General features: G+C 66.8%; 59 protein-coding genes and 2 riboswitches (1 of these 61 cut by a window edge). Of the genes, 26 read left to right on the top strand and 33 right to left on the bottom strand.

The features are described from left to right. Window positions 1–71: 71 nt before the first annotated feature. Window positions 72–1001: an NAD-dependent epimerase/dehydratase family protein gene (locus JOE31_RS03210; RefSeq protein WP_209742104.1), complete on the top strand. Its 930-nt coding sequence runs from the start codon at window positions 72–74 to the stop codon at window positions 999–1001. Window positions 1002–1014: 13 nt separating this feature from the next. Here JOE31_RS03210 and JOE31_RS03205 read toward each other — a convergent pair whose 3' ends face one another. Continuing rightward, the gene (locus tag JOE31_RS03205) at window positions 1015–3231 is read right to left on the bottom strand and encodes an efflux RND transporter permease subunit (RefSeq protein WP_245198938.1); all 2217 of its coding nucleotides are present in this window, start codon (window positions 3229–3231) and stop codon (window positions 1015–1017) included. A gap of 219 nt (window positions 3232–3450) precedes the next feature. Here JOE31_RS03205 and JOE31_RS03200 point away from each other — a divergent pair, with 219 nt between their 5' ends. The 4 genes from JOE31_RS03200 (at window position 3451) to JOE31_RS03185 (ending at window position 6107) form a co-directional block, all read left to right on the top strand. Beyond that, entirely contained in the window at window positions 3451–3978 is a 528-nt protein-coding gene (locus tag JOE31_RS03200; RefSeq protein ID WP_209742102.1) for a MarR family winged helix-turn-helix transcriptional regulator, read from the top strand. Between the two features lie 63 nt (window positions 3979–4041). Continuing rightward, the gene (locus tag JOE31_RS03195) at window positions 4042–4857 is read left to right on the top strand and encodes a methyltransferase domain-containing protein (RefSeq protein WP_209742101.1); all 816 of its coding nucleotides are present in this window, start codon (window positions 4042–4044) and stop codon (window positions 4855–4857) included. A 53-nt stretch (window positions 4858–4910) separates the two neighbouring features. Continuing rightward, a complete protein-coding gene (locus JOE31_RS03190; protein ID WP_209742100.1) occupies window positions 4911–5474 on the top strand; it encodes a dihydrofolate reductase family protein in 564 nt (187 codons plus the stop codon). A 9-nt stretch (window positions 5475–5483) separates the two neighbouring features. After that, on the top strand, window positions 5484–6107 hold the full coding sequence (locus JOE31_RS03185) for a LysE family transporter (RefSeq protein ID WP_209742099.1): 624 nt from the start codon (window positions 5484–5486) through the stop codon (window positions 6105–6107). On the opposite strand, the gene JOE31_RS03180 is transcribed toward JOE31_RS03185, so the two are convergent. From JOE31_RS03180 to JOE31_RS03150, 7 genes are all read right to left on the bottom strand, one after another. Further along, a complete protein-coding gene (locus JOE31_RS03180) occupies window positions 6108–8687 on the bottom strand; it encodes an ATP-dependent Clp protease ATP-binding subunit (protein ID WP_209742098.1) in 2580 nt (859 codons plus the stop codon). A gap of 129 nt (window positions 8688–8816) precedes the next feature. Next, complete coding sequence (locus JOE31_RS03175) at window positions 8817–10400, bottom strand: long-chain fatty acid--CoA ligase (protein WP_209742097.1); 1584 nt, start codon at window positions 10398–10400, stop codon at window positions 8817–8819. 42 nt (window positions 10401–10442) lie between these two features. Further along, on the bottom strand, window positions 10443–11822 hold the full coding sequence (locus JOE31_RS03170) for an MFS transporter (protein WP_209742096.1): 1380 nt from the start codon (window positions 11820–11822) through the stop codon (window positions 10443–10445). A 55-nt stretch (window positions 11823–11877) separates the two neighbouring features. Continuing rightward, entirely contained in the window at window positions 11878–12333 is a 456-nt protein-coding gene (locus JOE31_RS03165; RefSeq protein WP_209742095.1) for a MaoC family dehydratase, read from the bottom strand. A 133-nt stretch (window positions 12334–12466) separates the two neighbouring features. Further along, window positions 12467–13693: an acyl-CoA dehydrogenase family protein gene (locus JOE31_RS03160; protein ID WP_209742094.1), complete on the bottom strand. Its 1227-nt coding sequence runs from the start codon at window positions 13691–13693 to the stop codon at window positions 12467–12469. Between the two features lies 1 nt (window position 13694). Further along, a complete protein-coding gene (locus JOE31_RS03155; protein ID WP_209742093.1) occupies window positions 13695–14588 on the bottom strand; it encodes an amidohydrolase family protein in 894 nt (297 codons plus the stop codon). 2 nt (window positions 14589–14590) lie between these two features. Next, window positions 14591–15559: an SDR family NAD(P)-dependent oxidoreductase gene (locus JOE31_RS03150; RefSeq protein ID WP_209742092.1), complete on the bottom strand. Its 969-nt coding sequence runs from the start codon at window positions 15557–15559 to the stop codon at window positions 14591–14593. A 125-nt stretch (window positions 15560–15684) separates the two neighbouring features. On the opposite strand from JOE31_RS03150, the gene JOE31_RS03145 reads away from it, so the two are divergent. Continuing rightward, window positions 15685–16170, top strand: coding sequence for a MarR family winged helix-turn-helix transcriptional regulator (locus JOE31_RS03145; RefSeq protein ID WP_209742091.1), 486 nt, complete (start codon window positions 15685–15687; stop codon window positions 16168–16170). Between the two features lie 33 nt (window positions 16171–16203). Here JOE31_RS03145 and JOE31_RS03140 read toward each other — a convergent pair whose 3' ends face one another. The 7 genes from JOE31_RS03140 to JOE31_RS03110 all read right to left on the bottom strand — a co-directional run bounded on the left by JOE31_RS03140 (window position 16204) and on the right by JOE31_RS03110 (window position 20919). After that, entirely contained in the window at window positions 16204–16458 is a 255-nt protein-coding gene (locus JOE31_RS03140) for a hypothetical protein (RefSeq protein ID WP_209742090.1), read from the bottom strand. Window positions 16459–16524: 66 nt separating this feature from the next. Continuing rightward, window positions 16525–16902 (bottom strand): helix-turn-helix transcriptional regulator, encoded by a 378-nt coding sequence (locus JOE31_RS03135; RefSeq protein ID WP_209742089.1) that lies wholly within the window; start codon window positions 16900–16902, stop codon window positions 16525–16527. Beyond that, window positions 16862–18148 (bottom strand): MFS transporter, encoded by a 1287-nt coding sequence (locus JOE31_RS03130; RefSeq protein WP_209742088.1) that lies wholly within the window; start codon window positions 18146–18148, stop codon window positions 16862–16864. The genes JOE31_RS03135 and JOE31_RS03130 overlap by 41 nt, the downstream gene beginning before the upstream one ends. 72 nt (window positions 18149–18220) lie before the next feature. Further along, window positions 18221–19510, bottom strand: coding sequence for an MFS transporter (locus tag JOE31_RS03125; RefSeq protein ID WP_209742087.1), 1290 nt, complete (start codon window positions 19508–19510; stop codon window positions 18221–18223). A gap of 240 nt (window positions 19511–19750) precedes the next feature. Further along, the gene (locus tag JOE31_RS03120; protein WP_307864462.1) at window positions 19751–20023 is read right to left on the bottom strand and encodes a hypothetical protein; all 273 of its coding nucleotides are present in this window, start codon (window positions 20021–20023) and stop codon (window positions 19751–19753) included. Window positions 20024–20162: 139 nt separating this feature from the next. Further along, window positions 20163–20585, bottom strand: coding sequence for a DUF302 domain-containing protein (locus tag JOE31_RS03115; protein ID WP_209742085.1), 423 nt, complete (start codon window positions 20583–20585; stop codon window positions 20163–20165). A 76-nt stretch (window positions 20586–20661) separates the two neighbouring features. After that, window positions 20662–20919: a metal-sensitive transcriptional regulator gene (locus tag JOE31_RS03110; RefSeq protein ID WP_209742084.1), complete on the bottom strand. Its 258-nt coding sequence runs from the start codon at window positions 20917–20919 to the stop codon at window positions 20662–20664. 127 nt (window positions 20920–21046) lie between these two features. Here JOE31_RS03110 and JOE31_RS03105 point away from each other — a divergent pair, with 127 nt between their 5' ends. The 13 genes from JOE31_RS03105 (at window position 21047) to JOE31_RS03045 (ending at window position 30724) form a co-directional block, all read left to right on the top strand. Next, window positions 21047–21700 (top strand): rhodanese-like domain-containing protein, encoded by a 654-nt coding sequence (locus JOE31_RS03105; protein ID WP_209742083.1) that lies wholly within the window; start codon window positions 21047–21049, stop codon window positions 21698–21700. Continuing rightward, the gene (locus tag JOE31_RS03100) at window positions 21697–22455 is read left to right on the top strand and encodes a sulfite exporter TauE/SafE family protein (protein ID WP_209742082.1); all 759 of its coding nucleotides are present in this window, start codon (window positions 21697–21699) and stop codon (window positions 22453–22455) included. The genes JOE31_RS03105 and JOE31_RS03100 overlap by 4 nt, the downstream gene beginning before the upstream one ends. 49 nt (window positions 22456–22504) lie before the next feature. Continuing rightward, window positions 22505–22846 carry a rhodanese-like domain-containing protein gene (locus JOE31_RS03095; protein WP_209742081.1) on the top strand — a complete coding sequence of 114 codons (342 nt, stop codon included), beginning with the start codon at window positions 22505–22507 and terminating at the stop codon, window positions 22844–22846. A 33-nt stretch (window positions 22847–22879) separates the two neighbouring features. Beyond that, complete coding sequence (locus JOE31_RS03090) at window positions 22880–23176, top strand: rhodanese-like domain-containing protein (RefSeq protein ID WP_209742080.1); 297 nt, start codon at window positions 22880–22882, stop codon at window positions 23174–23176. A gap of 66 nt (window positions 23177–23242) precedes the next feature. Further along, entirely contained in the window at window positions 23243–23605 is a 363-nt protein-coding gene (locus tag JOE31_RS03085) for a co-chaperone YbbN (protein WP_209742079.1), read from the top strand. A gap of 19 nt (window positions 23606–23624) precedes the next feature. Further along, window positions 23625–24008, top strand: coding sequence for a rhodanese-like domain-containing protein (locus JOE31_RS03080; protein ID WP_209742078.1), 384 nt, complete (start codon window positions 23625–23627; stop codon window positions 24006–24008). A gap of 116 nt (window positions 24009–24124) precedes the next feature. Then, window positions 24125–25534, top strand: coding sequence for a rhodanese-like domain-containing protein (locus tag JOE31_RS03075; protein WP_209742077.1), 1410 nt, complete (start codon window positions 24125–24127; stop codon window positions 25532–25534). A gap of 271 nt (window positions 25535–25805) precedes the next feature. Further along, window positions 25806–26237 carry a LexA family transcriptional regulator gene (locus tag JOE31_RS03070; protein ID WP_043485064.1) on the top strand — a complete coding sequence of 144 codons (432 nt, stop codon included), beginning with the start codon at window positions 25806–25808 and terminating at the stop codon, window positions 26235–26237. A 10-nt stretch (window positions 26238–26247) separates the two neighbouring features. Next, window positions 26248–27546: a Y-family DNA polymerase gene (locus JOE31_RS03065; protein WP_209742076.1), complete on the top strand. Its 1299-nt coding sequence runs from the start codon at window positions 26248–26250 to the stop codon at window positions 27544–27546. Window positions 27547–27569: 23 nt separating this feature from the next. Then, complete coding sequence (locus JOE31_RS03060; protein WP_209742075.1) at window positions 27570–28328, top strand: prolipoprotein diacylglyceryl transferase; 759 nt, start codon at window positions 27570–27572, stop codon at window positions 28326–28328. Window positions 28329–28435: 107 nt separating this feature from the next. Beyond that, complete coding sequence (locus JOE31_RS03055; protein WP_209742074.1) at window positions 28436–28729, top strand: hypothetical protein; 294 nt, start codon at window positions 28436–28438, stop codon at window positions 28727–28729. A 1-nt stretch (window position 28730) separates the two neighbouring features. Beyond that, a complete protein-coding gene (locus JOE31_RS03050; protein WP_209742073.1) occupies window positions 28731–30335 on the top strand; it encodes a radical SAM protein in 1605 nt (534 codons plus the stop codon). An 8-nt stretch (window positions 30336–30343) separates the two neighbouring features. Beyond that, window positions 30344–30724, top strand: a complete 381-nt coding sequence (locus JOE31_RS03045) for a hypothetical protein (RefSeq protein WP_209742072.1) — start codon at window positions 30344–30346, stop codon at window positions 30722–30724. Window positions 30725–30737: 13 nt separating this feature from the next. On the opposite strand, the gene JOE31_RS03040 is transcribed toward JOE31_RS03045, so the two are convergent. Continuing rightward, window positions 30738–31088: a DUF3846 domain-containing protein gene (locus tag JOE31_RS03040; protein ID WP_209742071.1), complete on the bottom strand. Its 351-nt coding sequence runs from the start codon at window positions 31086–31088 to the stop codon at window positions 30738–30740. 159 nt (window positions 31089–31247) lie between these two features. Here JOE31_RS03040 and JOE31_RS03035 point away from each other — a divergent pair, with 159 nt between their 5' ends. Together JOE31_RS03035 and pabB are read left to right on the top strand one after the other, a co-directional pair. Then, the gene (locus JOE31_RS03035) at window positions 31248–31796 is read left to right on the top strand and encodes a low molecular weight protein-tyrosine-phosphatase (protein ID WP_209742070.1); all 549 of its coding nucleotides are present in this window, start codon (window positions 31248–31250) and stop codon (window positions 31794–31796) included. Then, window positions 31793–33859: an aminodeoxychorismate synthase component I gene (gene pabB / locus JOE31_RS03030; protein WP_209742069.1), complete on the top strand. Its 2067-nt coding sequence runs from the start codon at window positions 31793–31795 to the stop codon at window positions 33857–33859. The genes JOE31_RS03035 and pabB overlap by 4 nt, the downstream gene beginning before the upstream one ends. Window positions 33860–33915: 56 nt before the next feature. Here the strand turns inward: pabB and cls are convergent, their stop codons facing one another. Next, window positions 33916–35391 carry a cardiolipin synthase gene (cls, locus tag JOE31_RS03025; RefSeq protein ID WP_209742068.1) on the bottom strand — a complete coding sequence of 492 codons (1476 nt, stop codon included), beginning with the start codon at window positions 35389–35391 and terminating at the stop codon, window positions 33916–33918. 103 nt (window positions 35392–35494) lie between these two features. Between cls and JOE31_RS03020 the strand changes: the two genes are divergently transcribed. Beyond that, entirely contained in the window at window positions 35495–36439 is a 945-nt protein-coding gene (locus JOE31_RS03020; RefSeq protein ID WP_209742067.1) for an aminodeoxychorismate lyase, read from the top strand. Between the two features lie 59 nt (window positions 36440–36498). On the opposite strand, the gene JOE31_RS03015 is transcribed toward JOE31_RS03020, so the two are convergent. The 5 genes from JOE31_RS03015 to JOE31_RS02995 form a co-directional block, all read right to left on the bottom strand. Further along, the gene (locus JOE31_RS03015) at window positions 36499–37113 is read right to left on the bottom strand and encodes a DinB family protein (RefSeq protein WP_209742066.1); all 615 of its coding nucleotides are present in this window, start codon (window positions 37111–37113) and stop codon (window positions 36499–36501) included. A gap of 136 nt (window positions 37114–37249) precedes the next feature. Further along, window positions 37250–38290: an EAL domain-containing protein gene (locus tag JOE31_RS03010; protein ID WP_307864359.1), complete on the bottom strand. Its 1041-nt coding sequence runs from the start codon at window positions 38288–38290 to the stop codon at window positions 37250–37252. A gap of 253 nt (window positions 38291–38543) precedes the next feature. Continuing rightward, the gene (locus tag JOE31_RS03005) at window positions 38544–39578 is read right to left on the bottom strand and encodes a PLP-dependent cysteine synthase family protein (RefSeq protein WP_209742064.1); all 1035 of its coding nucleotides are present in this window, start codon (window positions 39576–39578) and stop codon (window positions 38544–38546) included. Continuing rightward, window positions 39575–41179 (bottom strand): aromatic amino acid ammonia-lyase, encoded by a 1605-nt coding sequence (locus JOE31_RS03000; protein ID WP_209742063.1) that lies wholly within the window; start codon window positions 41177–41179, stop codon window positions 39575–39577. Before JOE31_RS03000 ends, JOE31_RS03005 begins: the two co-directional genes overlap by 4 nt. A gap of 4 nt (window positions 41180–41183) precedes the next feature. Next, window positions 41184–42479, bottom strand: coding sequence for an NtaA/DmoA family FMN-dependent monooxygenase (locus JOE31_RS02995; RefSeq protein ID WP_209742062.1), 1296 nt, complete (start codon window positions 42477–42479; stop codon window positions 41184–41186). Between the two features lie 231 nt (window positions 42480–42710). After that, window positions 42711–42823, top strand: a riboswitch (SAM riboswitch). 34 nt (window positions 42824–42857) lie between these two features. Between JOE31_RS02995 and JOE31_RS02990 the strand changes: the two genes are divergently transcribed. Genes JOE31_RS02990 through JOE31_RS02980 form a run of 3 tightly spaced genes read left to right on the top strand, consistent with a single transcriptional unit; the run spans window position 42858 to window position 44791 of the window. Continuing rightward, complete coding sequence (locus tag JOE31_RS02990) at window positions 42858–43175, top strand: DUF1737 domain-containing protein (protein WP_374100877.1); 318 nt, start codon at window positions 42858–42860, stop codon at window positions 43173–43175. Then, window positions 43172–43582 (top strand): rhodanese-like domain-containing protein, encoded by a 411-nt coding sequence (locus tag JOE31_RS02985; RefSeq protein ID WP_043485100.1) that lies wholly within the window; start codon window positions 43172–43174, stop codon window positions 43580–43582. Before JOE31_RS02990 ends, JOE31_RS02985 begins: the two co-directional genes overlap by 4 nt. Beyond that, a complete protein-coding gene (locus JOE31_RS02980) occupies window positions 43583–44791 on the top strand; it encodes an O-succinylhomoserine sulfhydrylase (RefSeq protein WP_209742061.1) in 1209 nt (402 codons plus the stop codon). Window positions 44792–44827: 36 nt separating this feature from the next. Here JOE31_RS02980 and JOE31_RS02975 read toward each other — a convergent pair whose 3' ends face one another. The 6 genes from JOE31_RS02975 to JOE31_RS02950 form a co-directional block, all read right to left on the bottom strand. Continuing rightward, window positions 44828–45151, bottom strand: coding sequence for a hypothetical protein (locus tag JOE31_RS02975; RefSeq protein ID WP_209742060.1), 324 nt, complete (start codon window positions 45149–45151; stop codon window positions 44828–44830). Window positions 45152–45179: 28 nt separating this feature from the next. Next, the gene (locus tag JOE31_RS02970) at window positions 45180–46406 is read right to left on the bottom strand and encodes a glutamate--cysteine ligase (protein WP_209742059.1); all 1227 of its coding nucleotides are present in this window, start codon (window positions 46404–46406) and stop codon (window positions 45180–45182) included. A gap of 73 nt (window positions 46407–46479) precedes the next feature. Continuing rightward, window positions 46480–48003, bottom strand: a complete 1524-nt coding sequence (locus JOE31_RS02965) for a UDP-N-acetylglucosamine 1-carboxyvinyltransferase (RefSeq protein WP_209742058.1) — start codon at window positions 48001–48003, stop codon at window positions 46480–46482. 109 nt (window positions 48004–48112) lie between these two features. Further along, window positions 48113–48916: an energy-coupling factor transporter transmembrane protein EcfT gene (locus tag JOE31_RS02960; RefSeq protein WP_209742057.1), complete on the bottom strand. Its 804-nt coding sequence runs from the start codon at window positions 48914–48916 to the stop codon at window positions 48113–48115. Beyond that, window positions 48913–50526 carry an ABC transporter ATP-binding protein gene (locus JOE31_RS02955; protein WP_209742056.1) on the bottom strand — a complete coding sequence of 538 codons (1614 nt, stop codon included), beginning with the start codon at window positions 50524–50526 and terminating at the stop codon, window positions 48913–48915. The genes JOE31_RS02960 and JOE31_RS02955 overlap by 4 nt, the downstream gene beginning before the upstream one ends. Before the next feature lie 16 nt (window positions 50527–50542). After that, window positions 50543–51175 (bottom strand): ECF transporter S component, encoded by a 633-nt coding sequence (locus tag JOE31_RS02950; protein ID WP_209742055.1) that lies wholly within the window; start codon window positions 51173–51175, stop codon window positions 50543–50545. A 73-nt stretch (window positions 51176–51248) separates the two neighbouring features. After that, a riboswitch (TPP riboswitch) is annotated at window positions 51249–51391 on the bottom strand. 151 nt (window positions 51392–51542) lie between these two features. Here JOE31_RS02950 and JOE31_RS02945 point away from each other — a divergent pair. Further along, window positions 51543–51806, top strand: a complete 264-nt coding sequence (locus JOE31_RS02945) for a DUF4235 domain-containing protein (RefSeq protein ID WP_011693690.1) — start codon at window positions 51543–51545, stop codon at window positions 51804–51806. Window positions 51807–51920: 114 nt separating this feature from the next. Here JOE31_RS02945 and mnhG read toward each other — a convergent pair whose 3' ends face one another. The 5 genes in view from mnhG to JOE31_RS02920 are tightly spaced (each overlapping or abutting the next) and all read right to left on the bottom strand, a layout consistent with a single transcriptional unit that may run on beyond the window. Then, window positions 51921–52355, bottom strand: coding sequence for a monovalent cation/H(+) antiporter subunit G (gene mnhG / locus JOE31_RS02940; protein WP_209742054.1), 435 nt, complete (start codon window positions 52353–52355; stop codon window positions 51921–51923). Then, window positions 52345–52623 (bottom strand): monovalent cation/H+ antiporter complex subunit F, encoded by a 279-nt coding sequence (locus tag JOE31_RS02935; protein ID WP_209742053.1) that lies wholly within the window; start codon window positions 52621–52623, stop codon window positions 52345–52347. The genes mnhG and JOE31_RS02935 overlap by 11 nt, the downstream gene beginning before the upstream one ends. After that, a complete protein-coding gene (locus JOE31_RS02930) occupies window positions 52620–53165 on the bottom strand; it encodes a Na+/H+ antiporter subunit E (protein WP_011693693.1) in 546 nt (181 codons plus the stop codon). The genes JOE31_RS02935 and JOE31_RS02930 overlap by 4 nt, the downstream gene beginning before the upstream one ends. Beyond that, window positions 53162–54781 carry a Na+/H+ antiporter subunit D gene (locus JOE31_RS02925; RefSeq protein WP_209742052.1) on the bottom strand — a complete coding sequence of 540 codons (1620 nt, stop codon included), beginning with the start codon at window positions 54779–54781 and terminating at the stop codon, window positions 53162–53164. Before JOE31_RS02925 ends, JOE31_RS02930 begins: the two co-directional genes overlap by 4 nt. Further along, window positions 54778–54981 carry the end of a Na(+)/H(+) antiporter subunit C gene (locus JOE31_RS02920; RefSeq protein WP_209742051.1) on the bottom strand. Its footprint extends 435 nt past the window's final position, so 204 of the gene's 639 nt are visible here — the last part of the coding sequence; its start codon lies beyond the right edge, outside the window; its stop codon occupies window positions 54778–54780. The genes JOE31_RS02925 and JOE31_RS02920 overlap by 4 nt, the downstream gene beginning before the upstream one ends.

The following is a 54981-nucleotide window of genomic DNA, read 5'->3' as shown; positions in this document are numbered from 1 at the left end:
CGAGAGCACTGCTCTCAGAAGCTGGGCGCTCAAGCAAGCGCAGACTGAGATTTCCAAGGAAAGAGAATCCAATGCCCGAACTCTATGTAGTGACCGGCGCCGGCCCCGTTGGCTGGACCGTGGCGGAGCAGCTTGCCAGCCAGGGGAAGCGGGTGCGGGTCCTGACGCGCTCCGGCAGCGGCCCGGATCACGCCCTCATCGAGAGAATGTCCCTGGACGTCTCCAACCCTGCGCTGCTCGGCGGGGCCTTCGCCGGGGCGTCCGCCGTCTTTCACTGCATCCACGGCTCCGCCTACACTGCGGCGGCGTGGATGCGGGAACTTCCGGCGGCGGAAGAAACCGTACTGGCGGCTGCCGGCGAGGCGGGCGCCGTCGTCGTATTTCCTGAGAGCCTTTACTCCTATAGCCGGCCCGGCGAGGTCATGGCGGAGGACAGCCCGCGGGAGGCCCAGGGCGGAAAGCGCGGTGTCCGGACAGCCCTGCTCAAGGCGCGCGCGGCGTCCCCCACCAACACCGTCAGTGTAGTGGCGGGCGATTTCTTCGGGCCTCGGGTGCGGACCTCCCACGCCGGCGAACGCATTGTCCCGGCGGTGCTGGCCGGAAAAAGGCTGCTGGTGATCGGCAGCGCGGACCAGCCGCACGCCTTCACCTATGTGCCGGACCTTGCCGCCGCCATGATCCGTACCGCGCAGACGCCGTCCCTGTGGAACCGGGTGTGGCACGCACCCACGGGACCGGCCGTCACGCAGCGCCAGCTGGCAGCGGCCTTCGCGGAAGCCGGCGGGGCGCCGGCACCCAAAATGGGTGCGGTGCCCGGCTGGCTCCTCAGGGCCATGGGACGCTTCTCCTCCGACACCCGGGAGCTGGCCGAGATGCTCTACCAGTTCGAGCGGCCGTTCGTGATGGACTCGCGGGTGAGCGAGGCCGGCCTGGGCCTGCATCCGACTCCGCTGCCGGAAGCCGCGGCGGCAACGGTGGCGTGGTGGCGGGCCCAGGCGTGACGCCGCAGCGCGACTACCTGCGCCCGGCGCCCTCCAGGTCGGTCTCCAGGCTGCCCTCGTCGCCGCGCGAGCCGGCGAGCGCGCGTTCGTCTTCCTCCAGCCGCCCCGGCTTGCTCGGCCACCAGATCCGCCGGCCCAGATCGTAGGAAAGCGCCGGGACCAGCAGCGAACGGACCAGTACGGTGTCCAGCAGGACGCCGAAGGCCACGATAAAGGCGAGCTGGACCAGGAACATGATGGGGATGACGCCCAGCGCCGCAAAGGTCGCGGCGAGGACCACGCCCGCGGACGTAATGACGCCGCCCGTCACTCCGAGGCCCCTCAGGATTCCGGGCCTGGTTCCGTGCTTGAGTGATTCCTCCCGGACCCGGCTCATCAGGAAGATGTTGTAGTCCACGCCCAGGGCCACCAGGAACACGAAGCCGAACAGCGGCACCGTGGCATCGGCGCCCGGGAACCCGAAGATGTTGTTGAACACGAGTGCCGATACGCCCATGGCGGCGGCGTAGGAAAGAACCACCGAGGCCACCAGCAGGACCGGGGCCAGCACCGAGCGCAGCAGCAGAATGAGGATCACCAGGATGACGGCGAGCACCACGGGGATGATGACCACCAGGTCGCGCTGGGCAGTGGTGTTGGTGTCCAGGGCCGTGGCGGTCACGCCGCCCACCAGCGCGCCGGCGTCGATCTTCTTGAGGTCTTCCCGGAGCTTCACCACGACGTTCTCGGCGTCACTGGAATCGGCCGCGTAGTTCAGCGTTGCATTGATCAGCACCTTCCCCTCGCGGACATCGGGCGCGCTCGGGGCACCCGGGGCGCCTGTGATCGGAACACTTCCTTCACCCAGGAGGTAGGCGTCGCCGACGCCGTCAGTCGCCCTGGTCTTGTCCAGCACCTCCTGCGCCTTCGCTTCGTCGGCGACAATCACCGCGGGACTGCCGGAGCCGGCGTCGAAATGGCGCGCCAGGGCGCCCTGGCCGTCCACCGCGTTGGAGGCGGTGAGGATGACGTCGGTTTGGGACACACCGTTGGCTTTGAGCTGCAGGATGCCTGCGGACGCCACCAGGAGAAGCAGCACGGAGGCAACCCAGACAGTCCGTGGCCGGCGGGACACGAGGGAACCGGTAGCGCGCCACAGCCCCTTCTGGCCCTCAAGGCCGGTGACGAACTGAGGTTCACGTTCGGCCTCGGGCACCAGCTTGGGCCGGAACGGCCAGAAGGCCGTACGGCCCAGCAACGCCATCAAGGCAGGGAGCAGCGTGAGGGCTGCAAAGAGCGAACACAGGATGCCGGCTGCCGCCACCGGCCCAAGGGCCTTGTTGGAGTTGAGATCGGAAAACAGCAGGCACAGCAGGGCGATGATCACGGTGGCGCCGGAGGCGAGGATGGGCTCGAAAGAGGCCTTCCATGCCGTAAGGACGGCGGCGGTGCGGTTGGTGGTGTGGGTCAGCGCCTCGCGGAATCTGGCCACATACAACAGCGCGTAGTCCGTTGCAGCACCGATGACCAGGATGGAGAGGATGCCCTGGCTTTGGCCGTTCAGCTGGATCCAGCCGAGCTTGGCCATCCCGAAAACCAGCAGGATGGCTGCACAGAGCGCAAACACTGAAGTGAAGAGCACGGCAATCGGCAGCAGCAAGGAGCGGTAGACAATTAAGAGGATGACAAAGACGGCCCCAAGGGCCACGAGCAGCAGGATGCCGTCAATTCCGGCAAAGGCGCTCACCAGGTCAGCGGTCAGTCCCGCGGGGCCGGTCACGAAGGTCTGCGTTCCTTCCGGGGCCGATGCCTTGACCTCGTCCCGGAGCTCCTGGACGATCTCCTTGACCTCGCCCGAGGATGAAATGGGCACCAGGAACTGAACCGCTTTCCCGTCCTCCGACGGGATGGGCCCGATGACCGCGCCGCCTGCTTGCAACTCCTCAAGCTTGGCCTTGAGGGCGGCAGCCTCACCCAGCTGGGCAGGCGTAAGAGCGGAATCGTTTTCAATGACGATGACAGCCGGGATCTCGTCCGAGTCCCTGAACTTGGCCTGCCAGTCCTGGGCCTCCGTGGCTTCCGCACCGGAGGGCAGGAACGAGGCCTGGTCGTTCGAGGACACTTCCTCCAACCGGCCGAACGTGGGGCCGCCAACACCGGCGATGGCCAGCCAGGTAAGCACAAGCAGGACGGGCACCAGCCATCGCAGCCAGAACGGGACGCGCTCCCGGGAGCGGGGTTTGGGTTTCATGGTTCCTTCTGGAGGTCGTGGACGGAGTAGAGTTGATTCCAGCATAGATTATCTCCGCTGTGGAGATAAGTGCCAGACTAGCTTGTTTTGAAGATCTCCTCCCTGACGGGGATGACCGCCCGGCCCTGAGGCAACGTCAGGCTGACGGATCATCGGGCTGAAGTAAGATCCTCAGGACGGCAGCCGTAAAGAACAGCCCGGGAATAGATGGAGGCAGGGATGGCAGACGACGACGCAGTCGGCACTCCCGGCGGCCCCCCGGCGCTCGTGTTGCTGCTTCAGGAGTTCACGCTGGAAGCCAACCGCTACGTGGACACAGCGGGCGGGCGGAATGACATGCATCGCACGGACCTGAACGCCCTGGCCGTCATCATGCGGCATGCCGCCAAGGGCACGGTGGTCACACCCGGCGTCCTGCGGAAGGAACTCCACCTCAGCTCCCCCGCCACCACAGCTTTGATCGACCGGCTGGACCAGTCCGGCCATGTGGTCCGCGAGCGGCTGGGCTCCGACCGCCGGCAGGTCCAGCTCCGGATGACGCCCAAGGCCTACCGTGACGGCGGCGCCATGTTCCTCCCGCTGGCCCGCCACATGGGCGCGGCCATGGCTGAATTCTCGCCCGCGGAGCTCGAGGTGGCGGCACGCTTCATGGAATCCATGACCCGGGCGACTATCCGCGCGGCACAGGAAGCGGCGGAGCCGGGTACGGCCGGGCAAACGGGACCTGGTGTGGCGGCGCCGGAATAACGGGGCCTGTTTTGGTTCGCTCGATTGCCGCGCATTTTCCCGGCAGAGCGGTAGCGTTTCCTTATGAGTGCACAGCAGCCTGAAGACGTGTACACGCACGGACACCACGAGTCCGTGGTCCGCGCCCATGCCTCACGGACCGCAGAAAATTCCGCCGCGTTCGTGATCCCGTACCTCACCCCGGGCACTTCTGTGCTGGATGTGGGCTGCGGACCGGGCAGCATCACCTGCGACTTCGCCGGCCTCGTGGCGCCGGGGCAGGTCACCGGGCTGGACCGCGCCCCTGACGTGATCGCACACGCCGCCGCGCTTGCGGCCGAACGCGGCGTGGAGAACGTCGGGTTCGTGGCCGGAAACATCTACGACCTGGATTTCGACGACGAAACGTTCGACGTCGTCCACGCCCACCAGGTGCTCCAGCACCTGACGGACCCCGTGGAGGCCCTGCGCGAAATGCGCCGGGTCGCCAAGCCGGGAGGCATCGTGGCCGTGCGCGACGCCGATTTCCACGGCATGAGCTGGTACCCCGCCGTCCCGGAACTGGACGAATGGATGGAGCTGTACCAGCGCATTGCCCGCCGCAACGGCGCGGAACCCGACGCCGGACGCCGGCTGGTCTCGTGGGCGCAGGCCGCAGGGTTCACGGACGTGGCCCCCTCCAGCAGCAACTGGTTGTATGCCACAGGCCAGCAGCGCCGCTGGCAGGCCCGGGTCTGGGGCGAGCGCGTGCTGCATTCGGCGTTCGCGGACCAGGCCCTGGAATACGGCTTCGCCAACGCCGCCGACCTTGCCCGGATTTCCGCGGGCTGGCACCGCTGGGGTTCCACCGACGACGGCTGGTTCCTGATCCCCAACGGCGAAGTCATCGCGCGGGCATAGGTGGCTGCGCCCGTACCTAGGATGCAGGAAGACCATCAGCGAGGAGAATCCCCATGCGCAAGTTGACCGCCGGCCTTTTCTACTCTGTGGACGGGGTGGTTGAATCCCCCAATCTTTGGCAGTTCGACAGTTTCGATGAGGAACTCGGCGCCGGGATGAACGACATGATGGCCCGGGTGGAAACCGGACTCCTGGGCCGGGCGGGCTACGAGCAGTGGGCCGGCTACTGGCCCGGCGCGGCCGCTGACGCCGACTTTGGCGCGTTCATCAATCCCCTGCAGAAGTTCGTGGCCTCCAGGACTTTGTCGGGCGAACTCTCATGGCAGAATTCCCGGCTCATGGACGCACCGCTCGAGGAGTTCGTAGCCAACCTCAAGAACGGCGACGGCGGCGAAATTGCCGTGTTCGCCAGCATCTCGCTGACCCGGCAACTCCTGTTCGCGGGGCTGCTCGACTCGCTGATGCTCATGGTGCACCCGGTCATTGCCGGGAGCGGCCGGCGGCTGTTTGAGGACGGGGACCCGGTGACGCGGCTGGAGCTGCAGGATTCGCAGCGGACCAGCAAGGGGAACATGATCCTCAGCTATGGCGTCCGCCCCTCAGGCCAGCGCCCCTAAACTGGAGGGGTGCAACCCTCCCTTTGGCTGGCCCTGGCCGGCGCCGGCGTCCTGATCAGCTTCACCCCCGGAGCGGGTGCCATCAACACCATGAGCAACTCGCTGAATTCGGGTTTCCGGCGGTCAATCTGGGGAATCCTGGGCCAGCAGGCTGCACTGGTGATCCACGTACTGATCGTGGCCCTGGGCGTGGGTGTCCTGGTGGCAAGCTCGCCGGTGGCATTCAACGTGATCCGCTACGCCGGCGCGGCCTACCTGGTCTATCTGGGCATCCGGCAGTTCCTGCACAAGCCGGACCTGGACCAGGAGAAGGCAGCCGAGCTCCGGAATGAACCGGCAGCATCCATGTTCCGCCGGGGCCTGTGGGTCAATCTGTTGAACCCCAAGGCCGTCGTTTTCTTCCTGGCCTTCATGCCCCAGTTCATCAGGCCTGAGCAGCCGCTGCTGCCCCAGTATCTCGTCCTCACCGCCACCGTGGTGGTCATCGACATTCTGGTGATGTGGTTCTTTTTCGCCGCCGCAGCCAAGTCCTTCCAGCGCTTCACGCACAACGCCCACGGGCAGAAGATCCTGAACCGGACGTTCGGGGTGCTCTTCGTGGCCGTGGGCGTCATGCTGGCGCTGATCCACTAACTAGGCGGCCAGCGGAACCTCCGCGCTGCCGGCAGCCACCACCAGCTCCGGCCCGTCCGTGGAGACGGTGACCTGTCCCCCGGCCGCGAGGCCTGAGCCCACCAGCAGGTCTGCGATCCGGTCGTCGAGTTCGCGCTGGATCACGCGCCGCATGGGCCGGGCACCGTATTCGGGTTCGTAGCCCCGCTCGGCAATCCAGTCCACCGCGTCCTCGCTGACTACCAGACCGATGCCCTGCGAGCGCAGGCGGGCTTCGGTCTCGTTCAGCATCAGCCGCACGATCTGGCGCAGCTGGGCCTGGTCGAGCTTGCGGAACAGGACGATCTCGTCGATGCGGTTAAGGAACTCCGGCCGCATCGATTCACGTAGCCGCGCCAGCACACGGTCACGCAGGGCCTTCTCCGACCCGAACGCGCCTCCCTCTCCCGCCGCGGTGAACCCGGTGGGTCCCGCCTTGCTTGCCAGGAACTCCGAGCCCAGGTTCGAGGTCATGATGACCACCGTGTTGCGGAAGTCCACGGTGCGCCCGTGCCCGTCCGTCAGGCGTCCGTCGTCGAGGACCTGCAGGAGGAGGTTGAACACGTCCGGGTGGGCCTTCTCGACCTCGTCGAGCAGCACGATCGAGTACGGATTGCGCCGTACCCGCTCGGTCAGCTGCCCGGCCTCGTCGTAGCCCACGTAGCCCGGAGGGGCACCAACCAGGCGGCTCACGGTATGCCGTTCACCGAACTCGCTCATGTCGAAGCGGATCATGGAGTCCTCGCTGCCGAAGAGCGAGCCCGCCAGCGCTTTGGCGAGTTCGGTCTTGCCCACACCGGTGGGGCCCAGGAACAGGAAGCTGCCGATTGGCCTGCCTGCGGCACCCATGCCCGTGCGGTTGCGGCGAACGGACTTCGCAATCAGACTTACGGCGTCCTCCTGACCCACCACCCGCTGGTGCAGGTCTTCTTCCAGCCTGGCAAGGCGTTCCCGGTCACCCTCGGTGATCCGGCTTGCCGGGATGCCGGTTGCGCGGGAGATGATCTCGGCGATCTCCGCTTCATCCACGACGACGGACCCGCCGCCGTCGGCTTCCTGGCTGGCCGCGCCGCCGTCGAGCTTCTCCTTCAGGGCTTTCGCTTCGTCCCGGAACCGGGAGGCCGCTTCGAAGTCCTCCGCAGCAATGGCGGCGTTCTTCGATTCCTCGAGCGCGTCCAGCCGCTCGCGGAGGCCGGCAGCGTCCTGTCGGGACCCGAGCTTGAGGCTCAGCCTGGCACCGGCCTGGTCGATAAGGTCGATCGCCTTGTCGGGAAGGAACCGGTCCGTCACGTAGCGGGCGGACAGTTCGACGGCGGCCCTGACCGCCTCGTCGGTGTAGCGGACACCGTGGTGTTCTTCATACCGCTCGCGCAACCCGGAAAGGATCTGCACGGCATCTTCGATGGAAGGCTCCCCTACCTGCACGGGCTGGAAGCGGCGTTCGAACGCGGGGTCCTTCTCCACCTTGCGGTATTCGTTCGGGGTGGTGGCTCCCACCACGTGGAGTTCGCCGCGGGCAAGCCGCGGTTTCAGGATGTTGCCCGCGTCCATGCCGCCTTCGCCCGCGCCGCCTGCACCGATGACGGTGTGTAGCTCGTCGATGAACAGGATGAACTGACCCGGGTTCGCGGTGACTTCGTCCATCGCCTTGGTCAGCCGCTCTTCGAAGTCGCCCCGGTAGCGGGTCCCAGCGAGCATGGCCGGGAGATCGAGCGAAATGACCCGCTTGTTGCGGAGCTGTTCGGGCACCGTGTCGGCGGCAATGGCCTGGGCAAGGCCCTCGACGATGGCCGTCTTGCCCACGCCCGCTTCGCCGATCAGCACCGGATTGTTCTTGGTGCGCCGGGCAAGGACCTCGATGGTCTGGGCTGTTTCGTCGGAGCGTCCGATGACCGGGTCAAGGCCGCCGGAGCGCGCCAGGGCCGTCAGGTCAGTCCCGTAGGTGTCCAGCGTCGGAGTTTCCGAAGTGGCGCCGGGAGCGCCTGCGGATGCAGCAGCTTCCGGGGCGCCGGCTCCGGACGGCTCGGTGCCGGCCGCCTCACGTGCCCCGGCCTGGAAGGACTCCGGCGTGACACCGGCCGCGGCGAGAACCTGCCCGGCGGGGGCGTCCTGGTTGAGCACCAGCGCGAAGAACAGGTGCTCCGGGTCGATGTAGGTTGAACCGAACGCCCGGGCCACCTGGTAGGCATCGAGCAGGGCGCGCTGCGCGGACGGTGTCAGCGCAGGAGCGGTTGTCGCCGCCCGGCCGGACTTCTCCGGCAGGCGTTCTTCAGCCGCCTTGGCCACTGCCGCGGGGTCGGCCCCGGCGCGGCGCACGTAGCTGGTGGCCGGTTCCGCCCCGGCCATCGTCCGCAGGATGTGCAGGGCATCCACATCGCCGTGTCCGAGGTCCACGGCGAACTGGCCGGCGAGCGAGAGCACTTCGTGGGTGCGGCGGCTCAGCAGCCGGGTGATGTCCGTGGGGCGCCCGGACCGGGCCGCGCGCTGGCCCTGCAGGTAGCGCGCAAGGAACTCGTCAAACGAACCGCTGCCGGTACCGGCAGGTCCAAAAAACGTTGGCATGTACCCTCCGTAGGTAAAGTTGAGTGCAATTGACTCAAGTCTCTAGCTACGAAGATTATTCCCGGTCCGGGGACGGGGCCGCAACTGTCCGTTCGCGCCCGGCCCCGTTCTCGCTACTGCACGTTCGCGCTACTGCAACTGACCGTTCGCGGGGGTCAGCTTCCGCAGGTCCGCCTTCCTGATCTTGCCGCTTGCCGTCCGCGGCATCTCGTCCACGAACACCACCGACTTGGGGATCTTGTAGCGGGCCAGCCGGCCGTCCAGGTGCGCCCGCAGCTGCTCTTCGCTCAGCTGCGCCCCCTCCCGCAGGAGCACCACGGCCCGGGGCACTTCGCCCCATTTCTCGTCCGGCACGCCGATCACCGCGACGCTGCCCACGGCCTCCAGCTCGGTGATGGCCTGCTCCACTTCCGCCGGATAGATGTTCTCGCCGCCGGAGATGATCATGTCCTTGAGCCGGTCCGAGATGAACACGAAGCCGTCGCCGTCCTTGTAGCCCATGTCGCCGGACTTGAACCACCCGTCCGCGGTGTAGGAATCGGCCGTCGCGTCGGGCCGGTTCCAGTATTCGTGGATGACGTTGGGGCCCTTGATCTGGATCTCCCCCACTGTGCCCGGCGCCGCCGGCTCCGCCTCAGGTCCGGCGAGGTCTGCTATCCGGACCTCGGTGAAGAAGTGCGGCAGGCCGGACGATCCGGCCTTGTCCCGGGACCGTGCCGCCGGCAGCGTGGTGGCGCCCGGCGCCGTCTCGGTCATCCCGTAGCCGTTCGAAAAGCGCAGCCCGCGCTTCTCGTAGGCGTTCAGCACGCGCAGCGGCACCGCCGACCCGCCGCAGGTCAGCTTGTTCAGGGAGCTCAGGTCCGTGGTTTCCCAGGCGGGGTGTTCGCAGAGCATCTGGTAGGTGGTGGGCACCCCGCTGATGGTGGTGGCCCGGTGCCGTTCGATGAGCTGAAGCGTCCGCAGCGGATCGAAACGGGGTTCCAGGACCACGGTCCCGCCCTTGAGCAGCGTGGGCAGGACGCCCATGTCCAGCGACGCCACATGGAACATCGGGGAGATCATCAGGGCCACGTCGGTGGAGGCGAAGTCGAAATCGACAATCACGTTGATGCAGTTCCAGGTGATGTTCCCGTGGGTCAGCAGGGCGCCCTTGGGGTGCCCGGTGGTGCCTGAGGTGTAGAGGATCATGGCGCCGTCGTCCAGGCCCACCGGCTCGTCCGGTGCCGCCTCCGCGCCGGACGCCACCACGTCCTCGTAGCGTTCCGCCGGCTGCTGCCCCTGCGCAGCGGCAGCGCCGCCGTCGTGCTTTCCTGGCACGTCGTCGACGGCGATCCGCCGGCCCGCCGCCGTCCCGTCCGCGCCGCGGACCGCCAGGTCCGAGAGGCTCGCCGCGTGCACCAGCAGCACCGCACCGCAGTCGCGGAGCTGGTACTGGATTTCCGGCGGGGCCAGCCGCGTGTTCAGGGGGACGAAGACGGCTCCGGCCAGGCCGCAGGCGAAGAGTGTCTCCAGGAAGGACGGATCGTTCTCCCCCAGGTAGGCCACCCGGTCCCCGCGGGCCACGCCGCGGTCACGGAGGGCATTGGCAAGCCGGGCCGAGCGGTCCGCCAGTTGCTCGTAGCTGACCTCCCGGTCTCCGGCGATGATTGCTGCCTTGTTGCCCGACTTCGGGCGGCGCCGTTGCAGCCACGAGCCGATGCCAAAATTTTCCACGGCAAATCCTTTCTAATTAGACGGTAGTCCCTGGCGGCCGGATCAGAGCCGGACAGTCTGGAGATCGTTGTTCTTGGGTTCCCGGGTGAGCAGGATGAAAACGATCGACACCACGGACATGATGGCCAGGTACCAGACCACAGAGCCGGTGTTCTGGTCGGAATCCTTGAAGATCTGCGCCACGATGCCGGGCGTGAACCCCGCACCGAGCAGCGTTGCCAGCTGGTAGCCCAGCGAGGCGCCCGTATAGCGGGACGTTGTGCCGAACTGTTCGGAAACGAAAGCCGCGAGCGGCCCGAACAGCATGGAGTGGATCATCAGGCCCACGGCGAACGCCACGAAGATCAGCATGATGTTGTTGGAGGACAGCAGCTGGAACATCGGCACGAGGTACGCGATGAACACCACGAGTCCGCCCACCATCACCGGCCGCCGGCCCAGCTTGTCCGAGAGCCTTCCGCCCAACACCACAAACACAATGGAGACCAGGGAGGCCGCGGCGTAGGCGTAGAGCACGCCCTGGCGGTCGGCGCCCTTGGAGACGGCGAAGGTCACCGCGAACGTTGCCAGCACCACCTGCAGGGCGAACCCCGCGGCTCCGGCCAGCATGGTGAAGATGAGGGTCTTGGGCCGGCGGAGCACCTGGAGGAGCGGGATTTCGCGGCGGGCCGGGGCGGTGCCGCCGGCGCCGTTTGTGCCTTCCGCCCGTGCCGCTTCGGCCTGCACGCGCTTTTCCTGTTCGAGGGCTGCCTTGAAGATGGGGCTCTCGGAGACCTTCAGCCGGACGAACATGCCCACGCCCAGCAGCACGAAGGAAAGCAGGAAAGGCACCCGCCAGCCCCAGGCAAGGAACTGGTCGTTCGGCAGTGACGAGAACGCGCCCATGATGAACGTGCCCAGGACAGCACCCGTCGGGGCCCCGGCGTTCACGAACGACGCCGCGAAGCCGCGCTTGCCGGACTCCGAGTGTTCCAGCGCCATCAGCGCGGCGCCGCCCCATTCACCGCCGACGGCGATGCCCTGGAAGACGCGGAGGATCACCAGCATCACGGCGCCCCACGGCCCCGCCACGGAGGCGCCCGGGACCAGGCCGATCAGGGTGGAGGCCACGCCCATGACCAGCATGGAGACGATGAGCATTCCCTTGCGGCCCAGCTTGTCGCCGAAGTGGCCGAAGATGACCCCGCCGAGGGGGCGCGCCACGTACCCGGCGGCGAAGGTGCCGTAGGCCGCCACCACGCCTACCCATTCGTCCATCCCGGAGAAGAAGACCTTCGGGAAGACGACGGCGGCGGCCGTGGCGTAGAGGAGGAAGTCGTAGTACTCGATGGTGCTGCCCAGATAACTGGAGGCGATGACCGTGCGCGCTTCCTTGCGGCGTTCGGCCGTACCCATGGCTTGAAGCTGAGTGAGTCCAGACATGGCTGTTCCTTTAGGACAGAGGGATAAAAAGGGGGTTTGGTACAGGGAATGCGGCTTACTTGTAGAAGCGGGCCAGGAATTCAGCCACGACGGCCGGGCGTTCCTGGCCTTCGATCTCGATCGTGTTGGCGACCTTGATCTGGGCGCCGCCCTTGACCTCGGTGACCTCGGCAATGGTGGCCTGCATGCGGATCCGCGAGCCCACCTTCACCGGCGAGGTGAAGCGGACCTTGTCCAGGCCGTAGTTCACTTTGGTGGTGACGCCGTCGACGTCGAACAGCTCGCCCCAAAACGGAATGATCAGCGAGAGCGTGAGGAACCCGTGGGCGATCGGGGCGCCGAACGGGCCGTCCTTGGCGCGCTCCGGGTCCACGTGGATCCACTGGTCGTCGCCCGTGGCGTCGGCGAATTTGTTGATTTGTTCCTGCGTGATTTCGCGGTATTCGGTCACGCCGAGATCGGTTCCGGCGAGCGTGAGCAGTTTGTCGAAGTCGACGACGAGATTAGGCATCTTTGCCTCCTGGGGCGGTTTTTGGAGTTGCGGAAGTACGACGGCGGTGCGGTGCTGCCGCCTTCGGGCTTGGGGTGTTGTTCGATTCAGTGAGCGCCGTTCAGTGAGCGCCGCCGCTTGGTGCCGCTTGCGGTCAGCGGGTGAAGGCACTTTCGCCGGTGAGGGCGCGGCCGATGATGAGGGCGTTGATGTCGTGCGTGCCTTCGTAGGAGTAAACGGCTTCGGCGTCGGCGTGGAACCTGGCCACATCCGTTTCGAGCGTGATTCCGTTGCCGCCCACTACTTCGCGGGCCAAGGCGACGGTCTCGCGCATCAGCAGGGACGTCTGCATCTTGGCCAGCGCGGAGTCCTGGTCGCGGTAGATTCCGCGTGCCTGCTGTTCGGTAAGCCGGACCACGAGGGACAGGGAGGACGTGACGTTGCCGAGCATCCGGGCGAGTTTTTCCTGGACCAGCTGGAAGGAGCCCAACTGGCGGCCGAACTGCGTTCGTTCGGTGACGTAACGGAGGGCGGCTTCGAACGCCCCGGCCTGGATCCCGGTGGCAATCCAGGCAACGTCCGAACGCATGGCCCGGAGCATCGCGGCCACATCCTTGAAGGAATTCACGTTGTGCAGCCGCCTGGATTCCGGCACGCGGACGCCGTCGAGGGTGATGTGGGCGTTCTGCATCATCCGCAGCGCAGTCTTGCCGTGGATCTTTTCCAGCGTCACGCCGTCCGCCTCGCGGTCAACCAGGAAGGCCTTGACCTGCCCGTCTGCCTGGTCCCGGGCGAAGACAGCCAGCACGTCGGCACTGACTGCGCCGCCGATCCAGCGCTTGGCGCCGTCCAGGACCCAGGAATCCCCTTCCCTGCGGGCTGTGGTGGACAGCCCGCCGGCGATGTCGGAACCGGAGTCCGGTTCCGTGAGGGAAAAGACGCCCTTGAGGGAGAAGTCGATGACCTTCGGCATCCACTCGGCCTGCTGCTCCGGCGAGGCGCCCACCCGGATGGCGGTGCGGAAGAGTCCGGCCTGGGACGTGTACCAGGTGGCCAGCGAGGCGTCCGTTCGGGCGAGTTCGAAGATCCGGAAGCCCTGGTAGATGCCCCGGGCAGGGCTGCTTTTTGCGCCCAGGGCGCCCGTGAGTTCCGCCGGTTCCATCAGGTCCAGGTCGATCAGCGGCTGTGCCAGTTGGGTGGGGAACTCCCCGCGTTCCCAGTAGTCGGCCAGCAGGGGCTGCGCTTCCCGGTCCAGGAAGTTCCGCAGCCGTCCCAGCACGCGGCGCTCGTCCTCCGTGAGGAGGGACTCGGCGTCGTAGTAGTCGCAGGCGCCGTAGAGGCGGGCAGCCGCCACGGTCCCTGTATCGGTATCGAGGCTCACCTCAGCCGCCCAGTCCGAGCAGGCGCACGGCATTGTGCTTGAGGATCTTGGACCGGACCTCGTCCTTGAGCGGCAGGTCCGCGAAGGCGCTCAGCCACTTCTGCGGCGTGATGAGCGGGAAGTCGGTGCCGAACAGGACCTTGTCCTGCAAGACCGAGTTGGACATGCGGACCAGTGACTCCGGGAAGTACTTGGGCGACCAGCCGGAGAGGTCGATGAACACGTTGGCCTTGTGCGTGGCGATGGAGTTTGCCTCGTCCTGCCACGGCACGGAGGGGTGCGCCATGATGATCTGCAGTTCCGGGAAGTCCGCGGCGACGGCGTCCAGCAGGAGCGGGTTGGAATACGCCAGTTTGATGCCGTACCCGCCGGGAAGGCCTGCGCCCATGCCGTTCTGCCCGGTGTGGAAGATGGCTGGCAGGCCCAGTTCCTGGAGGGTCTCCCACAGGGGATAGAACTCCTCGTTCGAGGGGTCGAAGCCCTGCAGGCTGGGATGGAACTTGAAGCCGCGGGCGCCGAGGTCGATGGCCTGGTGCTTCGCACCCTGGATCGCGTCGGTGCCGGTGCGGGGATCCACGCTGCCGAAAGGGATCAGCACGTCGTTGTTCCGGGCGGCGCCGGCGATCAGGTCCTCAATGCTGTTGGGTTCGTGCTTGAGCTGGGTGCGTGCGTCCACAGTGAATACGACGGCGGCCATGTTCAGTTCCCGGTACACCTCGGCGATGCGGTCCAGCGACGGGGTGCGGTCCTCGGACTTGAAGTACTTGGCCGAGGCTTCGGTGAGCGCAGGCGGGAGTGACTCGTGGCCGTGGCCGTCCACTTCGAGGTGGACGTGCATGTCGATCGCGTCGAGCTTCGCGGCGTCGATGCCAAGCTCGTAGCGGGTGGCAGCCATGGCTAGCCCACCTTCACGGGAGCTGCGGCAGCCGGGGCAGGGGCGGGCTGCGCCTCCGGCTTCAGGTCCTCGGGCAGCGGGAGGAATTCCTCTCCCACGCTCTGCAGCTTGCCGCCGAAGAGCGGGCCAAAGTTCTCCACGAGGTCCTCGTAGCGCCAGCCGCCCTCACGGTATTCGGTGGCCGCGGCCTCGGGGTGGGTCCAGAGCTGGAGCCGGTCGCCGCCGGCGCCGATGGCCTGACCGGTGATGCCGGCCGCCTCATCGGAGGCGAGGAACGCTACTAGCCCGGAGACGTCGTCGGCCGTTCCAAACCCGAGTTCGTGACGGAAGAAAGCCGGCATGGCCTCCCCGCGCTCGTCCGCTTCCACTGCCTTCTGGAAGTAGGGGACGGTCTTGGTCATGGCTGTGGCCGCCACCGGGATGACGGCGTTGGCTGTTACCCCGGCCTTCTTCATTTCCAGGGCCCAGGTGCGGACCATGCCCACGATGCCTGCCTTGGCGGCGGCGTAGTTGGTCTGGCCGAAGTTCCCCCGCTGCCCGGTGGGCGAGCCGATGGTGATGATCCGGCCGGCAATATCGTTCTCCTTGAAGTAGGCGAACGCTTCCCGGACGCACGTAAAGGTGCCGCGGAGGTGGACGTTGATGACGGCGTCGAAATCCTCGTCGGTCATCTTCAGCAGGCTCTTGTCCCGCAGGATGCCCGCGTTGGTGACCAGGATGTCGAGGCGGCCGAACTCCGTGACGGCCGCCTGCACCAGCTGCCTGGCCACTTCCGAGCTGCCGACGGGAGCAACGACGGCAGCGGCCTTCCCGCCGTCGGCCTCGATGGTCCGGACCGCTTCCGCAGCCACCTCGGCGTCCACGTCATTGATGACGACGGCGGCGCCCTGCCGGGCGAGCTCCCGGGCGTAGGCCAGGCCCAGGCCCCGGCCGCTCCCGGTGACGATTGCTACTTTGCCTGACAGGCTCATGGCTGCTCCTTTGCTAGCTAACCTTGTGCATTCCCGCCATCGGCGTGGGATGCTGTTCTGTATCCATGAAATTATGGATAGTTGAAAATGTCAACGATTTATTTTGAGGATTATTGGAGTTGGGCATGACGATCGAGACACAGGGCGGCCAGCCCACCGAACAGGCCCACAAGCTGGTCGCCGCGTCCATCAGCCAGGACCTCGGATTCCTGCTGGCCAAGCTGCATGCCGCCGGGTCCGTTGTGAATAACAGGGCGCTGGCCGAATTCGATCTCAAGGAGCGCTCCTACTCCGTCCTGATCCTGGCAAACAGCGGACTGGAGCCGACGCAACGCGAAATGGCCGACTTCCTCAGCCTGGACCCCAGCCAGATCGTGGCCCTGGTGGATGAGCTGGAGAAGCGTGGCCTGGTGGCAAGGGCGCCCGGGAAGCAGGACCGCCGGGCAAAGACCGTGACGGCCACCGCCAAGGGAGGACGGCTTCTCGAGCAGGCCGGCGAGGCCGCGCGAAGGGCTGAAGCGGAAGTTCTGGACGGCCTGCCCTCGGAGGAATCGGCCCAGCTCAAGGCACTGCTCCGCAAAGCACTGTGGGGCGCCGGATTGCCCGAGTGAGGTCTTGGGCCTAGTGGGCCGGCCTGTCCGGGCCTAGCGGGCCGGGCCGTCCGGGCGGGTATTCCCTTCGCGTTCGGTCTGGTTCCGGCGCGCCAGCTCTGCCATGACCACCGGCCCCACCAGGCCGGCATGGTTCGGGCCCGGGGTGTTTCCGCTGCTCTTCAGGAGGCCGGCCAGCGCTTCGAGCTCACCCGTGGGGACAGCGGACAAGGAGGCGTACGCCTTGATGACACGCCGTTCGGCGATGCCGGCATGGCGGCCTCTGTCTGCGTGTAGTTTGCGGCGCATGGGACATCCTCAACGAAGAATCCGGAGGCTGCCTGCATAACCCGAAGACAGAATACCGCAGCGGGGTCAGTCGTGGAACGGTTCTCCCGTGGTTCGATGGTCCGCGTGGTTGATGGTCTCCCGGATCAACCGGACGAGGTGGCCGTCGTGGAGCGAGTAGATGACGTGACGGCCGTCCTTTCTCCCGTCCACCATTCCGCTGAGCCGCAGCTTGGCCAGATGCTGGCTGACTACGGTCCGCGGGACGGCAGCCGCCTCAGTGAGTTCAGTGACGCTCTTGGGGCCCTGCGAAAGCTGCCACAGCAGATGCAGGCGGGTGGGCTCGGCCAGCATCCGCAGCGTGGCGGCGGCATTTTCAAGCAACTCCGGGCCGGGGGTGACCGGGTGCACGAGCGAGGGCTCCTCAGTTCCGGCGCTGAACGGACTGCTCGGCTGGCTGCTCAACGGTCTGCTCCTTGATGGCGGCTGGGTCTGGTCCTAGAGGAGTCTTCCCGGGCCAGAACAGGAAGGCTCCTGCACTGCCAAGTATCGCAAGGATTGTCAGCGCCACTGCAGCCCAGCCAAGGCCCGCGGCGGCGCCAATCCAGCCTGCCAGCGGGTAGCTCAGGATGTAGCAGGCGTGGGAGAGCGAGAACTGAGCCGTGAAGACGTAAGGAAGGGTGCTCGCGGTGGAGGCCTCCCGAAGCAACCGGGAGGACGGCGTAATAACGGCGGAAGTGGCAGCTCCCAGCAGGAGCCACAGCGCCAGCAACGGCCACCATCCCGTCTCCGGAGACGCCAGGAACATCACCGCGGCGGCACCGGCGAGGGACGGCGGGATCAGGGAGGCACCGGTCATCATGACAGCGCGGTCTCCGAAGCGGTCAAGGAGCCGCGGGGCGGCCAGGGCGACGGCCATGGAGCCGGCACCGAAGCAGGCAAGGGCGACCGCGAGATCGGATGCGGGGCGGTGCAGGCCGTCCCGGACATAGACCACCGTATTGACCAGCACCAGGGCGGTCGGTGCGGACACCGCCAGGTTCAGCGCCAGAAGGGATCTCAGCCGCCGGTCGCGCCAAAAGATCCGCGTTCCCAGCGTGGTCCGGTGCCACAAGGAAGGCTGGGGACCCCCGGGCGCAGTGATCCGGGGAACGGCCGTCATGGCGACGAGGGTGGCCGAGGCCACGAAGCCTGCAACCGTGCCGAGGAACAGATTGCTGTAGCTCATAACGGTCAGCAGCAGAGCGGCGGCGGCCGGGCTGACCAAGGCTTCCATGTCGTAGGCGAGCCGGGACAGCGAAAGTGCATACGTGTAGTCCCGGGGATCCTTCAGGATGATTGGTATCAGCGACTGGAAAGCCGGCGTAAAAGTTGCGGAAGCGGACTGGAGCAGGAAGATCACCACGTAGATCTGCCACGTTTCCGTGATGAACGGCAGGCACAGGGCCATGGCCGCCCGTACCAGGTCGGCGGCGATCAGAACGGGCTTCCTGGGCAAGCGGGCCACCAGCGCGGTGATCACCGGGGCCAGTCCCACGTAGGCCAGCATCTTGATGGTTAGCGCCGTACCAAGGACGGCCCCGGAGTTCCTGCCCGCAAGGTCGTACGCCAGCAGTCCGAGGGCGATGGTCAACAGGCCCGTCCCCGCCAACGCCACGATTTGGGCACAGAACAACCGGGCGTAGACTCCGTTGCGAAGGACCGCGAACACTGGACTCCTCAAGTGCATATGTGCACTAACGTGCACTTATAGACTAGCTGAGTGGCGCCGGGAAGCAACCGCCTAGCGGAATGAGGGCTTGTGGTCGGCGCCGCGCATCCGGACTGCCACCACAACACCGGATACTCCGGTGAGGGCGGCAACGACGGCGACCGCCGCGGGGATGCCGTAGGCGTCGGCGGTGATTCCGGACAGCAGGGCGCCCACCGCAAAGCCGCCGTCGCGCCACAGCCGGTAGATCCCCACCGACCTGGCCCGCCATTCAGGGTGGGCCACGTCTCCGATGGCGGCCAGCAGCGTCGGGTAGACCATGGCTGTCCCCGCCCCCAGCAGAACGGCCGCGGCCAGCCAGGTTTCAAAGCCGGCACCAAAGGCGACCATGCCGAGCGCGATTGCCTGCACCAGCATGCCTCCCACGATCAGCGGCTTGCGCCCGATCCGGTCCGACAGCGCGCCGGTCACCAGCTGGCCGGCGCCCCACACGGCCGGGTACACCGCCGCGAGGATGCCGATGCGTTCGATCGTTAGTCCGGCGGCCGCAAAGAGGACAGGGAACAGCCCCCAGGCAAGGCCGTCGTTCAGGTTGTTCACCATGCCCGCCTGGCTCACGGAAGACAGCGACTTGTCTCGGAAGCTCGTCAGGGTGAACACCTCGCGGTTGCTTAGCTGTCCGTGCGCCCCCTCGTGGACCGCAACATGGTTGGCAGCCTCAGCCCGGGCATGGTGGTGAGTTTCCCGTACGGTGAGCACGGAAAGCCCCAGGCCGACGGCGATGAACGCAGCACCCAGCAGGAACGGGCCGGGGCGCAACCCGTAGGTGGAGGCGATGTAGCCGGTGGCCAGGGCGGTCCCGGCGACGCCGAGGTAGCCGGCCGCCTCATTGAGGCCCATGGCCAGGCCCCTGCGTGACGGACCCACGAGGTCCATCTTCATCATCACCGTGGTGGACCAGGTCAGCCCCTGGCTGATGCCGAGGACGACGTTGGCCGCGACGATCCACCCCCATGACGGCCCGAAGATCAGCATCAGCGGGACGGGCAGCGCAACCAGCCACCCCGCCACCAGGACCGGCTTGCGCCCGTAACGGTCCGACAGGGTTCCGGCGAAGTAGTTGGTGCCCGCCTTGGCCACCCCGAACGCCAGGATGTACGTCAATGCGCTGGTGTACAGGTCCAGCTTGAAGACCTCACCGGCCAGGAGGGGCAGGACGGTCCTCTCCTGGCCCAGCGTCCCGCCCACCAGGGCGTTGACCGCCACCAGGATCATGAACTGCGCAAGATTTTGCCGCAGGCCCAAGGTTATGGCGCTCTTCGTGCCGGGCCGGTGTTTCGGGGAGGTGTTGCCGGGGGTCATGGGTCTGTTCCTTGGGTTCCGAAAGCGTGGTCTGCATTTACGGCAGGCAGGCATCCGGTGACGCACGAAACCGGCGCCGGGCATCCCGCCCCACAGCGTAACCACGCCGTTCGGAAGGGCCGACGGCGACTGGGGACAGCCCGGGTCTCAGCGGGCTTTTCGCCGCCGGCCCCATAACAATTTTAGGAGATTACGCCCCGCTGCGTGCGAGTGGACGCTACCCGTTTTCCCCCGGTTGCGCTATGCAGACGGGGTTCCGGTCACGCGGCCTGCGGCGCGTGCGGAGCGGTTGCGCCACCAGCGGCGGACGAGGTCCACCATGGCCAGGAGTCCTGCCAAGGGCGAAAGAACCGCTGCGGTGTAGACGAAGAGCAGCCACGTGAGCGTTGCAATGGGCGGCTGGCTGGTACTGAGGAGGGAGAGTCCGCCGAAGAAGGCCACTGTCCAAAAAAGAACGACTCCGAAGAGCACCGCTGCAGCAGGGAAATACTCGTTCGTCACTACGGTCATCACAGTGTTCAATGCTCTTCCTCCTGACTGGTTTGGCGCCGGACTTCACCGCGTCAATCTCAGTATGGGGCCAGCCAAACCAGGATTCCCGCAGGACGCAGAAACCGTGACGAAAATAACCAGAGTCCGTGCCGGGAACTGCTCAGCCGGGGCTCTTTACCGACGCCAGCACTTCCAGCGCGGCGCGCAGCCGGGCGTCGGCGTCGTTGGCCACTTCCGCAACGGCGGGACTGCCGCTGAGCTGCACCATGGTCTGCGGATCAATGGCCTGGATGGTTGTCATGTCCGCGTCCCGGCCGCGGCGCACCACGACGTTGCAGGGCAGCAATGCGCCGAGGTCCGGCTCGGCAGCAAGCGCACGGCTGGCCAGGGCAGGGTTGCAGGCACCCAGAATGACGTAGTCGCCGAGTGCTTCCGCGGCTTCGGCACCAAGCTTGGCCTCAAAGGTCGCGCGGACGTTGATCTCCGAAAGGATTCCGAACCCCTGTGCGGCGAGCGCCTCCCGCGTCTGTTCGACGGCGTCGCTCCAGGACAGCGGGACGGTCACAGTGTGGGTATAGGTCATATTGTCTCCTTGGACGCGGCCGGCAGGCCGGAACGGTTGGGTGTTCTTGTCGGTGGTTTTACGGCTTGGCTGCGGCTCAGGCGAGGGAGAGGAAGAGCTTTTCCAGCTCTTTCGTGTCCATGCTCGCATCCTTGCGGACAAGGCATTGCTCAAGCCCGCTGGCAATGATGGCGAATCCCGCACGGTCCAGTGCCTTTGACACCGCGGCCAGCTGGGTCACGACGTCTTTGCACTCGCGGCCTTCTTCAAGCATTCGGGTTACTGCGGCCAGTTGCCCCTGGGCCCTCTTGAGCCGGTTGATGACCGGCGCGAGGTCGGTTGAATCGAGTTCCATGGTGCCTCCGGATAAGGGGTGTATGCACTTTAGAATATACCCCCCAGGGTGTTTTGACTACCCCCGGGGGTATCTGTAATACTCGGTGGGGTATTCAGCTTGCCTGATCCGTCTTGAAAGGACATCCATGACACGCCCCTCCGCTTCGGCATCCTCCTCCGCTTCACCGGCCCCCGCGGTCACCGCCCTTGATCCGGAAACGCTGCAGACGTGGTTTCAGGAACACAAGGACCTCGTGGTGATCGATGTACGATCGGCCGCAGAATTCGAATCCCTGCACATCCGCGGTTCGTACAACGTTCCGCTCCCACTGCTTTCTGAGCACACCGACGAACTGGCCACCCGGCTGGGAAGCCGTGTTGTCCTTGTCTGCCAGTCCGGCGCGCGGGCCGAACAGGCACGGCAGCGCCTCGGCGGCGCCGGCATCGGCACCGCCTACGTACTGACCGGCGGCGTGCCGGGCTTCGCAGCTGCCGGCGGAAACGTTGTCCGCGGCAAGGCCCGCTGGGACCTGGAGCGCCAGGTCCGCCTTGCGGCCGGCTCCCTGGTAGTGCTGGGCCTGGCTGGCGGAAAATTCGTCTCGCCCAAAATCCGGCTGCTCGCAGGAGCCATCGGCACGGGCCTGACATTCTCCGCAGCAACCAACACCTGCGCCATGGGTCAGGCCCTCTCGGCGATGCCATGGAACAAGGCGGCCAAGGAACCCACCCGTGAGTCCGCCATCCTGCAGCTGCCATCGGCAGGGGTGCAGGCAAATCAGGACCGGGCGCAGGCGGCATGATTCCAGCTTTGGCCCTGGGGCTACTCGTCGGGGTTGCACTCGGCGTCGTCGGGGGCGGCGGCTCGATCATCGCCGTCCCTGCCCTGGTGTACGGAGTGGGCCTAAGCCCCGCGGAGGCCATCCCCACCTCCCTGCTGGTGGTGGGCCTCTCCTCGCTGGCGGCACTCCTGCCAAGGTTCCGCGAAGGCATCAACTGGCCCGTTGTCCTCCTGGTCGGAGCGGCCGGCATCCCGGCCGCCTGGGGAGGCGCGGCCGTGGGGCGGCTGCTGGATCCGAACGTACTGATGCTGGCATTCGCGGGCATCATGGTGGTTGCCGGCGTCCGCATGTTGATGCGCACCAAAGAACTGGAGGGCTCTTGTAGCACCGGTCCAGCGCGGGCCTTCCGCTCCTGCGCCCCCAAGGCCGTCGGCGTCGGGCTGCTGGTCGGCTTCCTGACCGGATTGTTGGGAGTTGGCGGCGGATTCCTCATCACGCCGGCCCTCACGCTCTTCCTGGGGCTGCGCATGAAGCAGGCCGTCGCTTCCTCGCTGGCCATCATTGTCATCAACTCCGCCGCAGGCTTCGGAGCACACGCCGCCGGCTTCACCATCGAGTGGTCCACGGTCCTTGCCTTCACGGTGCCGGCCATCCTCGGATCGCTCGGCGCTGCCCGCCTGGCCCGTCTGCTCAAAGACAGGCACGTGCGCATTTCGTTCGCCGTTCTCATCTTCGCTGTGGCCGCCTGGGTCACGGCCAGCACCGTCACAGCCTGACCGGCATCCGTCGGTCCGCCAGCAAAAAGCCCCCAAGAAGGAGAACCCAATGGGCCTGATCGACTCGCTGAAGAAGGCCTTCAGCAAACCGTACAAAACCGTCTCGGTGGCCGAGGCCAAGGAGCTCCTGGCATCGCGGGCCATGCTGATCGACGTGCGCTCCGCGCAGGAATGGCGAAGCGGCCACGCACCCCAGGCCAGGCACCTGCCCTTGGACAAGCTGCAGGCCGGCGTAACGGGCCTGCAAAAGGGCCGTCCCGTCGTCGCCATGTGCCAGTCGGGAGTCCGCTCAGCCTCCGCTGCGCGCCTGCTGGCCAGCAAGGGCTTCGAGGCATATTCGCTCCGCGGCGGCATCGGGGCCTGGCGCCAAGCCGGCGAACCCGTCCGCTAACCATCCACCCCACACCCCGGAAAGGAACCCGCCATGGCTGAAATCACCGTCACCGAAACTGAACAGCGGCGCGCCAGCGCACAAATCCTCGACGTCCGCGAAGACTTCGAAGTCGCCGAAGGCATCATCCCCGGCGCCCTGCACATCCCCATGGGGCAACTGCAGGCCCGCTTGTCCGAGCTGGACCCCGCCGTTCACATCATCGTCGTCTGCCGCAGCGGCAACAGAAGCGCCCGCGTGGCAGATGCCCTCAACGGCGCCGGATTCAGCGCCGACACAATGACCGGCGGCATGATCGCGTGGAGCCGCGCTGGACTCCCCGCCGCCTAACCGGCCCGCCTCATCAGCAGCCACAGCCCCTCCCCTGACCCACAAGCCACACCTAAAGAATCCAGCATGGCAACCATCGACATCACGGAAGAATCGCTTGCCCGGACGCTTGAGGACAACAACATTGTCTTCATCGACTTCTGGGCCGGCTGGTGCGGCCCCTGCCGCATGTTCGCCCCCACCTACGACGCAGCGTCCCAGAAGCACCCGGATGTCGTTTTTGCCAAGGTGGACACGGAAGCCGAGCAGGCCTTGGCGGCCGCTGCCGGCATCACGTCCATCCCCACACTGATGGCCTTCCGGGACAAGACCCTCGTCTTCTCCCAGCCAGGCGCACTCAATGCGGCCGGACTGGAGCAGGTCATCCAGGGCGTCAAGAACCTCGATATGACGGAACTGCGCGCGCAAGCAGCGCAGCATCAGTCCTGACGAATATCCACAGAAGCCGATGCGCAGTATTACGCCCGGCGATCTGGCGGCAATCTGGCCCCGCTCGGTGGTGGTGGACGTGCGGCGCCAGGATGAATATGCCGTCGCCCATATCCCGGGCAGCCTGAACATCCCCCTCGATGAACTGCCCTTCCGGCAGCAGGACCTGCCAAACACCACGCTCTACGTCCTGTGCGGTTCAGGCAAGCGCAGCAGCAAGGCCACTGCGCTCCTCACTGCCCAGGGCCACGACGCGGTCAACATCGCGGGCGGCATCACGGAGTGGTACCGGGAAGGCCATCCGGTGAGCTATGCACCGCCGGCGCCAGACGAACTTCCGTCCGGACGCTGGAGATCTGCACTGGAGAAACTGGCGAAATGGCGCGCCCGAAGCACCGGTTGACGGTTTCAAAACCACAGCGCCACACCATTTGCGGTATACCCCCAGGGGTATTATGATTTTGAGTAGATCAACAAGAATTCCCCTCCCCACCCCCCAACTTTTACGAAGGAGAACCCATGCTTCTCGAGCGCATCTACGATGAAGACCTCGCCCAGGCCAGCTACTTCATTGGCTGCCAGCGGAAGGGTGAGGCAGTTGTTGTCGACGCCCGCCGTGACATCGACACCTACCGCTCCCTCGCCGCAGCCAACGGCATGAAAATTGTGGCCGTTACCGAGACCCACATCCACGCCGACTACCTCTCAGGCACCCGTGAACTCGCGGCCGCCACCGGGGCAAAGATCTACGTCTCCGGCGAGGGCGGCCCCGACTGGCAGTACGGGTTCGACGGCGAGCGCCTCTTCGACGACAGCAAGATCACCATCGGTAACATCACCGTCCAGGCCGTCCACACCCCGGGGCACACCCCGGAACACCTGTCCTTCCTGATCACGGACGGCGCATTCAGCAGCGAGGCCGGGTACCTGCTCTCGGGCGACTTTGTCTTCTCCGGCGACCTCGGCCGCCCCGACCTCCTGGACGAAGCCGCCGGCGGCGTGGACACCCGTTTCCTGGGTGCCAAGCAGCTGTTCGCCAGCCTGCGTGACAAGTTCCTGACCCTGCCCGACTTCGTCCAGGTCTATCCGGGACACGGCGCCGGCAGCGCCTGCGGCAAGGCCCTGGGCGCCATCCCGTCATCCACGGTGGGCTACGAGCGGCTCTACGCCTGGTGGGGCCCGTACCTGGCCGCCAACGACGAGCAGGGATTCATCGACGAACTGCTCGACGGCCAGCCGGACGCACACGCCTACTTCGGCCGCATGAAGCGCGAAAACCGCGAAGGCCCCGCCGTCATGGGCGAACGTGCGCCGCTGCAGGAACTGGACGCGACCGACGTCGCAAGGAGCCTGGCAGAAGACACCCTGACCTTCATCGACACCCGCTCCAACGGCGAGGTCCACCAGGGCACCGTGGTCCGGTCCCTGAACGTTCCGGCCGGCAAGTCCGTTGCCAGCTACGGCGCCTGGGTGGTCAACCCCGAGACGGATAAGAACCCGCTGGTGCTCCTGGCCAAGGACCAGGAACAGGCCCAGGACATGTGGGACCACCTGGTCCGCGTGGGCATCGACAACGTGGCGGGCTACCTGACCGGCATCGACGGGCTGCCCACCTTCACGCCGAAGCTGATCCAGCCCGAGGAACTCGAGGGCTTCGACGCCGCCATGGTCCTGGATGTCCGCAACAAGACCGAGCACAAGGCCGGGCACGTTCCGGGCTCGTACCAGCTCAGCGGCGGACGCGTCATGTGGCACCTGGATGAACTGCCCACCGCCGGCACCATAGTGTCCTACTGCCAGTCTGGTGTGCGGAACTCCGTAGCCGCCAGCGCGCTGCGCCGGGCCGGGTACGACGTCGTCGAACTCGACGGCAGCTACGCCGCCTGGGCCGCTATGGAACAGTCGGCACAGACGGCTTCGGCCCGCTAATCCCGCGGCCGGCTGACGCTGGCGGCGGAACCAACCGTACAAGACCCCCGCCCGGCATTTCCGGGCGGGGGTCTTTCCTCGGGTGCGACGGAGAACTCCTTCACCGGGGATGGGAGATGCGCTCACGGTGGCTACGCGGTAACCCGCCGACGCGAAGGCGCTGATAATCGCGTGAAGTGGTCGGTGCCAGATAATTTCGCAGAGAATATCCAATGTCGGGGCCAGGGTCTACACTGAACTTATCGAACATATATTCGAATAAAGGTGTGTTGTGGGCATAGTTATCGGTCCCCGCGTGATAGACGCGGGCACATCCCTGCTGTCGGTTTTGATCTCTCCTGTACCCGTCGCAGCGGGGTACCCTTCGCCAGCGCAGGACTACTTTGACGGCCGGATCGACCTCAATGAACACCTGATCAAGGACATCACCAGCACCTACATCGTGCGGGTGTCCGGGGACTCGATGGAGGGGGCCGGGATCAGCGACGGCGATGAGCTGATCGTCAACCGTGCCCTGGACCCCAAGGACGGATCAGTGGTCATAGCGGTCCTGGACGGTGAACTGACCATCAAGCGGCTCAGGGTCACGGCATCAGGGGTGGTGCTGCAGGCGGACAACCCCCGGTATCCGGATATCAGGGTCCCGGCGTTGTCGGACCTGGTGATCTGGGGCGTGGCCACGCGGTGTCTGCACCATGTCTGAGTCGCGGGCCATGCCTGAGACGCGAGCGCAGGACACGGCCCGGCAGATTGCCCTGGTGGACGTCAACTGCTTCTACGCCTCGGCGGAGCGGGCCTTCGATCCCTCACTGGAAGGCCGCCCCCTGGTGGTCCTCTCCAATAACGACGGCTGCGCGGTCACCCGGTCCCCCGAAGCCAAGGCTCTGGGCATCCCGGTGGGCGAACCCTGGTTCAAGATCGCACCCCGGGCCGCGGAGTGGGGTCTGGTGGCCAAGTCCAGCAACTACGAGCTGTACGGGGACATCAGCGCCCGCGTGATGGAGCTTCTGGGCCGCTACTCTGCCTGGCTGGAGGTCTACAGCATCGATGAAGCCTTCCTGGGAGTAAAAGGCAGCCCGGACGAACTCCTGCGTCTCGGACAAACCATCAAGACGGCTGTCCGCCGCAACGTCGGGGTGCCGGTCTGCGTGGGAATTGCCAATACCAAGACTCTCGCGAAGCTGGCCAACAAATGGGCGAAGAACAACCCCGACCTCAACGGCGTGTGCCACTGGGACTCCATGCCGGCCCCGGCCCGCGAAGCGCTGATGGGCCGGGTATCCGTCATCGAACTCTGGGGCGTGGCCGCCCGGCTCACCAGACGCCTGAACAGCCTGGGCATCCATTCCATCCTGGACCTTGCCCGCGCCGATCCCGTCCGGATCCGCGACCGCTTCTCGGTGGTGCTGATGCGCACGGTCCTGGAACTGCAGGGCACCGCGTGCATCCCCATGGAAGCAGAGCGCATTGGACGTGACCAGCTCATCTTCAGCCGATCGTTTTCCACGCCCATCACCACCGCCGCGGACCTGCGACAGGTCATGAGCGTCTACGGCCAGCAAGCCAGCGCCCGCCTGGCCAAGCACAGCCTGCAGGCCAAGATCCTCACAGCCTTCGCCGGCACCTCGCACTACAACCCGCTGGACACGTCCTACCCGTCGGTCTGCGTCACCCTGCCCATGCCCACCGCGGATCCGGTGCTGTTGACCAGGGCCGCGCATGCCCTGCTCCCCCGGATCCAGGAAGGGACCAAATACGTCCGCGCGGGCATCATGGTCACCGACCTGCGCCCCTCGGGCCAGCAGTCACCCCTGCCGGCGTTTGCCAACCCGCACGAAGAACGCGGCATCGGCCCCCTGCTGGAGGACATCACCCGCCGCTACGGACGCGGATCCGTGGGTCTGGGCCATGCCGGAATCCGGGGCGGGCCGGACTGGTCCATGCAGCGCACCATGCTCTCGCCCCGGTACACCACGCACTGGGACGAGCTCCCCGTGGTCAAAGCAGCCTGAGCACCCGCTGTTACACTCTGCACATGATCGGGCTTCCCTTCGCGGGAGATGGGCTTGTGCACGGCGTTTTGACAGGGCTCGGAATCGTCGCAGCCCTGCTGTTTTACGCCTATGAAAAGCGCCGTCGCGGCCTGACTGATCCCCGGTTGTGGCCCATCGCAGGCTTCGCCGTCGCCTTCGGGGCCATCGGATCACGCGTGCTGACCTGGGATATCTCCCGGCAGGTCTCCCTGGCGGACTGGTGGGGCAACGGCGACCGCAGCATCCTCGCCGGCCTGGTCGGCGCATGGTTCGGGGTCCATCTGGGCAAACGGCTGACGGGCTACAAAGAGTCCACCGGCGACCTGCTCGCACCCGCTGTCGCGCTGGCGATGGTTCTCGGGCGGGTCGGCTGCCTCCTCACCGAACTGCCGGGCACTCCGACCGGCGGCGGTTGGGGAATCGTGCTCACCCCCGCGCAGGCTGCGCTGATCGGCGGGCCCGCCGGGGCCGGACTCCATCCGTCCTTTGCCTACGAGATTGTGTTCCACGCCGCCGCGCTCGCCGTCATGTGGCGTTTTCGCGACCGGCTCCCGCATCCCGGAGACCTTTTCATCTGTTATGTGACCGCCTACGCGTTGTTCAGGTTCGGGGTGGAGTTTGTTCGTGGCAATGAGGTGATCTGGTTGGGAATGAGCCGCCCCCAGTGGTTCCTGCTGGCGATTCTCCCCCTGCTGGGCTGGCGGATCCGGCGGGTGTTCGGGAAACCGCTCCGCCCGGAGCTGAATGGAAGAGTGGCATGAGCGAGGACACCCCTGACATTCCCCGGACACCTCCCCGGACACCTCCCCCACCCCCGCCTCAGAACCCGCCCGCGGATGGTCAAGACTTACCCGGCGGCCATGGCCCGGTGCAACAACCGGCCGGCGGCTCCATGGCCCTCGGCATCGTGCTTGGCGCCGTGGCGCTCTATGTGGTCTATGTCGGGTCCCTTATGGCCGTCGGTCCCTACGCATGGGGCTCCTTCGGCCTCGGCGGGCTAGCCGCGTTCATACCGATCATCCTGTACTTGCTGGTATCCGTCCTGCTTGCGCTCAGGCGGCGGACATCGCGTTTCGGCGCCGGGCTTCTGATTGGCCTCGGAATGTTCACGTTGCTTGGCGGCGGACTCTGCGTCGGATCCCTCGCTCAGATGGGAGCCTGACATGAGCCCTTCACCCTTGGCCGCAGGACGGACGCTTCCCGGCCCCGGCCAGCCGTTGCGCGGCGACCGGATCCACCGTTATGTTACGGCGTTCTGCCCCCGCTGCCACGAGACGAACCCGCCGCTTGCCCAGGTGCGGCGCCTGTCCGGGGTGCTGCTGATCCGTGACGACCGCGTCTGGCTCGAACGCGGCTGCCCCGACCACGGCCTGGTGCGCACGCTGTACGACGAATCGCCGGAAATCCTGCGCTACCTGGAGAAATGGCAGGCGCCCACCAAACAGCACGTCCCCGACCAGGCGGACAACTTCCGCCCGATACCCGAGGCCTACGCCTACGGGCTTCCCGCCATGCAGACACAGCACACGTGCATCCTCCTGCAAGACATAATCGAGCACTGCAATCTGCGCTGCCCCACTTGCTTCACCTCGTCCGGCCCTCAATTACAGGGGGTGGCGCCGCTCACCGAGGTGCTCGCGAATATCGATGCACGGCTTGCCCGGGAGAACGGGCGCCTTGACGTGTTGATGCTCTCCGGCGGCGAGCCCACGCTCTACCCCCATCTCGCCGAGCTTCTGGAGGAGCTGGTTGCGCGTCCGATCGTCCGGATCATGGTGAACAGCAACGGCATGCTGATCGCGACCGACGACGAACTGCTGGCGCTGCTGGCCAGGCACCGCGACCGGGTGGAGGTCTACCTCCAGTACGACGGGCCCTCCAAAGAGGCATCGATCCATCACCGCGGTGGCGATCTGACCCGCTTCAAGGACGCGGCGATCTCGCGTCTGTCCGAGGCGGGCGTCTTCACCACCCTGACCATGACGGCGACGCTCGGCGTCAACGACGGCGAGGTGGGCGCAGTCGTCATGCGGGCGCTGGAAACCCCGTTCGTGGGCGGAGTCGCGCTGCAGCCGGTGTTCGGCTCCGGCCGCGGACACGGCATCGATCCCCTGGACCGGCTCACCCACACGGGCGTGCTCGAAAGGCTGGCGGAGCAAACCAACGGGGTGGTCTCCTGGCATGACCTGACAGCCCTGCCGTGCTCGCATCCGCACTGCGCTTCCGTCGGCTACATGCTCAAGGACGACTCCGGGGTGTGGCGGTCGCTGACGGCCCTCATCGGGCACGATCAGCTGCTCGCCTGGCTGGAGCTCAATCCGGAGAGCATCGCCAACCGCATCGCCGACAGCACCATCCCGCTCGAGCTGCGCACCCTCATGAAGTCCTCGCTGCTCGACCTGCTGAGCGAACAGTCATCGTTGTCCCACCCGAAAACAGTGGATCTCTGGAAGAACATCTGCACCCAGTGCGACCTCGGCATCGGCACACTGACTACCCTGGCGGCCGGAAAGCTCCCGGGCCAGCAGCAACGGTTGCGCCGGCTTCTCGGCGAACGCATCACGCGGATCATGGTCAAGCCCTTTATGGACATTTCGACCATGATCGAGGAGCGGCTCACCCAATGCTGCGTGCACGTTGGAACCAAGAGCGACGCCGGCGATCACCAGTGCGCTCCGTTCTGCGCCGTCCAGGCCTGGCCGTCCCTGTCCAAGCAACGGATGAGCACTGCCACGGGCCAGCAGCTGCTACCGGTGCGCCAGCTCTAAGGATGATGATGAGTTCCGATTCCGACGCGAAGCGCATCGCCTCCGGCCCTTTGCCGTCGCAACTGGTGCGCGCCCACGTCACCCGGCACGGCGCCCACGGTGTCCAGCCGGACGCCAGCCCGGATCCGCAGGCCGCCGCTCCATTCGATCCGCTGCGGCTGTGCATCTTCGCCACAATCGCCCTCCTGGGCTGGCTGGCCGGCCCGGCCGCCTTGGCGGTGTTCGCGGCCATCGGATTCGTCGGATACTGGAAAGCCCGCCGGAAGGGGCTGACAAAGTCGAACTGCTACCTGCGCGACACCAGGCTTGTACTGGCCTATCTGGGCCTCCTCCTGGGCGCCGGCCTCTGGGGAATGTACGCCCTGGTGGTGCGACTGGCCGGCCTCTGAGCAGGCGGCCGGCCTAGGCGGCCAGCGGGGAACCGAACATTTCCGCGGCCCGCCGCAGCAGGTGCTCCGGGACGTCCGCTTCGCCGCCGCGCTCAGTCCTGCCAAGGAACACAGCCGTACCCCTGGCAGCATCGGACAGGTCCAGGCCCGCCTCTCGGATAAGTTGGGCTGCGCGGATGTTCGGCGGCAGGTTCATGAGGTGGCCTTCGGCGTTCAGGTAAACGTGCCAGTCACCGCGGCTGACGGACTCCAGGTGTCCCCCCACCAGCTGCTGAAGAGCGTCGGTAGTCGCCTCCAGCGCGACGGTCCTCAGGGCATCGCCCAACCGGGCCGGAATGACCAGTGCAGTGCATGTAGTGCTCACTTTTCTTCCTCAGTACTGATAACTGGGATGCCACTCAATCTGTTCCCGCATCTGCAGTGCCTACGGAAATATGACGGAATCCGAAACAGAATTGACTGAAGCGTAATACGCGCGGCCTGTGACTAGCCAAGAGGGGGCACCATCCCCCATGCTTGCTCCATGTCCTCAACGTCGAGCCCATACCGGATCATCGCGGTGTGTACCGGAAATATCTGCCGGTCCCCGATGGCCGAGCTGATGCTGGCCAAGGCCTTCGCAGCAGCGGGGCTCGCCGGCGACGTCGTGGTGGATTCCGCCGGAACCACTGCCTATGAGGCTGGCCGCCCCATCGATCCCCGGGCCGCCCGCAAGCTGGCCGCCCACCAACTCGCCTCCAACACGCACGTGGCGCGGGAGTGGCGTCCCGAATGGTTCCGTGACCGCCACCTGATCCTCGCCCTCGACGTGGACCATTACGGCTGGCTCCGGGCGACGGCCCCCGACGGCGAGGCGCTGGCCCGGATCCGGATGCTGCGCAGCTTCGACCCGGCCGTCTCCGGCAGGGACCTCCTGGACCAGGGCATCGAAGATCCCTGGTACGGCGGGCATGCCGACTTCGACATCACCTGGGACCTCATCAAGGCGGCTGTTCCCGGAATCGTTGACCACGTCCGGCGGGAAGTGCAGCAACAGAAGCAGCCCGGGCAGCAGGTACGCTCTATTTCATGACCCCAGCACCCGTGATCATTGCCGTCGACGGCCGGTCCGGCGCAGGAAAAACCACCCTCGCAATCGAGCTTGCCGCGCGGCTGCGGGAGCATCACAAGGTGTCGCTGTTCCACCTCGAGGACGTCTATCCCGGCTGGAACGGCCTGGCGGCTGGCATCGAACGTTATGTCACTACCGTGCTGGCCCCGCTCAGCCGCGGCGAAGCTGCCGAATGGGTCAGCTGGGACTGGGAGAACCACTACGACGGCAACTCGCACACAACACTCCCGGCAGAGATCGTCATCGTGGAAGGTGTGGGCGCCGCGGCGGCATCCGCCCGCCCGCTGCTGGACGCCGTCGTCTGGGCAGAGTCCTCCGACATCGACCGCCGCAGCCGCGCCCTGGCACGTGACGGCAGCACCTACGAACCGTTTTGGGACCAGTGGGCAGCGCAGGAGGATGAGTGGCTGGCAACGGACCCGGTGCAGGACCATGCCGACATCCGGGTGCTCAACCTGGCTGACGGCACCGCCCCGGATGATGTCCTCCGGGCGCTCCAGTACCTTCCGGCCCTTGCGGCCGTGCTGCTGCCAGAGCTCTCGGCCCGCCGCGGCCTTCAGCTCCATGCCGAGCGGCTTGACTACGTTCCCGACGCCGCCCGGCTCTTCGACGCCCTCTACGGCCGCTCGCCGAATGCCGTGTGGCTGGATTCCTCGCTCAGGACGGACGGACCGCCCGCCGAGCGCAGCCGCTTCAGCATCATGGCGGACGACGGCGGCAGCTTCGGCCAGGACGTCCGGCACCGTTCCGGCGTGACCCGGCTGACCACCGGCACCGCCACTGTTTCCACCGCCGGACCGTTCTTCCGCTGGCTCGACGCCGTCTGGGGGCGCCGGGCGCTCCGGGCGCCGGAAGGCTACCCCTGCGAATTCACCCTCGGCTGGCTGGGCTACCTGGGCTACGAACTCAAGCGTGAAACCGGCGGCAGCGACGTTCCGTCGGACATCCCCGATGCCGCCATGATCTTCGCCGGCCGGGCCGTGGTCCTGGACCATCAAGAGGGCAGCGTGTGGCTCCTGGCCCTGGAGACGCCCGATGCCTCGCAGTGGATGGACCTGGCCCGCTCGGCCGTCGCGGCAGCTGCCGCGGGCGCGACGGCTGGCGCCCCCTCGGAACCGGGCGCCAGTGCCGCCGTCGTGCCCGGAACAAAGCCCGCCCCCGCGTTCACAGGCCGCGATACCGAGCAGGCCTACAAGCTGAAGATCGCTGAAGCCCAGCGTGAAATCTCCGAGGGGAACACCTACGAGGTGTGCCTCACCACGGCCGTCAGTGCGGCGGTGCCGGCCGGCCCGGACGGGCTGGACCCCTGGCGCACCTACCTGGCGCTGCGCCGGAGAAACCCTGCGCCGTTCGCCAGCTACCTGCGGTTCGGCGGTCTCACCGTGGCCAGCACGTCGCCGGAGCGTTTCCTGCGGATAGCGGCCGACGGCGGCATGCGCGCCGAGCCGATCAAGGGCACCCGCCCGCGGGCCGCGGAACCGGTCCGGGACCGGGAGCTGCGCGAGGACCTGGAGTCCTCCCCCAAAGACCGGGCCGAGAACATCATGATTGTGGACCTGCTCCGCAACGACCTCAGCCACTTCGCCGTGGCAGGGTCTGTCACCGTCAGCAGGCTCTGCGCGATCGAAAGCTATGCCACGGTCCACCAGATGGTCAGCACCATCGATGCGAGGCTGAAGCCGGGGCTGCCGCGCGCCGAGGCCGTCGCCGCGTGCTTTCCCGCGGGCTCCATGACGGGGGCGCCGAAGATCAGCACCATGGCCATCCTGGACCGGCTGGAAGGGGCGCCGCGCGGGGTCTATTCGGGCGCCATCGGCTATTTCTCCCTGAGCGGGGCGATGGACACCGCGGTGGCCATCCGGACGCTGGTGATCCGCGCAAACGGTGCCGGCGGCTCTGACCTGAGCCTCGGCGTCGGCGGTGCCATCACCGCGGATTCCTCGCCGCAGGAGGAGTACGACGAAATCCGGACCAAGGCGTACGGAGTCCTCTCCGCGCTCGGCGCGGACTTCCCGGAAAGCTGACTCCGGGTGCTGCAGGCACCGCCTGCTGCGGGGGTGGCCCCTGCCGAGGGGCGGCGCTACTGCAGCGTGGCCGTGAGCCGTGCGACGTTGTCCACGTACTTGACCGCCATGGGCCGCTCCATCCAGTCCTCAAGCGTCAGTTCGCGGGAAATGTCCCGGTAGGTGTCCTCCACGGCGCGCATCTTGGCTACGATGTCGGCGCCAAGGAGCATCACCGAAACCTCCAGGTTGAGCGAGAAGGACCTCATGTCCATGTTGCTGGACCCCAGAACGGCCACTTCGTTGTCGATGGTGAAATGCTTCGCATGCAGCACGAACGGCGCCTTGTAGAGGTAGATCCGCACGCCCGCTTCCAGCAGCGCCTCGTAGTAGGACTGCTGCGCGTGGTGGACCAGGAACTGGTCTCCCTTTTCCGAGACGAAAAGTTCGACGTCGACCCCGCGCTGCGCCGCCGTCGTCACCGCGTAGAGCAGCGAATCATCGGGGACGAAGTACGGGCTGCAGATGGAGATTTTGTGCTGCGCGGAGTAGATGAGGGTGTTGAAGAGGCGCAGGTTGTTCTCGGTGATGAAGCCGGGACCGCTGGGCACGGCCTGGGCGGTCACGGCGCCCGCTGCTGTCTCGGGCTGGTGGGCCAGCTGGTCCTCCAGGGACTCGTCCGTCTCACTGAGCCAGTCGGTGGCGAAGACCACGTTGAGCGTGGTGACGATCGGCCCGCGCAGGCAGGCCATCAGCTCCACCCACTCGCGCCCCACCTTGCGGTGCCGGGGATTGTTGTAGGAGGGCTCGATCAGGTTCTGCGAACCCGTGAAGGCGATTTCGCCGTCGATCACCATGATCTTGCGGTGGTTGCGCAGGTCGGGCCGGCGCCACTGGCCGTGTACCGGACGCAGCGGCAGCATGGGCCGCCACTGGATCTTGCTCGCTTTCAGGCGCTTGATCAGCTTCCGGTAGCCCTTGATCCGCAGGGTGCCGAGGTGGTCGAACAGCACCCGGACCTGGACGCCGCGTTCCGCGGCCTCTTCCAAGGCAGCGAACAGATCGTCGGTGATGTGGTCCGTGCTCATGATGTAGAACTCGGCGTTGACGAAGTTCTTTGCCCCGCGCACGGCGGCGGCCATGGCTTTGATCGAGTCGGGGTAACCGGGCAGCAGCTCCACGCTGTTGCCGTCCACCATGGGCAGCGAACCAAGGGTCTTGTTCAGTTCCGCCGCCGACGCCACCCATTCCGGGCCGTCGTATTCGCTTTCGACGGCGGCCAGCTGGGAGGTGCCGGCGCGGACCCGCTTGTTCACGGCATCCTGCTGTGCCCGGCGCTTCCGGGAGAGTTTGAAGTTTCCAAAGAGCAGGAACAGGATCAGGCCGAGGGCGGGCACAAAGAAGATTCCCAGCAGCCAGGCCATGGCCGTGGTGGGACGGCGGTTCCCCGGAATGATTCCCAACGCCAGGACCCGGATGACCAGGTCAACAATGCTCAGCGCCAGCACGAGCCAGTAAGGCGCGGTGCCCACCAGCGGAAACGGCCACAACACAGACAGACTCCCACGGTTACTCGCCCGCCGGACCGGTTCCGGAGAGGCATCCAGCACAGCCTATCCCGCGTCCGGACTCCGGGGCCGCGGCTAAGCTTGAGGCATGACTGCTGCTGCCCCGGCCACCGTGCTCGTATTCCTTGACCCCCGGTTCGACGAGGGCCGGATCGCCGATGCGTCGCAGCCCCAGCTGATGGCCACGGACCAGGGTGCCACCCGCGGCGACGGTGTTTTTGAGTCCATGCTGGCCGTGGGGGGAAACCCGCGGAAGCTGGACGCCCATCTGCGGCGGCTGCAGGGTTCGGCCCGCGCGCTGGAACTGGACATCCCGGGCGAGGACACCTGGCGCCGGGCCATCGCGACGGCGGTGGCCGAATACCGGTCCCAGCATCCCGCCGGCACACCGGAGGAAGACGAGACGGTGGTGAAGCTGATCTGCACCCGCGGCGCCGAGGGCGGAGCACGCCCCACCTGCTGGGTCCAGGCTTCGCCGGTCCCCGCCGCCGGCCGGCGCCAGCGCGAGACCGGGATCGACGTCATCCTCCTGGACCGCGGCTACGACAGTGAAGTGGGTGAACGGGCGCCGTGGCTGCTGCTGGGCGCCAAGACGCTCTCCTACGCGGTGAACATGGCGGCACTGCGGTACGCCCACAACCAGGGGGCGGACGATGTCATCTTCACCTCGTCCGACGGCCGCGTCCTCGAAGGCCCCACGTCCACCGTCCTGCTGGCGCACCTTGACACAGTCGACGACGGCGACGGCGGCACCCGCACGGTGCGCCGCCTCATCACCCCGCAGCTGGACAGCGGCATCCTCCCGGGAACGTCCCAGGGCGCGCTCTTTGCTGCCGCCAAGGCTGCAGGCTGGGAACTCGGCTACGGCCCGCTGGAGCCGAGGGACCTCTTCGACGCCGACGCCGTGTGGCTGATTTCCAGCATCCGGCTGCTGGCACCCGTGAACCACATCGACGGCAAGGAAATCGGCACGCCCGCGCTCCGGAAACAGCTGACCGACGAGCTCAACGAGCTGTTCGCCACCATCGAATAGCTGCCGCCGCCCCCACGGAACGCTCTCTCACATCCTGCCGGTTTTACCCGAACGCTCTCTCACATCCTGCCGGTTTTACCCAAACGCTCTCTCACATGATCCGCTGCCGTGCGGGCAGCCGCGTCGATCCGCGAGCGGTGCGCAGCCCACTCAGCGGGGGTGCGCGTCGTCAGGTTCGGGTCGCCCGGCCGCTGGCCGGCTGAACCGTCGATGAGCTCGCGGAGGATGTCCGCGTGGCCCACGTGCTGGGCGGTTTCCACACACATGTGTACGAGGATCTGGTGGAGGGTCACGTGCCTGCGTTCTTCCGGCCACCAGGGCACCTCGCCGGGCGCGTCCAGCGGCAGTGCGTCAATTGTGGCGTCACTGTGCTCGGCGGAGAACCGATGGAGTTCAATGATCTGCTCCCGGGTTTCCTCCGGACCAGCCCACATGTCGGCGTCGGGTTCCGCGTCCTCAGCGTCCCAGGGCAAGTTCCGCTGACTCGGGCGCGCGAAGACCTCGCCGAAGTATCCGAGCTCCACGCTGGCCACATGCTTCACCAGGCCCAGCAGGTTGGTGCCGGTCGGCGTCAGGGGTCTCCGGGCGTCGTACTCATCCAGCCCGTCGAGTTTGGCCAGGAGGTCCGCGCGCCGCGTGCGCAGGTAGCGGTGCAGAGTTGCCTTGTCATCCATAGCGGGCACTATACCCACCCCTCGCCCAACGGTGCTGCGCAGGATTGCAGGCAGCCACAACTGAGAGAGCGTCCCGGCTCAGGAAGCCACAACTGAGAGAGCGTCCCGGAAAAACCGGCAGGAACTGAGAGAGCGTCTAAGTGGCCGGGCCGGCGGACCCTGAAATGGAGGCCTCGTGATCGGAGGAGGTTCGCCAGGCGGCCCAGTCGAGCGGCTGGACCGAGGGGCGGCCAAGGAGGTATCCCTGCCCGTAGGCCATTCCCAGGTCCATGACCGCCGTGAGCTCGGCCTGGGTTTCAATTCCTTCGGCAACCAGGTCCGCGCCTATTTGCCGGGCAAACTCCACCATGGCCGCGCCCAGGGTCTTCTGGCCCGCGGCATGGTCGATTCCCGCGATGAGGCTGCGGTCGAGCTTGATGATGTCCGGGCTGAGGTGCGTGACCTGGCTCATCGAACCGAAACCCGCCCCGGCGCCGTCGACAGCCACCCGAAGTCCGCGCAAACGAAGGGGCGCCAACGCTGCCACGACGGGATCGTATTCATGCTCGGCGAGCCGTTCCGTCAATTCAATGACGATCCGGTCCACGGCCAGTTGGGATTGCTCCACGAACGCACGGAGCCGGGGGTCCAGGCAGGTGACCGGTGACAGGTTCAGAGCCACGTAGACGTGGGCCGGCAGCTGTTCCGCGGCAACGAGGGCGGCCTGCAGGGCGGCGAACTCAAGATCCGGTCCCAGGCCTACGGCAGCGGCCTCATTGAACCAGTGGTCTGCACTCGCGCCGTCGTCACTGACGAAACGCGTCAGCGCCTCAACACCCACGACGTTCCGGCTGGGAAGTTCGTGGATGGGCTGGAACGCGGTGAGGAGCATCCTGTCGCCAAGGATCGCCTCGATGCGGCGCCTGCTCCGGCGGGTGAAGAGCACCGTATTGCCGTAGTCCTCATCGGGAGTCGGCAAGTCCGGGCTGGGAAGGGCATCCTCGGAGTCATCCGACTGCTCGTCCGTGATGCTCCGTGTAGCCATGAGGTGCTCCAGGAGGGCGCGTTCGGGATTACCCGGGTACGATTCCATCCGGTCCCGCAACTGCTGACGTGCCCACTCGCTCTGCGGAGTGGCGTCACCCAGTACAGACTCGATGATGTCCCGTGCCTGTCCGCGGATCGTCGGATCACTCACGTCCGAAGGCGGTATCGACTGCGGTCCCCGGAAAGCAGTCGATTCTCCATCGGTCAATGCTGGAAAAGAAGTCTCATCCATTGACATTGGTTATTCCTTTATAAGTGCTGGTCCCGGCTGAGCCCGGGACCCGTCCGTGACTGCACCGCATACTGATTCGAGGATGCGGGAACCACGAACGTTTCAAAAGCGTACAACGAGACCGGTCTGCCTGTCTCTAGCTGTATCCGAGTCGTAATGCTAAGTACGCGAGCTACTCCTCCACGAATTCCGCGGCCAGATGGATGTGGTTGTCGGCCAGCCATACCGGATTAAAGGCCTTGCTCAGGTAGTTGCTGCCGACGTCGGGAGCTATCGCCACCACCACGGACCCGTGCGGCGCGGCACGCGCGACCCTGAGCGCTGCAGCCACCGCAAGACCGGAAGAGGGCCCCACGGACAGACCTTCTTCATTCAGCAGCCGGTGCTCCGTGGTGTACACCTCGTTGTTGGGGACGCGCAGGAAGCGGTCCACAATGCCGCGGTCGAAGATCTTGGGCCACTCGGCTTCCGGCCAGGAGTTGCCCACGCCGTCCACCAGGATCTCGCCGGGGTGGCCACCGCTGTACACGGACCCAACAGGATCCGCGGCGATTACCTCAACATGGCCGCCGGTCTTTTCCTTCAGGTACCGGCCGTTGCCGCTGATGGTGCCGCCGGTCCCGATCCCCGCCACGAAATGTGTCACTTTCCCGGACGTCTGCTGCCAGATCTCCGGCGCTGTCCCTTCGTAATGGGCCAGCGGGTTGGCCGGATTGTCGAACTGCTGGGGCCGCCAGGCGCCCGGGTTTTCTGCCGTGATCCGGGCCGCGACCGCCCGTGCGTTCTCCGGCGACTCCGACGGCGCGGTCCAGTCCGTCACCACCACCCTGGCGCCGTAACGGTGCAGCGCGGCGAGCTTCTCGGATGAGATGGTGTCCCCGGTGACCACCACCACGGGGTGTCCGGTGAGGGCACCGATCAGCGCCAGCCCGATCCCGGTGTTCCCCGAGGTGCTCTCCACGATGGTTGCGCCCGGCCGGAGCTCACCGCTGCGCTCAGCCGCGCGGACCATGCTCAATGCTGTCCGGTCCTTGATGGAGCCGCCCGGATTATCCGATTCGAGCTTGACGTACACCGTGCTGCCGAGGCCCTTGGAAAGGAGATCCAGAGGCACCAGCGGCGTGTGTCCCACCTGCGCCAGGACAGCTGCGGCGTCCGCCGCAACATCAGCCTCCCGGACCGCGTGCCTGCCTGTCATGGTGCTCATCGCTGCCTTTCCGTGCCGCCGGCGGCACGGGATTCCGGGCCGCCGTTCAGGGCACTGTTGAAGCCGTTCCCGAGGAAGGCGTCCAGTTCAACGCGCGCCTCCTCCACGAGCGCCGCGGCCGGCAGGTGCCGGGCCAGCAGGCCGGAAAGACGGTCGACGACGGCGGCCGTCCCGTTTCCCAGCGGCCGCACCGCGCGCGCCTCCGCCCCGGCCAGCAGGTACGCCGCCGTCAGCGCTTCGATGGCGAGCAGCTTCCCGGCAGCATCGACGGAACGCTCCAGCTGCTGGAGTGCCAGCGGCGCCAGTGTGGAGTGGTCCTCGACATCGGCAGACAGCGTGGGCGCACCAAGTGTTGCCGGCGCCGCGAGGAATTTGAGCTCGGACAGCAGGCCGGCGGCCGAATACCAGAGCAGTCCGGGCAGCTCTTCCGGCTCCAGCGGTGACCCGTTCGTGGCAGCCTCGAGATGCCGCTGGCGGATCCGACGCTGCGGCGGGTAGAGCTTGGCGATCCGGCGTTCGCTGCTGATCCCGAGGTGGGCAAGCCCCAGGCGCAGCGCCTCGAATGCCAGGGCCAGCTGCATGGGCTGGAAGTTGCCGCCGGATACCATCCGCCCGGAGCCGATGTCGGTCAGCGGGTTGTCGCCCCGGCCGTTCAGCTCCACCTCCAGGGCGTCTTCCAGGGCCGTGACCTGCCATCGGATGGCGCCGTGGGTCTGGGGTGCCGCGCGGAAGGACAACGCGTCCTGCACGGATACCTCCCGCTCCGGGTCCTCCAGCCACCCGCCCTCGAGGAGCCGCAGCACATGGGCCGCCGTGACCGACTGCCCGTGAACTGCCTTGGCCGCCTGCACAGCCGGCGAAAACGGGCTAAGGTTGCCGCCGCCGTCGTGCCTTGCCGTCGCCTCGAGCGACAGCGCGAGCGCGGTGTCCGCGAGATCGGCGAGGCGGAGGAGGCGGCGCAGCACCAGCGCCCCGACGCCGATGGAATAGGAGTTGGAGCTGACCAGAGCCAGGGCTTCGCCGGGCGCGAGTTCCAGCGGGGCCAGCCCGGCGTCCGCCAGGGCCTGCCCGCCGGGCAGCAGCTGACCGTCCGTTGCCACCGCCTGGCCTTCCCCGATGGCGACGGCGGCCACAGCGGCGAGGTGGGTCAGGTCGGCGGAACCGACGGACCCTTCACGCGGGATCGCCGGGACCACCCCGCGGTTGAGCATCTCAGCGTAGAAGCGTGCTGTTTCCGGCCGGACGCCGGAGCCGCCGCGGCTGAAGCCCGCCAGCCGCGCCAGGATCACGGCCCGGACCTCGTCGGCGCCGAGAAACCCGCCCACCCCGCTGTTGTGGTACCGCACAACCTGCACCTGGTACGCGAGGACCGCCTGTTCATCCACGGCGGTGTCACGCCCGGACCCCAGCAAGGTATTGAGGCCGTAGACGCGGTGGCCGGAGTCGATGGCCCGCTGCACCACCTCGCGCGAAAGCCCGATCAGCTCCAGGGCGTCCACGCTCAGGACGAACTTGACGGCCGGATCAGCCGCGGCCTCGGCGATATCCCGGGCGCGCAGGTGGGCCGTGCCGATCAGGAAGTTTCCGCTGCCGCCGCCCATGGCACTAGAAGTCCAGCAGGTTCCGGCGGAAGCCGCCGTCGCCATAGCTTGTCCGGAGCAGCCCGCGGCGCCGCAGCACCGGGGCCAGCCGGTCCAGCACGCCGTGAACGGTGGCCGGGTCAACGAAACCTGAGAACAGGAAGCCGTCCCCGCCCACCTGGACACCGGTTTCTTCGAGGTAGTCGGCAATCTCCTCGGCCGTGCCGATGATGCTGTCCCCTGCGCCGCCGCTGCGGGCCTGCAGGAGCTGGCGCAGAGTGGACCCGGGAGGACCCGCCTTGGCGAAATGGTCCAGGGTGCCCTGGTTGCTGTTCGTGGTGAGCTCGGGGAGCGGGGCGTCAAGGTCGAACTGTTTGAAGTCGATCACGGAGAGGTAGGAGATGGAGTTCAGCTGGCTGTCGATGTCGCGCCGCTTCAGCTGGCGGCGCTGCTCCCGGAGCTCGTCCGCTTCGGCGCGGGAGCCCACCACGGCGGGCTTGAGGACATACAGCACCTTGACGTCGTCGGGGTTCCGCCCTGCCGCGGCTGCCTCGGCCCGGATCGAATCACGGTAGGCCTTCATGCCGTCCGCACCCCTGGCCAGGGCAATCGCGACATCCGTGTTGGCGCCCGCGAAGGCCTTGCCCCGCGGTGACGCCCCGGCCTGCACCAGCACCGGTTCCTCGGGCATCGGTGCGGTGTTCAGCGGTCCACGGACCTTGAAGAACTCGCCGTCGTGGTTGATCGGGTGGACCTTCGTGTGGTCCGCGAAGATGCCTGCGTCCGCGTCCTCCACAATGGCGTCCGGCTCCCAGCTGCGCCAGAGCTTGCGCACCACGTCCACGAATTCCTCCGCTTTCTCGTAGCGGAGGTCGTGCTCGATCTGCTGGTCCAGGCCGTAGTTCTGCGCGGCAAGGTCGCTGCCGGAGGTCACCACGTTCCAGCCCACCTGGCCGTTGGAGAAATGCTGCAGGGTGGCCAGCAGCCGTGCCGCCGTGAACGGCGGATAGAACGACGCACTCACCGTGGGAACAATGCCCAGGTGTTCCGTGACGGAGAGCAGGTAGGGCACCAGGGCCAGCGGATCGTGCTTGGGTGCGAAGGATGCCTGCGCCAGCGACACCTCGGCGCTCCCGCCGTAGGTGTCCGGCACCGTGAGGGAGTCCTCGATGATGAAAAGGTCCAGCCCGGCCCGCTCGAATTCCCGCACGGCGTGCTGGTACAGGGCGGGTTTTTTCCAGTCGTACCCGATGCCGTAGCCGGGCGTGCCCCAGCCCTGGACACCGAAACCGTGACCCACAAACCAACCGAAGTGCAGCATGGGACTGACTGTATTCCGATTCGATTCATTCACGGCTGCCTGATTTCATCCGGCGTTACAGCGGTTCATCTCCCGTCATTATCCTCCCGGCGGGGTCTTTTGTAACTGCAGTCGGGGGTCGCGCAGGGGCGGATGCGGCGCCGGTGCGCGGCCGCGGTGCGGGCGCTCCCGTTACGGAAGATGACGACGACGGCGGTGCGGGCCGCCGTCGTAAGTGTTACGTTTTTGGGGAGTAATGAGAACCGGTGCCAAGCCCTGACTGGCCGGTCGGCAACCCTCCTTCCACGGCGGGGTGCCTCAGGTGAATACTCGGCATATCGATATTCGAGTTGCAAGCGTGAGAGAAGGAGATCCGTCGTGTCCGACGCACCCGCACCGCTGGCCCCGGCAGCCGAACCGGCTGCCGCCGGCCAGGAACAACCGGCCCGGGCACTGCCGCAGGAACGGCTGGCCTACCGGCTAATCACCGGCCCCGACGACCGCTCGTTCTGCGAGCGCATCTCCGCGGCGCTGGCCGACGGCTATGTCCTGCACGGGAGCCCGGCGGCAACCTTCAACGGCACCACCGTGATCGTGGCCCAGGCCGTGATCCTGCCCGAGGCCGTCGCCAGCTCCGACGCTGCAGTGGCAACCGCAGTGGACGAACTTGAGTTCGACGCCGACTTCCCGGGCGAAGGCTTCGAGGGCCACGCATGAGCTACGCCGGAGACCTGAGCCCGCAGGACGCCTGGGCCAAACTGGAACAGGGCGCCGTCCTGGTGGATGTCCGGACCGAGGGCGAGTGGGCGCACATCGGCATCCCGGACACCAAAGCCACGGACAACGATCCCCTCTTCATCCAGTGGACCTTCCCCGGCGGCATCCCCAACCCGGACTTTGTCGACCAGCTGAAGCAGCAGGCCCCAGAGGATTCCGGCGTCGAACTGGTGTTCCTCTGCCGTTCCGGCGTACGGTCCGTCGCCGCCGCCATAGCCGCCACGCGGGCCGGGTTCACCGCCTACAACGTCCTCGAAGGCTTTGAAGGCGAACCGGACCGTTTCGGCGAACGCACCGTCAACGGCTGGAAGAACCGCGGCCTGCCCACCAACCTCGGAAAGAACTAAGTGACCTTCAATCCCGACGCCGCCGGCTGGAGCCCCGACACCCAGGCTGTCCGCGGCGGTCTTGACCGCACCAATTTCCAGGAGACCGCCGAGCCGATCTTCCTCAACTCAGGGTTCGTCTACGAATCCGCGGCAGCCGCCGAGCGCGCATTCACCGGCGAGGACGAACGGTTTGTGTACTCCCGGTACGGCAACCCCTCCGTGGCCACCTTCCAGGAACGGCTCCGGCTGCTCGAGGGCACCGAGGCGTGCTTTGCGACGGCGTCCGGCATGTCCGCCGTCTTCACGGCACTGGGCGCCCTGCTGGCTGCCGGTGACCGGGTGGTTGCCGCCCGCTCGCTGTTCGGCTCCTGCTTTGTGATTTTGAACGAGATCCTGCCTCGGTGGGGCGTGGAAACGGTGTTCGTGGACGGCCCGGACCTGGAGCAGTGGCGCGCCGCCCTTTCGGAGCCCACGACGGCGGTCTTCTTTGAGTCGCCGTCGAACCCCATGCAGGAAATCGTGGACATCGCCGCGGTCAGCGAACTGGCACACGCGGCAGGGGCGACCGTCGTCGTCGACAATGTCTTTGCCACTCCCCTGCTGCAGCGCTGCGGGGAGCTCGGCGCGGATGTGGTGGTCTACTCCGGCACCAAGCACATCGACGGCCAGGGGCGGGTTCTCGGCGGTGCCATCCTGGGCACCAAGGAGTTCATCGAAGGCCCGGTCAAGCAGCTGATGCGCCACACGGGGCCCGCGCTGTCCGCCTTCAACGCCTGGGTGCTGACGAAGGGCCTGGAAACCATGGCGCTGCGCGTCAACCATTCCTCGGCCTCCGCGCTTCGCCTGGCCGAATGGCTGGAAGACCAGCCGGCGGTCAGCTGGGTCAAGTACCCGCTGCTGAAGTCCCACCCGCAGTATGAGCTGGCGGCCAAGCAGATGAAGGCCGGCGGTACCGTACTCACGCTGGAGCTCTTGCCGTCGGCGGGCCGCACGGCGAAGGAAGCAGCCTTTGCGCTGCTGGACGCGCTGCGGATCATCGACATTTCCAACAACCTCGGCGATGCCAAGACGCTCATCACCCACCCGGCCACCACGACGCACCGCGCCATGGGGCCGGAAGGCCGGGCCGCCATCGGGCTGAGCGACGGCGTGGTCCGCCTGTCGGTAGGACTCGAGGATGTTGACGACCTCATCCGTGACCTGGAGCAGGCGCTTAAGCAGATCTGACCAGCGCGAAGCTACGACGGCCTGCCGCGCCGAACGTCAGGTGTCCAGTTCCCAGTGCAAGCGGATCGCTTCGGCTATCGGGGCGGCCGCAACGTCCACGGTGAAAGCCACGGGCGCGGTTCCGGTCTCTTCGATGACGGTGTCATGGTAGACCCGCCCGCATGCCGGGCACAGCGTGTAGAGGTCCTCGTCCCCGGGCCACTCGGCCAGTCCGGCAGGCACGGGAGTTCCCTCGCCAAGGTGCACGGGCATGCCTTCGGAGTTGGCCTGGATCAGCCCCTCGTCGCTGACGGTGTTACCGCAGACACAGGTGATGGTGGTGACATCATGTCCCGTGACTGTTGCGTATTCGGTTTCCATGGCGCGCTCCGGGGTAGTAGGAACCTGTTCAGGACTGGCGGACGCGCAACAGCACGGGCGCTTTCTCGCGCGCGGTGATGGCTTCGGTCCGGCGCATGCTCACGTCCACCGCGTGGGCAACCACTGCGGCCAGCCCGGCAGCGGCGTCCGAGGTCCCGGCAAGGCCTTCCTGCATGGCAAGGCGCTGCTGTTCCGAACCGGTCCCCCTGTCCAGGATTCTCCGCACGCCTTCCCGGGCCAGTCCCAGCTCGTCCTGTTCCGCCAGGACGGGCGCCACGTAGTCCACCAGCGCATCCACCACTTCCTCTGCGGGAGCGGGACGGAATGTGCCGAAATCCAGGAGGTCTCCCCTCAGTCCGCAATTGCTCGCCTGCCACGCGGCCATCCGCAAGAGCACCGTCGGTACGGGCGCGGGGTCCACACCGGCCCGCCATTCCCTGCTGGCCGATTCCACCAGGCCCCGCACCAGGACGGCGATCAGGGCGGCGTCCTCGGCCTGCAGGCAGACGTCCGCCACCCGGACCTCCACGGTGGGGTGGTTGCGGGAGAGCCGCGCGTCAAAATAGATCATGCCTTCGTCAAGCAGCACGCCGCTGTCCAGCAGCCGGGTGACCACGCGGCGGTACATGGAGTGCGTCCCGAAGATCTGGGACGGGCCCGACGTCGGCCAGCGGTTCCAGGCCTGGGTGCGGTAACTCTCGAAGCCGGTCTCCACGCCCTTCCAGTACGGCGAGTTCGCGCTGAGCGCGGTCAGCACCGCCAGCTTGTCCCTGATCCGGTCGATGACAGCCACGCCTTCTTCCGGGGATTCGACGAAAGTGTGGACGTGGAACCCGCAAGTCAGCTGCTCGTGGACGGTGAGGCCAAATCGCTCCTGCATGGTGGCATAGCGGGGGTTCGGTGTGGTGTGCGTCGTGGAGGCAATCGGCGAAGTCGCCAGCGCGGCCACCCGCGCATTGTGTTTCTTCGCGGCGGTGTCGGCCAGGGCCCGGCCCTGGCGGATCTGGAGGAGCAGCTCCTCATAGTTCAGGCACGGACGGGTCTGCGTCTCGATCTGCTCGAGTTTCAGTTCGGCAGTGAGCCCGGTGTCGCCGTCGTGACGGTTTGGATCGTGAGGGTCAGGGATCCGGGGTTTGTCCGGAGCGTCGTCCGCAGCAAGCGTCCGCCCTGCCAGCAGGGCGTCCGCCAGCGCCAGCGGCTCCCCGGTCACGGGGTCCACAATCAGCAGCTCTTCCTCAACCCCGAAAGTTCGCATGCATACATTGTGCTCCTGTGCCGCCCTGTAAGACAGGCGCCGCAACGGCGCCTGCCTTACAGGGCGGAACGGGTCAGTCCTGGAAGTACTCGATCTTCGCACCGATGGTGTTGAGCCGCTCGGCCAGGTCCTCGTACCCGCGCTCGATCACGTAGATGTTGCGCAGTTCCGAAACACCGCGGGCAGCCAGCATGGCCAGCAGGATACAGGCGGCCGGGCGGAGGGCGGGCGGGCAGCCCACCTCGGCGGCACGCCACCTGGTGGGTCCGTTGACGTAGATCCGGTGCGGGTCCAGCAGTTGGACGCGGGCCCCCAGCTTGTTCAGCTCGGTGAGGTAGATGGCCCGGTTCTCGTAGACCCAGTCGTGGATCATGGTCTGGCCTTCGGCATTCGCGGCAATGACGGCGAAAAACGGCAGGTTGTCGATGTTCAGGCCGGGGAACGGCATGGGGTGGATCTTGTCCGTCGGGGCATGCAATGCGGAGGGCTTCGTAGTGACGTCCACCAGCCGGGTACGGCCGTTACGGGCAAAGTACTCCCCGGAAATCTCCAGTTCCTGGCCCATCTGCTCCAGGGTGGCCAGTTCGATCTCCATGAACTCGATGGGAACCCGGCGGATGGTGACCTCGGAATTGGTCACGATGCCGGCCGTGATGAGGCTCATCGCTTCGATGGGGTCCTCGGACGGGAAGTACTCGATGTCGACGTCGATGGAGGGCAGCCCGGTGATTTTCAGGGTGGTGGTCCCCACGCCGTCGATCTCCACGCCCAGGCCCTGCAGGTAGAAGCAGAGATCCTGCACCATGTAGTTGGGGCTGGCGTTGCGGATCACCGTGGTGCCGCGGCGGTGGGCGGCCGCCATGATGGCGTTTTCGGTGACTGTGTCACCGCGTTCGCTCAGCACAAAGGTGCGGTTGTCGCCGTCGGCCGGCGGTGCCTGCACCGAATAGAAGCCGGACGTGGCTTCCACCGACAGGCCGAACTGGCGCAGGGCCTGCATGTGCGGCTCCACGGTGCGGGTGCCAAGGTCGCAGCCGCCCGCGTACGGGAGGCGGTACTCCGCGGACTCGTCCAGGAGCGGCCCCAGCAGCATGATCACGCTGCGGGTGCGGCGGGCAGCCTCCACGTCCATGGAGTCCAGGTCCAGCACGGCGGGGCGGCGGATCTGCAGATCGTTGGCATTGAGCCAGGTGCATTCGACGCCGATACTGGTCAGGACCTCCACGATCCGGTTCACTTCCTCGATCCGGGCCAGCCGGCGCAGCGTGGTGGTGCCGCGGTTGATGAGGCTGGCGCAGAGAAGGGCAACTCCGGCGTTCTTGCTGCTGTTGACGTCCACCGAACCGGATAGCGTGCGGCCGCCCTCCACCCGGAGGTGCGTCATCTGCGGCCGGCCCACTTTGACGATGCTGCGTCCAACAATGGCCTCAAGCCGCTGGATCATTTTGAGGCTGAGGTTCTGCTTGCCCTGTTCCATCCGGGCGATGGCGCTTTGGCTGGTGCCCAGCTCGGCTGCCAGCTGCCCCTGGGTCCAGCCCTTCTCCCCGCGGGCATCGCGGAGCAGCAGGCCAACGTGTTCAGCAGTCTCTTGAGTCATACAAGAAAAATATCACGCATGAGCTATTCGGCCATTCGAAACGCCGGAAAGTGCACTCAAACTCACAAAATATCCACTTCGTGCGATATGCGGGCGCCGGCCCCGGAAGCTACTGCTGCCCGAGGAACACCATGTTCCAGGCCCCCGCACCGACTGCCGCGGACACTGCCGCGGCGGCAATCAGCACGCCGCCGAGAACTACCCAGATGTCCAGCATGCTGAACGTGGACTCACGCGCCCAGGTCCGCTGCGCACCGCCGAACCCCCGAGCCTCCATGGTGACGGCCAGCCGTGACGCCCGGCGCACGGCCTGGACCAGGAGCCCAAAGCTCTGTCCGAGCGTGGCCTTGAGGCGCTGCGCCGGACTGCCGTGCGAGCCCACACCGCGGGCGCGCCGGGCCATGCCGATCGTCTGCCATTCTTCGGCCATCAGCCCCACGAGCCGCATGGCGGCTAGCGTACCCAGCACGAAGCGGTGCGGCAGCTTCGCTTTCTGGGCGAGGGCGTCTGCCAGGTCGGTCGGGTCCGTGCAACTCATCAACAGCACCGCGGGGAGGGCGATCGCCACCCCCCGCAGCAGGAATCCCAGCCCCAGCTCCAGCGAACCTTCACTGATGGACCAGATGCCGACGTCGAGCAGTATCCTTCCGGCGTCAGGCGCCAGAATCGAGGTGCTCCAGCCGCCCAGTGCAGCCGCCAGGATCAGCGGCCAGCCACGCTGCCAGAGCAACGCGACGGTCAGTCCCGCCAGCGGAAAGAGCAGCAGCTCGAAGGCCAGCGCCACGGAGGCGGACACCCAGTCGATGGACAGCGCCAGCACCACGGTCATCAGCATGACGACGGCGAACTTGGCCAGCGGATTGGCCCGGGTGAGCAGGGCGTGGTTCGCCTGCAGGGTCAGCGCTTGCCTCATGGTGCAGCCACCTTCGGGTTGCGCAGTCCTGGCCGCCCGGGTTCGGGCGCGCCCAGTTTCAGCTCGGTACCGCCCAGGACGTCGCTGAACTCCTGGTCGTGGGTCACCGACACCACGGCGGTGCCGGCGTCGAGGAGTTCGGAGAGGAAGGAGGCGAGCTCGGCCCAGGTGTTGGCGTCCTGGCCGAACGTGGGCTCGTCCAGGATCAGCACGCGGGGATGCGCGGCCAGGACGGTGGCGACAGACAGCCGGCGCTTCTCCCCGCCGGAGAGTGTGTAGGGGTTGGCGTCCACCAGCTTGGTCAGCCGGAGGCGCTCCAGGAGTTCGTCCACGCGATCCTCGCCGTGGCCCAGGTGCCGCGGGCCGAACATCAGCTCATCCAGCACCCGGCCGGTGACGAACTGGTGCTCCGGTTCCTGGAACACGGTGCCGATCCGGGAGATCAACTGCTCCGCCTTCCACTTGTACGGGTCAATGCCGGCACCTTGGCTGAGGTCGACCGTGGCGGAAACCGAGCCCTCCACCGGCTGGAGCAGCCCGGCGAGGGTCAGGGCAAACGTGGACTTTCCGGAACCGTTGGGACCCGTGATGGTCAATGCCTGGCCGGCGCGGACCTGCGCCGTGATGCCGGACTGCACGGGGACCGGCGGGACAGCCTTGAAGCGCCGCCGGCGGGGGCGTTCGCGGGACACGGCAAGGTTTTCGGCGGCCAGCAGGAGGTTCCCGGCCCCCGGCTCGCCCTGCGTTCCAGTGGCACCCGGCACTCCTGCATCACCCGTTCGCGCCCGGGTGGCGGGCACGTACCCGGGCACCCATACGCCGGCGGAGACGAGCATGTCCCGCGCCTCTGCCAGGACCCGGTCCGGAGGGCCGTCCAGGAGCACCGCGGTGTCCGTGGAAGATCCCGGCTGCAGCACCACGATCCGGTCCACAAGGTCCTTCCACACGCCCACGCGGTGTTCCACCACCACCAGCGTTGCCCCGGTCTTGTCCAGGCACCGGCCCACGGCGTCACGGACTTCCAGGACGCCGGCAGGGTCCAGGTTGGCAGTGGGCTCGTCGAGGAGCAGCAGTCCCGGGCGCATGGCGAGGATCCCGGCAAGCGCGAGGCGCTGCTTCTGCCCGCCGGACAGGGCCGACGTCGGGTGGTCCAGCGGCAGGTGGGCCAGCCCGACGTCGTCGAGCGCCTCTCCGACACGAGTCCAGATGTCCGCGCGCGGCACGGCGAGGTTCTCGGCGCCGAAGGCGACGTCGTCCCCCACGCGGGAAAGGACCACCTGCGTCTCGGGGTCCTGCTGCATGAGGCCGGCGCGGCCGCGCTGAGCACGCGGCGGGGCACCGTCGATGAGCAGGGAACCGGTCTCGTCGGAGTCGTCGGCATCCGGCGTTCCGTCGTGGTGGGCTCCGGAGTCGCTGTCCCCGAGCACCCCGGCGAGTGCGTGCAGCAGCGTGGATTTGCCCGCGCCGGAGGGACCCAGCAGCAGCACGCGTTCGCCCGGCTGAATGTCCAGGTCCAAGCCGTGGACGGCGGGCCGGGACCGGCCGGCATGCCGCCAGCCCCAGCCGCGTGCCGTAACCGCTGCCGGGCGGACGGTGTCGGAAGGCGTCATGAGCAGTGTGCGTTCATCAGGAGAAGACAGGCTCCGTCGCTGCCTTGCGGGACGCGAAGGAGCTCAGCACACCGGTCCGGGCCAGTCCGCGGGTGGCGAGCCAGGACAGGCCGCCGGCGATGATGGCGCCGGAGATGGCCGTGAAGATGATGTAGGCCAGCTTGTCGCCGGCAGCGTAGGCGATGTTCCAGCCCCACGGTGCGAACGAGTCGTTCAGGCCGCAGAAGAGGCCTGCAGCGGCACCGGCCAGCAGCGAAACGGGCAGGTTGAACTTCTTGTAAACGAACACCGCGAAGATGATCTCCGCGCCGAGCCCCTGCACGAAGCCGGAGAACAGCACCGATGCGCCGTACTGCGAGCCCATGATCAGCTCACCCGTGGCGGCCACTGTTTCGCAGAACAGGGCGGCTCCGGGCTTGCGGATGATCAGCATGCCCAGGACGGCGGGAATCATCCAGCCGCCTGCGATAAGGCCGGTCAGCGGCGGGTAGACGGCGTTCATGGGCGGCGAAACTGCGGCAGCCCCCTGGGACCAGGCCCAGAAAATGACGCCTCCGGCTACTGCGATCAACGCGGCAACCACAATGTCCACCACACGCCAGTTGTACTTGCTGTTGCCAAGCGTCTGCTTGGCCGTAATTCCAGTCATTTTCTTCCTCCTGAGGTACAGGAGGGGAGAGTGTTCCCCGGACCGTCCGCGGCTTCCGCCGCCTGCTGCCGGACACTCTGAGAACTCGACTCCCTTGCGCCGGTACTAACCGGATCAGGTTCGAGGGTCTGCGGCTGTCCGCACTCTCAGCGCCCGCCTCCGGTTCCCTGGAATGTTCCAGTGATGCCCGACGGCGACGCTCCCCTGTCGTATCAATTCGCCCTTGTGGGCGTGGATCAGTTTACACCCGCGGGCCCGCGAAATCCCGGGGAGGGTGTCACAATGCGCGGTGATGCGGCCGGGTTGATGCGGCTAGGCTAGGGGAAGCCCTGTTTCCGTTGTTTCCCACCTGTAAAGGGGTACTGGAGTGAGTTTTTTCATCAAGCTGCTTGGAACCGGAGTGAGCCTGCTTGCCGGATTCGCCGGCACCAAGGCCGTTGACGTCGTCTGGGAAAAGATCACCGGCCGCAAGCCCCCGAAGGGCGACAAGGACGACGTCCCCACCACCCTGCGCAGCGCCCTGACCTTTGCGCTGATCTCGGCGGCTGTCAGCGCCATCATCCAGGTCCTGGCCAACCGGGGCACGCAGCGTGCCATCACCCGCTTCGCCAAGAGCCAGGACATCGTCTAGGCCCACTCGGGAGAGTTTTTGTCCAGGTAACGGGAGCTGATCGGCCGCCAAGTCGCGTTATCTGGACAAGAACTTCACCAGGGGTGGCGGCCCGGAACTTCTTGCGGGCGCCCCTTAGGCTGCGCCGTCGTCACCCTCGACGGCGGCGCGCTTTTCTGATTCCTGCCTCGCGGCGGCCTTCTTGTCGGCTGCCTTCAGCACTACGGCCTCCAGTTCATCCGTGGTGAGCAGTTCCTTGTGCAGGTGCTTGGTGCGGTAACCCGCCCTGCCCACCATGTGGGCGGACACCGGAACGGTGAGCACCTGGAAGATCCACGCCACGAACAGCACGGGCCACACCCACCAGGTCCGCAGCTGCAGGCCCACCGAGGCCAGCAGCAGGAAGAGTCCCAGCACCTGGGGCTTCGTGGCGGCGTGCATCCTGCTCATCAGGTCGGGGAAGCGCAACAGGCCGATCGCCGCACCGAGGGACATCAGGGCGCCCACCACCATAAAGATGGCCGACACTGCATCAATGACTGTGTCCACGGCGGATGGTTCAGGATTCATGGGGCTGCTCCCGCCGGTCGGCCACGAAGCGCGCCACGGTCACGGACCCGATGAACCCGATGATGGACAGCGCCACGAGCAGCATCAGGTTGTTCAGGTGCCGGTTGACGGCCATGTCGATGCAGAGCGTGGCACCGATGATGGCCAGCAGCACGTCAGAGGCCAGCACCCGGTCCAGCAGGGACGGGCCGATGGCGATCCGGACAATCGCCCCGGCTGCCGCCAGGGACAGGATCACGGCCGTTACGGTCAGGACGACGTCCATCATGCGCCCACCTCCTGTTTCAGTGCGGCCAGTTCCTCGCGGGTGCCCATGATCCTGATCAGTGCCGCCTCGGCATCCCGGACCTCTTTGCGCAGGTTCACAATGTCCTCTCCGCTCCGCACATTCAGCCCGTGGATGTAGAGCGTGGACGTGGAGCGGTCCACCTCCACCACCAGCGAGCCCGGAATCAGCGAGATGACGTGGCCGGTGGCCGTCACCATCAGGTCCGAGTGGCTTCGCAGTTTGACGGCGACGACGGCGTTGGTCACCTTGGGCCCGCGGGCCAACGCGAGGTACAGCACCTGGAAGCTGGCGGCCACCACCTTGGCCAGGAACACCAGGGCGAAGGGGACTGCCCGCACGATGCTGAAGCGGCCGCCCAGCTCCACCGGGGGCAGGTAGAAAAGCCGTGCCACCACGACGGCGATCAGCGCACCGAACAGCAGGTTACCGGGGCTGAAGTCCTGCCAGAGCGCGGCCCAGACGAACACCAGCCAGACCAGCAGGGGCAGTTCCTGCCGGATTGAGATCCGTCGGCGGTTCATTTCTTCCCCTCCTGCTGCACAGGCTCAGGCTGCGCGATCGGGGGCACGGGGGCGTTTTCGCCCAGCACGGCCTGGATGTACGCGGACCGGTCCAGCATTTCCACGGCCGACTGGTCCGCCACCCGGAAGAGCGGGCCGGCAAAGACGGTGAGCGCCACGCCGAAGGCCACGAGGCCCAGGGTTGATCCCACCATCGTCCGCGGCAGCAGCGTGACGTTGCGCTTGCCCGCGCGGTCGCCCGTGTCGGAGTCCTCAGGGGCCGCGAGCAGCACGGGGTCCGGGTTCTCGGCGTCCTCGGGTTTGCGCCAGAACGCGCGGTTCCACACACGGGCGATGGCCAGGAGCGTCAGCAGGCTGGTCACGACGCCGCCGATCACCAGGGCGTAGGCCAGCGGGGTGCCAAGCTGCACACCGGCCTGCAGCAGCCCGAGCTTGCCCAGGAAACCCGAGAACGGCGGGATGCCGGCCAGGTTCATGGCGGGGATGAAGAACAGCAGGGCCAGGATCGGGGACAGCTTGGCCAGGCCGGCGACGCGGTCGATCGACGAGCTTCCGCCGCGGCGTTCGATCAGGCCCGTGACCAGGAAGAGACTGGTCTGGATGGTGATGTGGTGGGCCACGTAGAACACTGCCGCGCCGAGCCCGGCCACCGAGGACATCGCCAGCCCGAACACCATGTAGCCGATGTGGCTGACGAGGGTGAACGAGAGCAGACGCTTGATGTCGCTCTGGGCCAGCGCACCCAGGATTCCCACCACCATGGTCAGTAATGCCGCCACCATCAGCGGAGTGTTCAGCGAGTCCCCCGGGAAGAGGAGCGTCTCGGTGCGCACCATGGCATAGACGCCCACCTTGGTCAGCAAGCCGGCGAACACCGCCGTGACGGGGGCCGGTGCGGTGGGGTACGAGTCAGGAAGCCAGAAGGACAACGGGAAGACAGCCGCCTTGATGCCGAAGGCCACCAGCAGCATCACGTGCAGCAGCATCCGCGTTCCGGAGTCCAGGTCCGCGAGCTTGACGGCGAGGTCCGCCATGTTGATGGTTCCGGTGGCGCCGTAGATCATGGCGATGGCGATCAGGAACAGGACGGAGGACACCACGGAGACCACCACGTAGGTCACGCCGGCACGGATGCGGGGACCGGTCCCGCCGAGGGTCATCAGCACGTAGCTTGCCGTCAGCAGGATCTCGAACCCCACGTAGAGGTTGAAGAGGTCACCCGACAGGAACGCGTTGGACACGCCGGCCACCAGGATCAGGTAGGTGGGGTGGAAGATCGACAGCGGTGCGTCCTGGTCGCCGTCGGCCATGCCCTGGCCTGTGGCGTACACCAGCACCGCGAGGCTGACCGTGGAGGAGACCACCAGCATCAGGGACGAGAACTGGTCCACCACCATCACGATGCCCCACGGCGGCAGCCAGCCGCCGATGTTGACGGCCGCGGTTCCGCCGTCCCAGACGGAAGCCAGCAGCACGCATTCCAGCAGGAGCGTCAGAGAGAGCAGCGTAATGCTGACGGCCCGCTGGGCCCGGGAGTGCCGGATCAGCACAAATGTCAGGGCGGCACCGAGGATGGGAAGTACGACGGCGAGCGGGGCAAAGCTTGCGATGTTCACTTCACGCCTCCTTCCGGGCCGGGTGTCACGTTTTGGGAGCCGGGCTGCTCTTCCGCAGCGGCGTCCTTGGCTTTGATCTTGCGGTCGCCGGCCTTCACGGTGGCCACGCCGCCTTCCGGGCCGCCGCCTGACGTGCCGCGGCCGGAACCGCTGCCGGCGGAACCGTTGTCCGCGGACAGGTCAGAATCACTGATGCCCCT

Origin of the sequence: Arthrobacter sp. PvP023 (genome assembly GCF_017832975.1) — a bacterium.
Taxonomy (GTDB): Bacteria; Actinomycetota; Actinomycetes; order Actinomycetales; family Micrococcaceae; genus Arthrobacter.
The sequence above is the reverse complement of the archived record's forward strand: the minus strand, read 5'-3'. Positions and strand labels throughout refer to the sequence as shown.

Bases quoted from the DNA above. Each gene is read 5' to 3' on its own strand.
- JOE31_RS03210 (WP_209742104.1), top strand. From the start codon at position 72: ATGCCCGAACTCTATGTAGTGACCGGCGCCGGCCCCGTTGGCTGGACC.
- JOE31_RS03205 (WP_245198938.1), bottom strand. From the start codon at position 3,231: ATGAAACCCAAACCCCGCTCCCGGGAGCGCGTCCCGTTCTGGCTGCGA.
- JOE31_RS03200 (WP_209742102.1), top strand. From the start codon at position 3,451: ATGGCAGACGACGACGCAGTCGGCACTCCCGGCGGCCCCCCGGCGCTC.
- JOE31_RS03195 (WP_209742101.1), top strand. From the start codon at position 4,042: ATGAGTGCACAGCAGCCTGAAGACGTGTACACGCACGGACACCACGAG.
- JOE31_RS03190 (WP_209742100.1), top strand. From the start codon at position 4,911: ATGCGCAAGTTGACCGCCGGCCTTTTCTACTCTGTGGACGGGGTGGTT.
- JOE31_RS03180 (WP_209742098.1), bottom strand. From the start codon at position 8,687: ATGCCAACGTTTTTTGGACCTGCCGGTACCGGCAGCGGTTCGTTTGAC.
- JOE31_RS03170 (WP_209742096.1), bottom strand. From the start codon at position 11,822: ATGTCTGGACTCACTCAGCTTCAAGCCATGGGTACGGCCGAACGCCGC.
- JOE31_RS03165 (WP_209742095.1), bottom strand. From the start codon at position 12,333: ATGCCTAATCTCGTCGTCGACTTCGACAAACTGCTCACGCTCGCCGGA.
- JOE31_RS03155 (WP_209742093.1), bottom strand. From the start codon at position 14,588: ATGGCTGCCACCCGCTACGAGCTTGGCATCGACGCCGCGAAGCTCGAC.
- JOE31_RS03150 (WP_209742092.1), bottom strand. From the start codon at position 15,559: ATGAGCCTGTCAGGCAAAGTAGCAATCGTCACCGGGAGCGGCCGGGGC.
- JOE31_RS03145 (WP_209742091.1), top strand. From the start codon at position 15,685: ATGACGATCGAGACACAGGGCGGCCAGCCCACCGAACAGGCCCACAAG.
- JOE31_RS03140 (WP_209742090.1), bottom strand. From the start codon at position 16,458: ATGCGCCGCAAACTACACGCAGACAGAGGCCGCCATGCCGGCATCGCC.
- JOE31_RS03125 (WP_209742087.1), bottom strand. From the start codon at position 19,510: ATGACCCCCGGCAACACCTCCCCGAAACACCGGCCCGGCACGAAGAGC.
- JOE31_RS03115 (WP_209742085.1), bottom strand. From the start codon at position 20,585: ATGACCTATACCCACACTGTGACCGTCCCGCTGTCCTGGAGCGACGCC.
- JOE31_RS03110 (WP_209742084.1), bottom strand. From the start codon at position 20,919: ATGGAACTCGATTCAACCGACCTCGCGCCGGTCATCAACCGGCTCAAG.
- JOE31_RS03105 (WP_209742083.1), top strand. From the start codon at position 21,047: ATGACACGCCCCTCCGCTTCGGCATCCTCCTCCGCTTCACCGGCCCCC.
- JOE31_RS03100 (WP_209742082.1), top strand. From the start codon at position 21,697: ATGATTCCAGCTTTGGCCCTGGGGCTACTCGTCGGGGTTGCACTCGGC.
- JOE31_RS03095 (WP_209742081.1), top strand. From the start codon at position 22,505: ATGGGCCTGATCGACTCGCTGAAGAAGGCCTTCAGCAAACCGTACAAA.
- JOE31_RS03090 (WP_209742080.1), top strand. From the start codon at position 22,880: ATGGCTGAAATCACCGTCACCGAAACTGAACAGCGGCGCGCCAGCGCA.
- JOE31_RS03085 (WP_209742079.1), top strand. From the start codon at position 23,243: ATGGCAACCATCGACATCACGGAAGAATCGCTTGCCCGGACGCTTGAG.
- JOE31_RS03080 (WP_209742078.1), top strand. From the start codon at position 23,625: ATGCGCAGTATTACGCCCGGCGATCTGGCGGCAATCTGGCCCCGCTCG.
- JOE31_RS03075 (WP_209742077.1), top strand. From the start codon at position 24,125: ATGCTTCTCGAGCGCATCTACGATGAAGACCTCGCCCAGGCCAGCTAC.
- JOE31_RS03065 (WP_209742076.1), top strand. From the start codon at position 26,248: ATGCCTGAGACGCGAGCGCAGGACACGGCCCGGCAGATTGCCCTGGTG.
- JOE31_RS03060 (WP_209742075.1), top strand. From the start codon at position 27,570: ATGATCGGGCTTCCCTTCGCGGGAGATGGGCTTGTGCACGGCGTTTTG.
- JOE31_RS03050 (WP_209742073.1), top strand. From the start codon at position 28,731: ATGAGCCCTTCACCCTTGGCCGCAGGACGGACGCTTCCCGGCCCCGGC.
- JOE31_RS03045 (WP_209742072.1), top strand. From the start codon at position 30,344: ATGAGTTCCGATTCCGACGCGAAGCGCATCGCCTCCGGCCCTTTGCCG.
- JOE31_RS03035 (WP_209742070.1), top strand. From the start codon at position 31,248: ATGTCCTCAACGTCGAGCCCATACCGGATCATCGCGGTGTGTACCGGA.
- pabB (WP_209742069.1), top strand. From the start codon at position 31,793: ATGACCCCAGCACCCGTGATCATTGCCGTCGACGGCCGGTCCGGCGCA.
- JOE31_RS03020 (WP_209742067.1), top strand. From the start codon at position 35,495: ATGACTGCTGCTGCCCCGGCCACCGTGCTCGTATTCCTTGACCCCCGG.
- JOE31_RS03015 (WP_209742066.1), bottom strand. From the start codon at position 37,113: ATGGATGACAAGGCAACTCTGCACCGCTACCTGCGCACGCGGCGCGCG.
- JOE31_RS03005 (WP_209742064.1), bottom strand. From the start codon at position 39,578: ATGAGCACCATGACAGGCAGGCACGCGGTCCGGGAGGCTGATGTTGCG.
- JOE31_RS03000 (WP_209742063.1), bottom strand. From the start codon at position 41,179: ATGGGCGGCGGCAGCGGAAACTTCCTGATCGGCACGGCCCACCTGCGC.
- JOE31_RS02995 (WP_209742062.1), bottom strand. From the start codon at position 42,479: ATGCTGCACTTCGGTTGGTTTGTGGGTCACGGTTTCGGTGTCCAGGGC.
- JOE31_RS02985 (WP_043485100.1), top strand. From the start codon at position 43,172: ATGAGCTACGCCGGAGACCTGAGCCCGCAGGACGCCTGGGCCAAACTG.
- JOE31_RS02975 (WP_209742060.1), bottom strand. From the start codon at position 45,151: ATGGAAACCGAATACGCAACAGTCACGGGACATGATGTCACCACCATC.
- JOE31_RS02970 (WP_209742059.1), bottom strand. From the start codon at position 46,406: ATGCGAACTTTCGGGGTTGAGGAAGAGCTGCTGATTGTGGACCCCGTG.
- JOE31_RS02965 (WP_209742058.1), bottom strand. From the start codon at position 48,003: ATGACTCAAGAGACTGCTGAACACGTTGGCCTGCTGCTCCGCGATGCC.
- JOE31_RS02960 (WP_209742057.1), bottom strand. From the start codon at position 48,916: ATGAGGCAAGCGCTGACCCTGCAGGCGAACCACGCCCTGCTCACCCGG.
- JOE31_RS02955 (WP_209742056.1), bottom strand. From the start codon at position 50,526: ATGACGCCTTCCGACACCGTCCGCCCGGCAGCGGTTACGGCACGCGGC.
- JOE31_RS02950 (WP_209742055.1), bottom strand. From the start codon at position 51,175: ATGACTGGAATTACGGCCAAGCAGACGCTTGGCAACAGCAAGTACAAC.
- mnhG (WP_209742054.1), bottom strand. From the start codon at position 52,355: ATGAATCCTGAACCATCCGCCGTGGACACAGTCATTGATGCAGTGTCG.
- JOE31_RS02935 (WP_209742053.1), bottom strand. From the start codon at position 52,623: ATGATGGACGTCGTCCTGACCGTAACGGCCGTGATCCTGTCCCTGGCG.
- JOE31_RS02930 (WP_011693693.1), bottom strand. From the start codon at position 53,165: ATGAACCGCCGACGGATCTCAATCCGGCAGGAACTGCCCCTGCTGGTC.